The organism is Streptomyces sp. L500 (assembly GCF_054551825.1).
Window position 1 is genome coordinate 1 of record NZ_JBTOLC010000050.1, and the last position, 40,383, is coordinate 40,383.

The 40,383-nt window shown below is 71.7% G+C and carries 33 protein-coding genes and 1 pseudogene; 21 read left to right on the forward strand and 13 right to left on the reverse strand.

Features of this window, described 5'->3' with window-relative positions:
• Positions 1-3,464 (forward strand): multifunctional oxoglutarate decarboxylase/oxoglutarate dehydrogenase thiamine pyrophosphate-binding subunit/dihydrolipoyllysine-residue succinyltransferase subunit (locus tag ACX9I7_RS28460; RefSeq protein ID WP_459388942.1); only part of this gene is annotated, 3,464 nt, incomplete at its 5' end.
• Between the two features lie 164 nt (positions 3,465-3,628).
• The gene (locus ACX9I7_RS28465) at positions 3,629-3,808 is read left to right on the forward strand and encodes a DUF6104 family protein (protein WP_126916014.1); all 180 of its coding nucleotides are present in this window, start codon (positions 3,629-3,631) and stop codon (positions 3,806-3,808) included.
• 53 nt (positions 3,809-3,861) lie between these two features.
• Here the strand turns inward: ACX9I7_RS28465 and ACX9I7_RS28470 are convergent, their stop codons facing one another.
• The gene (locus ACX9I7_RS28470; RefSeq protein ID WP_189451448.1) at positions 3,862-4,683 is read right to left on the reverse strand and encodes a hypothetical protein; all 822 of its coding nucleotides are present in this window, start codon (positions 4,681-4,683) and stop codon (positions 3,862-3,864) included.
• Positions 4,684-4,818: 135 nt separating this feature from the next.
• On the opposite strand from ACX9I7_RS28470, the gene ACX9I7_RS28475 reads away from it, so the two are divergent.
• Together ACX9I7_RS28475 and ACX9I7_RS28480 are read left to right on the forward strand one after the other, a co-directional pair.
• On the forward strand, positions 4,819-5,673 hold the full coding sequence (locus ACX9I7_RS28475; RefSeq protein ID WP_459388943.1) for a DUF4097 family beta strand repeat-containing protein: 855 nt from the start codon (positions 4,819-4,821) through the stop codon (positions 5,671-5,673).
• Positions 5,673-6,671, forward strand: coding sequence for a PadR family transcriptional regulator (locus tag ACX9I7_RS28480; protein WP_387566309.1), 999 nt, complete (start codon positions 5,673-5,675; stop codon positions 6,669-6,671). The genes ACX9I7_RS28475 and ACX9I7_RS28480 overlap by 1 nt, the downstream gene beginning before the upstream one ends.
• A 129-nt stretch (positions 6,672-6,800) precedes the next feature.
• Here the strand turns inward: ACX9I7_RS28480 and ACX9I7_RS28485 are convergent, their stop codons facing one another.
• The 4 genes from ACX9I7_RS28485 to ACX9I7_RS28500 all read right to left on the reverse strand — a co-directional run bounded on the left by ACX9I7_RS28485 (position 6,801) and on the right by ACX9I7_RS28500 (position 14,867).
• Complete coding sequence (locus ACX9I7_RS28485; protein ID WP_459388944.1) at positions 6,801-9,443, reverse strand: ABC transporter substrate-binding protein; 2,643 nt, start codon at positions 9,441-9,443, stop codon at positions 6,801-6,803.
• Between the two features lie 236 nt (positions 9,444-9,679).
• Complete coding sequence (locus ACX9I7_RS28490) at positions 9,680-12,328, reverse strand: ABC transporter substrate-binding protein (protein WP_459388945.1); 2,649 nt, start codon at positions 12,326-12,328, stop codon at positions 9,680-9,682.
• A gap of 135 nt (positions 12,329-12,463) precedes the next feature.
• Positions 12,464-13,897: a cellulase family glycosylhydrolase gene (locus tag ACX9I7_RS28495; protein WP_459388946.1), complete on the reverse strand. Its 1,434-nt coding sequence runs from the start codon at positions 13,895-13,897 to the stop codon at positions 12,464-12,466.
• Between the two features lie 7 nt (positions 13,898-13,904).
• Positions 13,905-14,867, reverse strand: a complete 963-nt coding sequence (locus tag ACX9I7_RS28500; protein WP_459388947.1) for a zinc-binding dehydrogenase — start codon at positions 14,865-14,867, stop codon at positions 13,905-13,907.
• Between the two features lie 218 nt (positions 14,868-15,085).
• On the opposite strand from ACX9I7_RS28500, the gene ACX9I7_RS28505 reads away from it, so the two are divergent.
• Positions 15,086-16,429, forward strand: coding sequence for a hypothetical protein (locus ACX9I7_RS28505; RefSeq protein WP_459388948.1), 1,344 nt, complete (start codon positions 15,086-15,088; stop codon positions 16,427-16,429).
• Positions 16,430-16,515: 86 nt separating this feature from the next.
• Here ACX9I7_RS28505 and ACX9I7_RS28510 read toward each other — a convergent pair whose 3' ends face one another.
• Positions 16,516-17,730, reverse strand: coding sequence for an NAD(P)-dependent malic enzyme (locus ACX9I7_RS28510; RefSeq protein ID WP_459388949.1), 1,215 nt, complete (start codon positions 17,728-17,730; stop codon positions 16,516-16,518).
• 589 nt (positions 17,731-18,319) lie between these two features.
• On the opposite strand from ACX9I7_RS28510, the gene ACX9I7_RS28515 reads away from it, so the two are divergent.
• From ACX9I7_RS28515 to ACX9I7_RS28530, 4 genes are all read left to right on the forward strand, one after another.
• Positions 18,320-19,288 (forward strand): ABC transporter substrate-binding protein, encoded by a 969-nt coding sequence (locus ACX9I7_RS28515; RefSeq protein WP_387566326.1) that lies wholly within the window; start codon positions 18,320-18,322, stop codon positions 19,286-19,288.
• A gap of 359 nt (positions 19,289-19,647) precedes the next feature.
• Positions 19,648-20,532: an amino acid ABC transporter permease gene (locus ACX9I7_RS28520; protein ID WP_358627246.1), complete on the forward strand. Its 885-nt coding sequence runs from the start codon at positions 19,648-19,650 to the stop codon at positions 20,530-20,532.
• Positions 20,529-21,290, forward strand: a complete 762-nt coding sequence (locus ACX9I7_RS28525) for an amino acid ABC transporter ATP-binding protein (protein ID WP_387566329.1) — start codon at positions 20,529-20,531, stop codon at positions 21,288-21,290. Before ACX9I7_RS28520 ends, ACX9I7_RS28525 begins: the two co-directional genes overlap by 4 nt.
• 169 nt (positions 21,291-21,459) lie before the next feature.
• Complete coding sequence (locus tag ACX9I7_RS28530) at positions 21,460-22,101, forward strand: CGNR zinc finger domain-containing protein (protein ID WP_387566332.1); 642 nt, start codon at positions 21,460-21,462, stop codon at positions 22,099-22,101.
• Here ACX9I7_RS28530 and sodX read toward each other — a convergent pair.
• A complete protein-coding gene (gene sodX / locus ACX9I7_RS28535; protein ID WP_392754749.1) occupies positions 21,993-22,457 on the reverse strand; it encodes a nickel-type superoxide dismutase maturation protease in 465 nt (154 codons plus the stop codon). The two genes, ACX9I7_RS28530 and sodX, sit on opposite strands and share 109 nt — an antisense overlap.
• Positions 22,458-22,600: 143 nt before the next feature.
• Here sodX and sodN point away from each other — a divergent pair, with 143 nt between their 5' ends.
• Positions 22,601-22,996: a superoxide dismutase, Ni gene (sodN, locus tag ACX9I7_RS28540; protein WP_126916000.1), complete on the forward strand. Its 396-nt coding sequence runs from the start codon at positions 22,601-22,603 to the stop codon at positions 22,994-22,996.
• A gap of 109 nt (positions 22,997-23,105) precedes the next feature.
• Here sodN and ACX9I7_RS28545 read toward each other — a convergent pair whose 3' ends face one another.
• On the reverse strand, positions 23,106-24,248 hold the full coding sequence (locus ACX9I7_RS28545) for a methyltransferase (RefSeq protein WP_459388950.1): 1,143 nt from the start codon (positions 24,246-24,248) through the stop codon (positions 23,106-23,108).
• Between the two features lie 161 nt (positions 24,249-24,409).
• Between ACX9I7_RS28545 and ACX9I7_RS28550 the strand changes: the two genes are divergently transcribed.
• The 3 genes from ACX9I7_RS28550 to ACX9I7_RS28560 all read left to right on the forward strand — a co-directional run bounded on the left by ACX9I7_RS28550 (position 24,410) and on the right by ACX9I7_RS28560 (position 26,572).
• Positions 24,410-25,114 (forward strand): VC0807 family protein, encoded by a 705-nt coding sequence (locus ACX9I7_RS28550; RefSeq protein WP_459388951.1) that lies wholly within the window; start codon positions 24,410-24,412, stop codon positions 25,112-25,114.
• A 79-nt stretch (positions 25,115-25,193) separates the two neighbouring features.
• Positions 25,194-25,850, forward strand: a complete 657-nt coding sequence (locus ACX9I7_RS28555) for a DUF3592 domain-containing protein (protein WP_164737837.1) — start codon at positions 25,194-25,196, stop codon at positions 25,848-25,850.
• A gap of 95 nt (positions 25,851-25,945) precedes the next feature.
• Entirely contained in the window at positions 25,946-26,572 is a 627-nt protein-coding gene (locus ACX9I7_RS28560) for an HAD family acid phosphatase (RefSeq protein ID WP_387566344.1), read from the forward strand.
• A 16-nt stretch (positions 26,573-26,588) separates the two neighbouring features.
• Here the strand turns inward: ACX9I7_RS28560 and ACX9I7_RS28565 are convergent, their stop codons facing one another.
• Positions 26,589-26,849, reverse strand: a complete 261-nt coding sequence (locus ACX9I7_RS28565) for a GlsB/YeaQ/YmgE family stress response membrane protein (RefSeq protein ID WP_126915997.1) — start codon at positions 26,847-26,849, stop codon at positions 26,589-26,591.
• 150 nt (positions 26,850-26,999) lie between these two features.
• On the opposite strand from ACX9I7_RS28565, the gene ACX9I7_RS28570 reads away from it, so the two are divergent.
• A complete protein-coding gene (locus tag ACX9I7_RS28570; protein WP_358626915.1) occupies positions 27,000-27,407 on the forward strand; it encodes an ArsR/SmtB family transcription factor in 408 nt (135 codons plus the stop codon).
• Positions 27,391-30,000 (forward strand): magnesium-translocating P-type ATPase, encoded by a 2,610-nt coding sequence (gene mgtA / locus ACX9I7_RS28575; RefSeq protein WP_459388952.1) that lies wholly within the window; start codon positions 27,391-27,393, stop codon positions 29,998-30,000. The genes ACX9I7_RS28570 and mgtA overlap by 17 nt, the downstream gene beginning before the upstream one ends.
• Positions 30,001-30,058: 58 nt before the next feature.
• Here the strand turns inward: mgtA and ACX9I7_RS28580 are convergent, their stop codons facing one another.
• Together ACX9I7_RS28580 and ACX9I7_RS28585 are read right to left on the reverse strand one after the other, a co-directional pair.
• Positions 30,059-31,438 (reverse strand): hypothetical protein, encoded by a 1,380-nt coding sequence (locus ACX9I7_RS28580; RefSeq protein ID WP_459388953.1) that lies wholly within the window; start codon positions 31,436-31,438, stop codon positions 30,059-30,061.
• Positions 31,439-31,565: 127 nt separating this feature from the next.
• Entirely contained in the window at positions 31,566-33,044 is a 1,479-nt protein-coding gene (locus ACX9I7_RS28585) for an LCP family protein (protein ID WP_387566354.1), read from the reverse strand.
• A gap of 168 nt (positions 33,045-33,212) precedes the next feature.
• Between ACX9I7_RS28585 and tatA the strand changes: the two genes are divergently transcribed.
• The 3 genes from tatA (at position 33,213) to ACX9I7_RS28600 (ending at position 36,045) form a co-directional block, all read left to right on the forward strand.
• Positions 33,213-33,482: a Sec-independent protein translocase subunit TatA gene (gene tatA / locus ACX9I7_RS28590; protein ID WP_459388954.1), complete on the forward strand. Its 270-nt coding sequence runs from the start codon at positions 33,213-33,215 to the stop codon at positions 33,480-33,482.
• Between the two features lie 96 nt (positions 33,483-33,578).
• Positions 33,579-34,934 carry an alkaline phosphatase gene (locus tag ACX9I7_RS28595; protein ID WP_459388955.1) on the forward strand — a complete coding sequence of 452 codons (1,356 nt, stop codon included), beginning with the start codon at positions 33,579-33,581 and terminating at the stop codon, positions 34,932-34,934.
• A 172-nt stretch (positions 34,935-35,106) separates the two neighbouring features.
• Entirely contained in the window at positions 35,107-36,045 is a 939-nt protein-coding gene (locus tag ACX9I7_RS28600; protein ID WP_459388956.1) for a beta-ketoacyl-ACP synthase III, read from the forward strand.
• Positions 36,046-36,057: 12 nt separating this feature from the next.
• On the opposite strand, the gene ACX9I7_RS28605 is transcribed toward ACX9I7_RS28600, so the two are convergent.
• Both ACX9I7_RS28605 and ACX9I7_RS28610 read right to left on the reverse strand, forming a co-directional pair.
• Entirely contained in the window at positions 36,058-36,282 is a 225-nt protein-coding gene (locus ACX9I7_RS28605; RefSeq protein WP_387566366.1) for a hypothetical protein, read from the reverse strand.
• A gap of 97 nt (positions 36,283-36,379) precedes the next feature.
• Positions 36,380-37,291, reverse strand: coding sequence for a glutaminase (locus tag ACX9I7_RS28610; RefSeq protein WP_126915988.1), 912 nt, complete (start codon positions 37,289-37,291; stop codon positions 36,380-36,382).
• 63 nt (positions 37,292-37,354) lie between these two features.
• Between ACX9I7_RS28610 and ACX9I7_RS28615 the strand changes: the two are divergent.
• The 3 genes and pseudogenes from ACX9I7_RS28615 to ACX9I7_RS28625 form a co-directional block, all read left to right on the forward strand.
• Positions 37,355-37,525: pseudogene (locus ACX9I7_RS28615) on the forward strand (1-aminocyclopropane-1-carboxylate deaminase); the annotation flags it as partial.
• A gap of 76 nt (positions 37,526-37,601) precedes the next feature.
• Positions 37,602-39,170, forward strand: a complete 1,569-nt coding sequence (locus tag ACX9I7_RS28620) for a recombinase family protein (protein WP_459388957.1) — start codon at positions 37,602-37,604, stop codon at positions 39,168-39,170.
• A gap of 413 nt (positions 39,171-39,583) precedes the next feature.
• Positions 39,584-39,874, forward strand: a complete 291-nt coding sequence (locus tag ACX9I7_RS28625) for an HNH endonuclease (protein WP_459388958.1) — start codon at positions 39,584-39,586, stop codon at positions 39,872-39,874.
• Positions 39,875-40,383 lie beyond the last annotated feature (509 nt).

Consider the following 40,383-nt stretch of genomic DNA (forward strand, 5'->3'; position numbering starts at 1 on the left):
CCGCGCAGGCCGCTCCCGCGGCTCCGGCCAAGCCCGCCGTGGCGAAGCCCGCCGTCGCCAAGCCGGCCGCCGCCAAGGCCGCCGAGCCGGGCGCGGGCCCCGAGTTCGTGACGCTGCGCGGTCCGTCCGCCGCGGTCGCCAAGAACATGAACGCCTCCCTGGAGCTGCCGACGGCCACGTCCGTCCGCGCGGTCCCGGTGAAGCTGCTGTTCGACCAGCGCATCGTCATCAACAACCACCTGCAGCGCGCCCGCGGTGGCAAGGTCTCCTTCACGCACCTCATCGGCTACGCCATGGTGCAGGCGCTGAAGCTGATGCCGTCGATGAACTACTCCTTCACGGAGAAGGACGGCAAGCCCACCCTCGTCAAGCCCGAGCACGTCAACCTCGGTCTGGCCATCGACCTGGTCAAGCCGAACGGTGACCGCCAGCTCGTCGTCGCGGCCATCAAGAAGGCCGAGACCCTGAACTTCTTCGAGTTCTGGCAGGCCTACGAGGACATCGTCAAGCGCGCCCGCGTCGGCAAGCTGACGATGGAGGACTTCACCGGCGTCACCGCGTCGCTGACCAACCCCGGCGGCATCGGCACCGTCCACTCCGTGCCGCGCCTGATGCCCGGCCAGGGCCTCATCATCGGCGTGGGCGCCATGGACTACCCCGCCGAGTTCCAGGGCACCTCGCAGGACGCCCTGAACAAGATGGGCATCTCCAAGGTCATGACCCTGACCTCGACGTACGACCACCGGGTCATCCAGGGCGCCGCCTCCGGCGAGTTCCTGCGGATCATGCACCAGCTGCTCCTCGGCGAGAACGACTTCTACGACGAGATCTTCGAGGCGCTGCGCATCCCCTACGAGCCGGTCCGCTGGCTCAAGGACATCGACGCCTCGCACGACGACGACGTCACGAAGGCCGCCCGCGTCTTCGAGCTGATCCACTCCTACCGGGTCCGCGGCCACGTCATGGCCGACACCGACCCGCTGGAGTACCGCCAGCGCAAGCACCCCGACCTCGACATCACCGAGCACGGCCTCACCCTGTGGGACCTGGAGCGCGAGTTCGCGGTCGGCGGCTTCGCCGGCAAGTCGATGATGAAGCTGCGCGACATCCTGGGCGTGCTGCGCGACTCGTATTGCCGCACCACCGGCATCGAGTACATGCACATCCAGGACCCGAAGCAGCGCCGCTGGATCCAGGAGCGCGTCGAGCGTCCGCACCACAAGCCGGAGCGCGAGGAGCAGCTGCGCATCCTGCGCCGCCTGAACGCGGCCGAGGCGTTCGAGACGTTCCTGCAGACGAAGTACGTCGGCCAGAAGCGCTTCTCGCTGGAGGGCGGCGAGTCCGTCATCCCGCTGCTGGACGCGGTGCTGGACGCGGCCGCCGAGTCCCGGCTGGACGAGGCCGTCATCGGCATGGCCCACCGCGGCCGCCTGAACGTCCTCGCCAACATCGTCGGCAAGTCCTACGCGCAGATCTTCCGCGAGTTCGAGGGCAACCTCGACCCGAAGTCGATGCACGGCTCCGGCGACGTGAAGTACCACCTGGGTGCCCAGGGCGTCTTCACCGGCCTGGACGGCGAGCAGATCAACGTCTCGCTGGCCGCCAACCCGTCCCACCTGGAGACGGTCGACCCGGTCGTCGAGGGCATCGCCCGCGCCAAGCAGGACATCATCGGCAAGGCCGGCACGGACTTCACCGTCCTGCCGATCCAGCTGCACGGCGACGCGGCCTTCGCGGGCCAGGGCGTCGTGGCCGAGACCCTGAACATGTCGCAGCTGCGCGGCTACCGCACCGGCGGCACCGTGCACATCGTCATCAACAACCAGGTCGGCTTCACCGCGCCGCCGGAGTCCTCGCGCTCGTCGATGTACTGCACCGACGTCGCCCGGATGATCGAGGCGCCGATCTTCCATGTGAACGGTGACGACCCGGAGGCCGTGGTCCGCGTCGCGCGGCTCGCCTTCGAGTTCCGCCAGGCGTTCAACAAGGACGTCGTCATCGACCTGATCTGCTACCGCCGTCGCGGCCACAACGAGTCCGACAACCCGGGCTTCACCCAGCCGCTGATGTACGACCTGATCGACAAGAAGCGCTCGGTGCGCAAGCTCTACACCGAGTCGCTGATCGGCCGTGGCGACATCACCCTGGAAGAGGCCGAGCAGGCCCTCCAGGACTACCAGGGCCAGCTGGAGAAGGTGTTCGTCGAGGTCCGCGAGGCCGACACGACCCCGGCTCCCGCCGAGGTCCCGGCGGCGCCGCTGGACGGCTTCCCGGTCGCGGTGGACACCGCGGTCTCCCAGGAGGTCGTCAAGCGCATCGCCGAGTCGCAGGTCACCCTCCCCGAGGGCGTCACGGTGCACCCGCGTCTGCTGCCGCAGCTGCAGCGCCGCGCGGCCAGCGTCGAGGACGGCACCATCGACTGGGGCATGGGCGAGACCCTGGCCTTCGGCTCCCTGCTGATGGAGGGCACCCCGGTCCGGCTCGCCGGCCAGGACTCCCGCCGCGGCACCTTCGGCCAGCGCCACGCGGTGCTGGTGGACCGGGAGACCGGCGAGGACTACACCCCGCTGCTCTACCTCTCCGAGGACCAGGCCCGCTTCAACGTCTACGACTCGCTGCTCAGCGAGTACGCGGCGATGGGCTTCGAGTACGGCTACTCGCTGGCCCGCCCGGACGCGCTCGTGCTGTGGGAGGCGCAGTTCGGCGACTTCGTCAACGGCGCCCAGTCGGTGGTGGACGAGTTCATCTCCTCCTCCGAGCAGAAGTGGAACCAGACCTCTGGTGTCACCCTGCTGCTGCCGCACGGCTACGAGGGCCAGGGCCCGGACCACTCCTCGGCCCGTGTCGAGCGGTTCCTCCAGCTCTGCGCGCAGAACAACATGACGGTCGCCATGCCGACGCTGCCGTCGAACTACTTCCACCTGCTGCGCTGGCAGGTCCACAACCCGCACCACAAGCCGCTCATCGTCTTCACCCCGAAGTCGATGCTGCGTCTGAAGGCCGCGGCGTCGAAGGTGGAGGAGTTCACCACCGGTCGCTTCCGTCCCGTCATCGGCGACGACAGCGTCCAGCCCGAGGCCGTCCGCAAGGTCGTCTTCTGCTCCGGCAAGGTCTACTACGACCTGGAGGCCGAGCGGCAGAAGCGCGGCAGCACGGACACCGCCATCATCCGTCTCGAGCGTCTCTACCCGCTGCCGGGTGAGGAGCTCCAGGCCGAGATCGCCAAGTTCAAGAACGCCGAGAGCTACATCTGGGCGCAGGAGGAGCCGGCGAACCAGGGTGCGTGGCCGTTCATCGCGCTCAACCTGATCGACCACCTGGACCTGGCCGTCGGCGCCGACGTCCCGGCCCGCGAGCGACTGCGGCGGATCTCCCGTTCGCACTCCTCGTCCCCGGCGGTCGGCTCGGCCAAGCGCCACCAGGCCGAGCAGGCGGCGCTGATCGCCGAGGTCTTCGACGCCTGAGTGATCGCCGCCTAGCGGCTGAGCAGTAGCACCACGAAAAGGTGGGCTCCCCCTCGTCGGGGGAGCCCACCTTTTCCCGTCGAGCCCGTCCTGTCGGCGGGGGGCGGGGACGTGCCGCCTATCCTGGGCGGGACCGATTGGCTCATCCTCTGACGGAGATCACGTTGTACTTCACCGACCGCGGCATCGAGGAGCTGGAGAACCGGCGGGGCGAGGAGGAGGTCTCCCTCGGCTGGGTGGCCGAGCAGCTCCGTACGTTCGTCGACCTCAACCCCGACTTCGAGGTCCCGGTCGAGCGCCTGGCGACGTGGCTGGCACGGCTGGACGACGAGGACGACGAGTAGGACCCGCGGACGCCGGACGGGCCGAGTTCGTCAGCCCGGCCCGTCCGGCGTTCTCAACGCTCGCGCGAGCGCCACACGTCGTACGCCAATGTGAGCGCGCCGTCCGCGACGAGGACCGCGCCCGCGGTCTTCAGCCCCCGGCGGCCGCCGCGCCGCCCGAGCGCCCAGAGCGACACCCCCGCCAGAACCTCCGCCGCGCCGAGCGCCCGCGCCCGCGGCCCCCGCACCCACCGCCCCAGCGGCCCCCGCTCCGACGCGTCGAGGCCGTCGCGCACCATCGTGCGCCAGCCGGGCCACTCGACGGGCTCCGCCTCCGGCGCCGCGTCCGCCGCCGCGCGCAGTGCGGCCGCGCCCGTGCCCGGGGTCAGGCCGGGCGGCAGGTGGAGGCCGGCCCGGGCCAGGACGGCGACGAGCCCGAGCACCCGCGCGGCCGCGTCGGCGTCCGAGTCCGGCAGGGTGAGCCGGTCGAACGCCTCCGCGTCGAGCACCGGGTCCAGGCCCAGCCGGGCCCGCAGCGCCGTCATGGCGCTCTCCTCCCCGAGCGGCGAGCCGTCCGCCAGCCAGGTGTAGCCGACCGTGCGGCGGAAGCCCGCCGCGACGACGAAGCCGGCTCCTTCCGCGTCCCACCACAGGCCCACGGCCGGCCAGGGTTCGGCGACGGTCAGGGCGTGCGCCCACTCGGCCGTCAGGGCGGCCGGGCTCGCGCCCTCCGCGTGCCAGGCGTCCTCCCCCGGCACCAGCACGGTCCACTCCTCCCCCGCCGGGGCGAGGAGCAGCGGCTCGCGCAGGAGCTGGGCGGACGGACGGACGCGGTCGGGCTCGGCCCGGCAGAGCAGCAGAACTCCCGCTGCCGGGCTGTGATCAGTAGCGGACATGCGTCAACGCTATGCCACTCGGAAGACCCTTGACTTCCCGGGGCCACGATATATCGTGTTCTGCAGGAGACGCGATATGTTGCGTCGCGGCGGTGCCGCGTGCGCAGCACTACGCCCGTACGGAGGAGGCCCGGAATGCCGGACCGGTCGCAGTGGTCACTGGCCGCACCACAGAAGCTCACCTTCGAGGAGCCCGTCACGGCGCTCGCGGTGCGCGTCGTGGGTGGCACCGTCAATGTCGTGGGCACCGACAGCGGCCCCGCCGGGCTGGAGCTGTCCGAGATCGAGGGGGCCCCGCTCGTCGTCAGCCTGCGGGAGGGCGTCCTCACGGTCGCCTATGACGACCTGCCCTGGAAGAACATCCTCAAGTGGTTCGACCGCGACGAGTGGAAGCGCTCCGTCACGATCACGCTGACCGTGCCCACGGCCACCCGGGTCGAGACCGGTGTGGTCGGCGCGAGCGCCGTCGTCTCCGGCATCGCGGGCCCCACGGAGGTCCGCGGCGTCACGGGGGACGTCACGCTCGTCGGCGTGCGGGGCGACGTCCGCGCGGAGTCCGTCTCCGGGCGGCTGGAGGCCCAGGCCCTCGCCGGCGACCTGCGCTTCAACTCCGTCTCCGGCGACCTGACCCTGATCGAGGGGACGGGCGGCCGGGTCAAGGCGGAGACCGTCAACGGCGACGTGACCATCGACCTCGCCGACGCCGCCCGCACCCCCGATCTCGCGCTGACCACCGTCTCCGGCGAGGTCGCCATCCGGCTGCCGCAGCCGGTCGACGCCGATGTCGAGGCCAACACCACCAGCGGCCCGGTCTCCTGCGCCTTCGAGAACCTGCGGGTCGGCGGGCAGTGGGGCGCCAAGCGGATCACCGGCACGCTGGGCTCGGGCGGCGGCAAACTCAAGATCACCACCGTCTCCGGCGCGGTCGCGCTGCTGCGCCGGCCGCCGTCCCCCGATGACGACGCCCCGGCGTCGGGAAAGGTCCTCTGATGCCCCCCGTCTTCGGCCACGGCCGGCTCCGCCTGTATCTGCTGCGCCTCCTCGACGAGGCCCCGCGCCACGGCTACGAGGTCATCCGCCTGCTGGAGGAGCGCTTCCAAGGGCTCTACGCCCCCTCCGCCGGCACCGTCTACCCCCGCCTCGCCAAGCTGGAGGCGGAGGGCCTGGTCACCCACACCACCGAGGGCGGCCGCAAGGTCTACTCGATCACCGATGCCGGCCGCGCCGAGCTCGCCGACCGGCGGGGGGAGCTGGCCGAGCTGGAGCTGGAGATCCGCGAGTCCGTCGCCGCGCTGGCCGCCGACATCCGCGAGGACGTGCGCGGCGCCGCCGGCGATCTGCGTCGCGAGATGCGCGAGGAGGCGCTGAAGGCCCGTACGGAGCCGGGTGCCGCCGGCTCCGGAGGGGATTACTTCGCCGGGGCGAAGGAGGAGTTCCGCAAGGCCAAGGAGGAGTGGAAGGAACAGGCCCGCCGGGCGAAGGAGGAGAGCCGCCGCGCCCGCCAGGACGCCCAGACGGCCCGCCGCCAGGCCCGGCAGGCGCAGGAGCAGACGCGCCAGGAGGTGCGGCGCATCGCCGAGCGCGTCCAGGAGCAGGTCCGTGAGCACGCCCGGCACGGCGACTGGCCCGCGGGCATCGCCGAAGGCGTCGGCGCGCTGGCCAAGGATCTCGGCGTACTGGCGGGACAGATGCGCGCCGGACGGGCACCGGGGCAGTCCGCCGACGAGCCGGTGATCGTCGTGGAGCGGGCGGAGGACGAGCCGCTGAGCGCCTCGTACCCGCTGCCCGAGTGGGCAGTCGCCGACGACGCCCTCTCCAAGGAACCGGCCCGTGACCTCGACCGGCTGCTGGACCGCTTCCGCGACGAGGTGCGGGATGCCGCGCGCGACCATGGGGTGACGCCGGATCAGCTCCGCGAGGCGCGGGCCCGCTTGGCGGATGCCGCCGCGCGGATCGGGGGGCTGCTGAAGGCGCCGCAGGCGCCGTAGGGGCGCGGGGAACTGCGCGACCAGCCACAGGCGGCCCGCAGCCGCCCTCGGTGCCCAGGAGCATCCTGCAACTGCGGGCCGCCTTGGGCTGAGCGCGCAGTTCCCCGCGCCCCTTGCGGGGCGTCCCCGCTACAAGGCGTCCCCCGCGTCCCGGGGGCACTCAAAGGCGTCCCCCGGCCCCCACGCCGTCTTCTCGTCGCCGCTGTCGCGGACCCCGCACTCCAGCGCCACCTCGGGGCCCTGGCGGGTGTCGTGGAGGATCAGCAGCCGCTTGTCCCGGGGCACCTTCCGGCCCTGGTCGTAGACCAGGGTCCCGGTGGCGCCGCGCACCCCGTCGCCGCCTCCGGCCCCCGACGCCAGCACGGTCTGCACCGTGTCGCGTGAGAAGGAGCCGGTGCCGGAGGTCTGGCGGGCGGTGTTCACGGCGGTGGCCAGCAGCCGCAGCGCGTCCCAGGCGACGGGGGCACGGCCGTCGTTGCTCCACAGGTCGTCCTTGCCGTACGCGTCGAGGTACTGGGTACGGAAGGCCCGGCCCACCTCGTTGGGCCAGTAGCTCTTGGGCACGGCGTGCGCCGCGTAGTAGAGCCGTACGCCCGAGTGGCGGCTGCTGGGCTGCTGGGCGTCCACGACGGCGCTGGTCAGGTCGTTGCCCCCGAGGGCCGTCACATGTCCCCGGCAGGAGGTGCCGTTGTCGAACTCGTCGAGGAACGCGGAGAACTCCGTGCCCCGGCCCGCCCAGTACACCACCGTGCGGGGCTCGGCCTTGATCCGCCGACAGACGGAGGCCGCCATGTCCGCCAGAGTGCGGGCCCGTTCGGTCCGGTCGTCCTGCGTCGGGTCGAAGGGGGTCTCCGGGTCCGCCGAGTAGAGGATCGTGCGGGTGTTCTTGAACTCCTGGACGAAGCGGCGGCGCAGATTGTCGCTGTAGCGGTCGGTCGGGTCGGCCACGACCACCGCCTCCCGGGCGGGGGCGCACACCCCGGGCGAGGTCTCCACGATGTTGCCGCGCCGGGCGAACTCGGCGGCGACGCGCGCCTCGCGCCGGTTGTCCGGCGCGACCTGCCGGTACATGTGGTGCTGCTGCATCTGCTCCGCCGTCGTCACCGTGCCGATCACGGGGAGTCCGGCGGCGCCGAGGGTGTCCCGGGCCTTCAGGGTGGCCGTCCGGCTCTGCCCCAGCCCGACCACGCCCATGATCTGCTGGCTGCCGCCGCTCTTCCGCTCCTCCTCGGCCTCCTTGGCGATCCGTTCGGCCGCCTCGGGCGCCTTGGCGAACTGCTGGCCGCCGTCCTCGACCCGTACCCTCAGCCACACCTTGCGGGCCTCGTCCCGGGACGCCTCGCGGTTGAGCGCCTCCTGGGCGAGGGCGATGCCGCGCAGTTCGGGGATGGAGCCGCTGTACATGCCCTCCTTCCAGGTCTCGGCGACGGCGGGCACCCCGAGATAGACGACGGTGCGGACGGCCGTGTTGGGGCGTTTCGCCGCCGCGTCGGCCTCCGCGTTCTGTGTCCTGATGGAGGCCAGCGCCTGCTCGTACAGCTCCTTCGGGGAGATCTCGGGGACCTTGCCCGGCGCGGCCGGCTCCGGCATGGCGACGCTCGCGCCGACGCACTCGGTGCTGGTCTCCGCGCCGATCCGGGCCACCGCGAACTGCGCGACGAGCGACAGCGCCGCGACCGTCGCCACCGTCATCACGGCGGCCTCGACGCGCGGCGCGCCGTCGGAGTAGACCTTGCGGGGCTGGATCTCCGGGTAGCCGCGCAGCCTGCTCTCGGCCTCCTCGTCGGGGCGGCCGTCGTAGGGGCCCACCCCCACGGTCACGGTGCGGCCCCGGCCCCGGCCCTGGCTGCGGGTCCAGGAGTCGATGGTGGTCGTGGCCGCCGCGAGGGTCTGGGCGGTGTCCCGGCCGTCCCGGCCGACGGCCAGCAGCGCCACCGCCGTGCTGCCCGTCCGCTCGACCGCCCCGGGGAACCCCCGGATCACGCTCTCGGTGACCGAGTCCGGCGCCCCCACCCGGGGCAGGACGAGGACGAACCGGCTCCGGCGCCGCCGGACCCACGGTGACAGCGCCCGCCTGCGCTGGACGGCGTCCTCCAGATCGCTCAGCAGCGCGCACAGCAGCGCGTCGGTCCGGCCGCGGGCGACGGCGTCGTGGTGGGCGAAGAAGTCGCCGCGCCCGGCGGGTATCCCCGCCCAGCTGCGGAACCAGCCGTTCTTGCCCATCATCCGGCGCTGCTGCCGCCGGCCGTACAGCCAGCGCGGCAGCACACCGAAGAGCGGCCGGCGCGCCCAGTGCCACAGCCAGCCCGGAATGCTCGCGGGCGCCTGGTCGTCGCCGCTGATCGCGTAGAGGGCCTTGAGGAAGAGCGAGGTCTTGCACCGTTCCGCGTAGCACTGGTCGCGGAAGTCCCGCGCCCGTACCGACGGTTGGGTCTCCCGGGTGCGGGCGTCGGCCAGGGCGCGCACGAGGTCGTAGCGCCGCAGCCGCAGCCGGCCGAAGCCGGGGGGCCGGTTCTCATGCAGGGCGATCTCGATCTGCTCGAAGACGTCGTGGGTGCGCGAGGTGGAGCCGACGCGCCGCGTCGTCTCCTGGACCCGGGCGAACGGGACGAGCGCCCGCCCCCGGACGCGCAGCCGTTGGCACTCGCCGTCGGCGATCCGCTCCGCCTCGACGCCGCCCGGCGGCGACACGAGGAGCACCCTGGCGGAGGGTCCGCGCCGGCCCGGTGGCACCAGGACGAACTCCTCGAAGGCCGTGACGAAGTCCCCCACGGACGGCAATGGTGGTACAGGCGTGGACACGCTTCACCCCCCGAACGGCCCGGAGCCGGGCCGGCAAGCCCCTTCCACGACAAGCGGTCACGGCAAGGGACACGGGGATACGCCCCCGTGAGCCCATCATCCTCAGCACTCCCGGGGTACGCCACCCACTCCGGCGCACTTCGTCGCGCGCCCCGGCGTGAACGTCACGGCGCGCCCCTCACCGCAAGACCCTCACCGCGTCACGCTCAGTCCGGGTCCTGTTCGTCCCGGGGGCAGTCGAACGCCCCGCCCGGCCCCCAGGTCCTCTGCTCCGTCCCGCTGTCGCGGTACCCGCACTCCAGCGACACCTCGGGGCCCTCGCGGGTGTCGTGGAGGATCAACAGCCGCTTGTTCACCGGCACCTTCCCGCCGTTGGCGAAGGCCAGCGCCCCCGTGGCGCCCTGGATGCCGGAGGGGCCGCCGACGCCCTTCACGAGGTCCGACTCGACCATGCCCCGGGTGAGGAGGGAGGAATGCGAGTCCTGGTAGGCGGAGTTGACGGCCTTCGACAGCACCTGCAGCGCGTCCCAGGCGAGCGGGGCCCGGCCGTCGTCGCTCCACCGGTCGTCGTCGCCGTAGGAATCGCGGTACGCCTGCCGGAAGCGCTCGCCCATGGCGTTGGCGGGGTAGCCGTTCGGCAGGACGTGCGCGGCGTAGTAGAGCCGCACCTTGGGGTGGCGCTTGCTCGGCTGCTGGTCGTCGAGGACCACGCCGGTCAGGTCGTCGCCGCCGAGCACCGTCAGCCCGTCGTTGCACGGCATGCTTCCGTCGAACTCGTCGAGGAACGCGGCGAATTCGTTCTGCCGCGCGGCCCAGTAGAGCACGGTGCGCGGGTCCTCCTTGATCCGCGCGCACACCGTCCGGGCCATGTCCGACAGGGAACGCGCCCACTCCGTGCGGTCGTTCGGGGGGTCACGCCGATCGGACGGTTTGCCGGGGTTGGGTGTATACCAGATGGTGCGGGCGTCGGGGAACGCCGCGACGAACCGCGTGCTCAGGTTGTCGCTGTAGGTGTCCTCCGGGTCGGCCACGACCACCACCCGGCGGGCCGGGGCGCAGCGGCCGGGCGCGGTCTCCACGAGGTTGCCGTAACGGGCGAAGGCCGCCGCGATCCGGGCCTCGCGCCGGTTGTCGGGGGCCACCTGCCGGTAGAGGTCGCTGCGCTGCATCGCCTCGGCCGTCGCCACGGTGCCGACCATCGGCACATCGGCGGCCGCGAGGGTGTCACGGGCCTTGAGGGTGTCCGGGCGGCTCTGCGCCAGCCCGACCACGCCCATGATCTGCTGGGCGCCGGACGGTTCGGCCCGGATCTCCCGCGCCAGCCGCTCGGCCACCTCGGGCGCCTTGGAGAAGCGCATCCCCGCGTCCTCGACCCTGACCTTCAGCCAGACCTTGTCGTTCACCCTGGCCGCCTCGCCGTTGAGCTCCCCCTGGGCCAGGGCGATGCCGCGCAGTTCAGGGATGGCGCCGCTGTAGATGCCCTCTTTCCAGGTGTCGGCGAGCGCGGGCACCCCCAGGTAGACCACGGTGCGGACCATCGCGTGGTTCACCCGGGCGGCCACGTCGGCGAGGTCGTTCTGGTTCTTGATCGTGTCGAGGGCCTCCTGGTACACCACCTTGGGGCTCCGGCCGGTGGTCTTGCCCGGCGGGGCCGACTTCGCCTCGGGGACGGTGGCGCCGAGGCACCGGGTGTTCGCCGGCCGGGGGAACAAGAGCACGACGCCGTAGGCGAGGAGCGACAGCACCAGGACGCCCGCCAGTGCGAGGCCCAGGGCCTCCCAGCGCGGCGCGGCGGCGGAGGGCGCCCCGCCGTCGAGGCCGATCTCCGGGCGGCTGTGGAAGAAGCTGTCGGCCTCCACGTCGGTCCCGACGTCGTGGGGCGGTACGGCCACGTGGACGGACCGGCCCCGGCCCCTGCTCTGGCCGGGCGTCCAGGAGTCGACGGTGTTGGTGGCCGTCGCGAAGGACTGGGGCGCCTCCCGCCCGTCCTGATAGCCCACGGCCAGCAGGGCCACTGCCGTGCTCCGGGTCAGCTCGACCGCCCTGGGGAAGCCCTCGACCACGCTCTCGGTGAGCGAACCGGCCGCGCCCGCCTTGGGGAGGACCAGGACGAAGCGGGTGCGGCGCCGCCGGACCCACGGCGAGAGGCGGCGGCGCCCCACGGCGTCCTCCAGATCGCCGAGCAGCGCGCACAGCAGCGCGTCGGCCTTGCGGCCGGTCACCTTCTCGTGCTGCCCGAAGAAGTCGCCGCGTCCGTCGGGGAGCCCCGCCCACTCCCGGAACCAGCCGCCTTCGCCCATCATGCGGCGCCGCTGCCGCCGCCCGTACAGCCAGCGCGGCAGCACCTCGAACAGCGGCCGGAGGGGCTGCCACATCCAGGACGGCACGCCGGGGACGTCGGCGAGGCTGATGGCGCGCAGGGCCTTGAGGACGACCGAGCTCTTGCGCCGCTCCTCGAAGCACTTGTCGCGCAGGTCCCGGGCGCGTACGTCCGGATCCCGCTCCCGGGAGCGGGCCTCGGCGAAGGTCCGCACGAGGTGGTAGCGCGGCAGCCGCAGCCGGCCGAACCCCTCGGGCAGGTTGCCCAGCAGGCCCTGCTCGATCTGCTCGAAGACGTCCGGGCCCCGGGTCCCGGGTAACTCCAGGACCCGGGCGTACGGGACGAGCGCGCGCCCCCGCACGCGCAGCCGTCCGCATTCCCCCGTGGCGATCCGCGCCGCCACGTCCGGATCGCCCTGCGGCATGAGCACGATCCTGGCGGAGGGTCCCCGCCGCTTCGGCGGCGCCACGACGAACCTTTCGAACGCCGCGATGAAGTCGCCCACGGACGGCAGCGGTGGAATCGGCGAGGACATGGCTTCACCCCCGGCGGCCCGGAACCGGACCGGCACGTTCATTCACAACGACGCGCGACCGCGCGGTGAACAGCAGGGCGAGCGCCCCCGGAGTGCATCATCCTCAGCGCTCCCGAACAGCGCCACCACTCCTCGTCACCTCACAGCGTGTCCCGCCGTGGCCATGACCGTGACCGGGCCCGCCGCCCTTCCCGTCGCATACAGGAACACCGTGCCGCGCCGGCCCGGCCGCACGGTTCCGCCGCTGGTCCGGGCCGGTCCGGTCACGGTGACGCGCCAGCCATGGGGGTCGGGCGGCAGGGAGAGCTCGCTGGTTCCTCCGGGCGAGGGCAGATAGGTGAGCCGGTAGGAGCGCGCGCCGGGATCGTACGCCTCGGCGCGGGGCGTATCGGCCACAGCGGGGGCGTACGGGCGGGCCGTGCGCTCCTTGTTGGGGCGGAAGCTCCCTTGCCGGTCCATGGCGCAGTACGTCCCCCCGTAACACCACTGCCAGCTCGCCCACCCGGACGCGTAGCGCCCGATGGAGGCGATGGCGTCCTCGTAGAACCGGCCCATGTTCGGCAACGAGCTGTCGAGCGGGCCCCACTCCCCCACCACCACGGGCACGCGCTGCTCGCGCGGGTAGTGGACGACGGCCGCCTCGTAGGCCGCCAGCCAGCCGGAAGCGGGGTCGTAGTCCCGGCCCAGCTCCATCGCGGCGTTGTAGAAGTGCGGCGCGTAGACGATCTTCGGGTCGGCCACCCGGCCCAGGCCCGTGGGCTTGCCCTCGCCCGCCGCCGGGGTGGGCTCGATGAAGATCCAGTGCTTCCGGTCCACCTCGCGGATCGCCCGCGCGAGGCGCCGGTACATGGGGGTGACCTGGGTGGCCTCGATGCGGCGGGCGGCCGTGAACAGGTCCTCGCCGGGGCGCATCCGGCCCATGGGCTCGTTGATCAGGTCATAGCCCAGGACGGCCGGGTGGCCGGCGAGGCGGCCGGCCAGGACCCGCCACATCCGCTCCTGGGCGAGGCGCAGGTCGGCGTCCTCGTAGAGGTGCTCGAACGCGGCCTGGACGGCCGGTTCGAAGTACTCGGCGAACCAGTCGTCGGGGTGCTGCCGGTAGGGCAGCCCGTCGGTGCGGGTGGCCCACGCGGGGATGCCCCGGTGGCCGCCGAAGGCCGGTCCGTAGACGTCCTGGTGGGCGTCGATCAGCACCCGGACCCGGTACTTCGCCGCCCAGTCCAGGACGCGTCCGATCTTCCGCAGATACGTTTCGCTGTATTCACCGCGCCGGGGTTCCAGGTCGTCCCAGAAGACCGCCAGCCGGGCGAAGTCGAACCCTCTGCCCGCCATGTCGCGCAGCGAGCGCTCGGTGATGTCCTCCAGGGCGCGTTCGCCCCGGTGCTCCTTGTCCGCGAGGTTCCAGCCCCGCAGGGTGAGCGCCCGGCCGTGCTCGTCGGTCAGCCGGGGGATTTCGGGGCCGGGGCGAGCGTGAGCCTCGGCGGCTCCGGCGGTTTCGGGCGCGAGAAGGGTCAGGAGACAGGTGATCGCGGCAAGGAACGCCGCCGTGCGCGAGCGTCTCTTCGGCATCCGCCGTTCATACCGTCAGCACGACCTTCCCGAACAGATCGCCGCTGTTCATCTTTTCGAAGCCTTCACGCGCCCGGTCCAGGGGCAGCACCGTGTCGATCACCGGCCGGACGCCCGTGGCCGCACAGAAGGCGAGCAGGTCGGACAGCTCCTCCTTGGTGCCCATCGTCACGCCCGCGACATGGAGTTCATGGAAGAAGATCCGTGTCAGCTCGGCCGCCGGGGGACGGTCGCCGCTGGTCGCACCGGAGATCACCAAAGTGCCGCCGGGCCTGAGCGACTTGACCGAGTGCGACCAGGTGGCCGCGCCCACCGTCTCGACGACCACGTCCACGCGGTGCGGCAGCCGCGCCCCCGGCTCGTACGCCGCCTCCGCGCCCAGCTCCACGGCGCGCTCGCGCTTGGCCGCGTCGCGGCTGGTCGCGAAGACCCGCAGCCCGGCAGCCGCGCCCAGCACGATCGCCGCCGTGGCCACCCCGCCGCCGGCGCCCTGCACCAGCACGCTCTGCCCGGGCCGCGCGCACGCCTTGGTGAACAGCATCCGGTAGGCGGTCAGCCAGGCCGTGGGCAGGCAGGTGGCCTCCTCGAAGGACAGCTCCTTCGGCTTGGGCAGCACGTTCCAGGAAGGCACGGCGACCCGCTCGGCGAAGGTGCCCTGATAGCGCTCGGTGAGGATCGAGCGCGGCTCGTCGGGCCCCACGCCGTGGCCGGTCTCGCCGATGACGGAGTGGAGGACGACCTCGTCGCCGTGCTCGTCGACGCCCGCCGCGTCACAGCCGAGGATCATCGGCAGCGCGTCCTCGCCGATCCCCACGCCGCGCAGCGTCCACAGGTCGTGGTGGTTGAGCGAGGCGGCCTTGACGTTGACGATCGTCCAGCCGGGGCGTGCCACGGGCTCGGGGCGCTCCCCCAGTTCGAGGCCGTTCAGAGGCTGGTCGCGGTCGATGCGTGCGGCGTAGGCGGCGAACATGAGCCGAACCTAGTGGCGGGGCGCGGCGGAGGAAACCACATGGCGCTGTGACACGCGCCGCGTCGTGATCGGGCGCGTGGTGTCTTGACCGGGCGCGTGGTGTCTTGACCGGGTGCGGGGTGTCTTGACCGTGGGCCGACCGGACTGTTGGCTTCCTCCGCGCACTCCACGCGCACACGCGCGTATCCGCGAGGCGCGACCACGCGAGGGGGACCACCATGCGACGTTCCAGACGCGCCACCGCCACAGCCGCGTTACTCGTCGGCTGCACCGCCGTCCTGCCCCTGACCGGCGCCGGTACGGCGGGCGCCGCCGCGCCGGGGGCCCTCGCCCGCGTCGAGCGGGTGAACACCGCCTCCGACGGCGCCCAGGCGAACGCCGAGAGCATCGGCGCGAGGATCAGCGCGGACGGCCGTTTCGTCACGTTCGAGACCGGCGCCACGAACCTCGTGCCCGGCGCCACCGAGCCGATGCGCCGTGTCTATGTGAAGGACCTGCGCACCGGCCGCACCGAGCTCGCCAGCGTCGCCTCCGACGGCACGCCCGCCGACAGGTCGTCGTGGACGACGTCGATCAGCGGTGACGGCAGGTACGTCGCCTTCGACTCCGAGGCCAAGAACCTGGCCCCGAACCGCAATCCGGGCGACTACTACGACGTGTTCGTCCACGACCGGGTCACGGGCCGCACCGAGGTGCTCGTCGAGAACAAGGGCACGAAGCCCGCGCACAGTTCGGCCCCGTCCATCAGCGCCGACGGCCGCTACGTCGCCTTCTCCTCCGACCGGGACGACCTGGTGCCCGGTGACACCAACGGCCGCACGGACGTGTTCGTCCGCGACCGCCTGCGCGGCACCACGAAGCGGGTGAGCGTCACGAGCGACGGCGCCCAGGCCGACGGCTTCTCCGTCTCCCCCGAGATCAGCGCGGACGGCGGCAAGGTCGCCTTCCTGAGCATGTCCGACCTGGTCACGCCGCCCGGCGGGGAGAAGGCGCTCCAACGGCCGCGCGCCCGGGGCCTGTACGTCCACGACCTGCGCACCGGCCGCGTCCAGCGCGGCGCCCCGTCCCGCGACGGCGGGGGCGTGGCGGTCGACGGCGACTTCGCGCTGAGCCCCGACGGCCGGTACTCGCTCTTCTCCTCCGCCTCCGACGCCGTGGTGGAGAACGACACCAACGGCAAGGCCGACGTCTTCGCCACGGACCTGCTCACCGGCGTCACCCGGCGCGTCAGCGTCGCGGCCGACGGCTCGCAGGCCGACGACAGCTCGTACCGGGGCGCGGTCATGAGCGGCGACGACCGGCACGTGTTCTTCATGTCCCTGGCCGCCAACCTCGTGCCCGGTGACACCAACGGCGTCGAGGACGTCTTCGCCAAGGACCTCGTGACCGGCGCCGTCGAACGGGTCAGCGTCGCCGCCGACGGCTCCCAGGCCGACGGCTGGTCCGGCGGCCCGAGCGTCGACCTGACCGGGCGCACGCTCGTCTTCGGCAGCGCCGCGGACAACCTCGTGCCCGGCGACACCAACAAGGTGTACGACGCCTTCGTCCGCCGGAGCCGGTGACGCGCCCGGTCCGCCCGGCATGAACGGCGAAGGGCCGGTCCGGACCCCACGGTCCGGACCGGCCCTCCCCGTCAAGGCTCGGGGCGTCAGCGTCGCGCGACGCCGTCCGCCCGCGCCGCCGCGGCCACGGCGGCGGTGACCGCCGGGGCGACCCGCTCGTCGAACGGCGAGGGGATCACCTTGTCCGCGCTCAGCTCGTCCGCCACCACGGCGGCCAGCGCCTCGGCCGCCGCGATCTTCATACCCTCCGTGATCCGCGACGCCCGCACCTGGAGGGCACCCGCGAAGATGCCGGGGAAGGCGAGGACGTTGTTGATCTGGTTGGGGAAGTCGCTGCGCCCGGTGGCGACGACGGCCGCGTACTTGTGGGCGACGTCCGGGTGGATCTCCGGGTTCGGGTTGGCCATCGCGAAGATCAGGCAGTTCTCGGCCATCTTCGCGACCGCCGGCTCCGGCACCGTGCCGCCGGAGACGCCGATGAAGACGTCCGCACCGTCCAGCGCCACCTCCAACGGCCCCGTCAGACCGGCCTTGTTGGTGAAACCGGCCAGCTCGCGCTTGACGTCCGTCAGGTCGGCGCGGTCGCCGGAGACGATGCCCTTGCGGTCGCACACGGCGACGTCGCCGATGCCCGCCTCCACCAGGATCCGGGCGATGGCCACACCGGCCGCGCCCGCGCCCGAGATCACCGCGCGCAGCTCGCCGAGCGTACGGCCCGTCAGCCGCGCGGCGTTGCGCAGCGCTGCCAGGGTGACGACGGCGGTGCCGTGCTGGTCGTCGTGGAAGACGGGGATGTCCACGCGCTCCTGGAGCCGGCGCTCGATCTCGAAGCAGCGCGGCGCGGAGATGTCCTCCAGGTTGATGCCGCCGAAGGAGGGCGCCATGCGGGCGACGGTGTCGATGAGTTCGTCGACGTCACGGCAGTCGAGGGCGATCGGGACCGCGTCCACGCCGCCGAACTGCTTGAAGAGGATGGCCTTGCCCTCCATCACGGGCAGGGACGCCTCGGGGCCGATGTCCCCCAGGCCGAGCACCGCGCTGCCGTCCGTCACGACCGCGACGACCTGCGACTTCCAGGTGTAGTCGTACACCAGCTCCGGCTGTTCGGCGATGGCGCTGCACACCTTGGCGACCCCCGGCGTGTAGGCGAGGGACAGGTCGTCCTTCCCCCGGAGGGGAACGGTCGCCTGAACCGCCATCTTGCCGCCACGGTGCAGCGCGAAGGCCGGATCGAAGAACTCTGCGCGAGCCCCTTCGTCCGTGCCGCTGTCGCTGCGAGGATTCACGATCTCCGCTGCCACTTTTCTTGACCCCTTTGTCGTAAGTGCAGATCGAGGGTAACCGCCTCTGGGTGTGGGAGGCGGGTCGGGCACATGTCCGAACCATGTCCGGACCCCGGACGGCGGATGACTTCCGTGCGACGGGGCGGTACGGACAAAGCGGGCGCGCCGCACATGCGCGCCCTGAGCCCCGGGTGAGGGGTGTAACTGGTCTTTCTACCGGAAGACCAGTACGGCCGACGAGTGAGTTCCGGGCCCCGGTGGCGCGAACCCGACACGCGATCACGGCGGAAACGTGTCAACTGGTCCTGGACGCGCCAAGGTGTCCACGAAGTGAGACGCAGCGGGCGTGACCTGCGTCTCGCGCCAGGAAGCCGATCAGAACAGACACAGCAGCCCAAGGGGTGTGAACCGCCCGGTAACGAATGGGGATCACCCGTTATCCGATTTTGACATGGCTGGCCCCCCGAATGGGGCAGTCCGGATGGCAAGATGCGCAGACCGCACGAGGTCGCGTCGCACGAGGAAGTGTGCTGCGACTTCTTCCGCGGTTTCGCGTGATTGCCGAATTACCTGTCGTATACCCCCTCAACCGCAGGAGGAACGAGCAATGACCGCAAGCACCACCCCTCGCCCGGCTGCCGCCTGGAGTCGTTTGGCCGCCGTCGGCGCGATCGCGGTCGCCGGCACCCTGCTGCTGACCGGTTGCGGCGACCAGAGGAACAAGACCGGCAACGAGTCGGGTCAGTCGGCCGCCCAGGGCGCCTCGGCCCCGCTCTTCGCCAAGCTCCCGAAGAGCATCCAGGACGCCAAGGTGATCAAGGTCGGGTCCGATATCGCCTACCCGCCCGTCGAGTTCAAGAAGGACGGCAAGACGGTCGGTATCGACCCCGACATCGCCGCCGCCCTGGGCAAGCAGCTCGGGGTCAAGGTCGAGTTCAACAACGGCACCTTCGACGCCCTGCTGACCGGACTGCGATCCAAGCGTTACGACATCGCGATGTCCGCGATGACGGACACCAAGGACCGGCAGGAGGGCAACGACTCCAAGACCCACAAGAAGGTGGGCGAAGGCGTCGATTTCGTCGACTACTTCAACGCCGGTGTCTCGCTCTACACGAAGAAGGGCGAGACCAAGGGAATCAGCAGCTGGAGCGACCTCTGCGGCAAGAAGATCGCGGTCCAGCGCGGCACCGTCTCCGAGGACCTGGCCAAGGCCCAGTCGGAGAAGTGCGAGAAGGACGACAAGGACAAGATCGCCATGGAGGCGTTCGACAACGACCTCGAGGCCCAGACCCGCCTGAAGGCCGGTGGCGTCGACGCCGTCTCCAGCGACTTCCCGGTCGCGGCCTATGCGGTGAAGACCGCCGACGGCGGCAACGCCTTCGAGATCGTCGGCGACCAGGTGGAGGCCGCGCCGTACGGCATCGCCGTCTCCAAGGGCAACACCCAGCTGCGCGACGCCCTCAAGGAAGCGCTCGACGCGATCATCAAGAACGGCGAGTACGAGAAGGTCATCAAGACCTGGGGCGTCGATGCGGGCGCCATCAAGGAAGCGAAGATCAACGGCGGTTCCTGACCTTCGTTTGTCCTGGCTGTCCCCCCTCCTCGTATGGCAAACGCTGAAAGGCATCCCCCGTGACCGCTTCCCCCGACAAGCCCGACAAGGCGTCCGAGCCCGACAAGGGGCCGGAGCCTGCCAAGACTCCTGCGGCCGGCCAGACCGACAAGGCGTCTGAGCCCGACAAGACGCCTGCGGCCGACACCGACAAGGCAGCGGAATCCTCGAAGGCCGAGCAGCCGGAGAAGAAGGCTTCGGCTGACAAGACGAGCGAGCCGGAGCAGAAGGCCCCGGCCGACCCGCCCGCCGACGACCCGCCCGCCGACCCGCCCGCCGGCAAGGCCACCGCGGCGGCGGAGCCGGGCGAGCCCGAGGCCATCAAGGCCATTCCGGTCCGCCACTACGGCCGGTGGATCTCCGCCGTCGTCGTGCTGGCCCTCCTCGGCCTGATCGTCAACGCCTTCGCCTCGGCGAACGTCCACTACAGCGCGATCCCGGACTACATCTTCGACTCCTCCGTCGTCTCGGGCCTCGGCAAGACCGTCCTGATCTCGCTGCTCGCGATGCTGCTGGGCCTGGTCCTCGGCATCGTCCTGGCCGTGATGCGGCTGTCGAAGAACCCGGTGACCTCATCGGTCTCCTGGCTCTACATCTGGTTCTTCCGGGGCACCCCGGTCTACGTCCAGCTGCTGCTGTGGTTCAACCTGGCGCTGATCTTCCCCTACATCAACCTCGGCCCGATCTACCGGGACGAGATGAGCGACTTCATGACCCCCTTCATGGCCGCGCTGCTCGGCCTGGGGCTCAACGAGGCCGCCTACATGTCCGAGATCGTCCGTGCCGGCATCCAGTCGGTCGACGAGGGCCAGACCGAGGCCGCCCACGCGCTCGGCATGAGCCAGGGCAGGACGCTGCGCCGGATCGTGCTGCCGCAGGCGATGCGCGTGATCGTGCCGCCGACGGGCAACGAGTTCATCAACATGCTCAAGACCTCGTCGCTGGCCGCGGCGGCGGCCCAGTACCTGGAGCTGCTGCGCTCCACCTCCGACATCGGGCAGACGACCGGTGCGACAGTGGAGATGCTGTTCCTCGCCGCCACCTGGTACCTCATCCTGACCAGCGTCTTCAGCGTCGGCCAGTTCTATCTCGAGCGGCGTTTCGCCCGTGGCGCGCTGCGCAGCCTGCCGCTCACCCCGTGGCAGAAGGTCAGGGCCAACCTGGCGGCCTTCGGCAACCGTTCCAAGGGAGGCGTCAGCGCATGAACGCGATGGTGAAGGCGCAGGACGTCCACAAGTCCTACGGCGCCGTGCAGGTCCTCAAGGGCATCGACCTGGAGGTCGCCCCGCGCGAGGTGTTCTGCCTCATCGGCCCCTCCGGTTCGGGCAAGTCGACCTTCCTGCGGTGCATCAACCACCTGGAGAAGATCAACGCCGGCCGGCTCTACGTCGACGGCCAGCTCGTCGGCTACCGCCAGAAGGGCGACAAGCTCTACGAGCTCAAGGACAGCGAGGTCGCCCAGAACCGCCGGGACATCGGCATGGTGTTCCAGCGCTTCAACCTCTTCCCGCACATGACGGCGCTGGCCAACATCATGGAGGCGCCGATCCAGGTCAAGGGCGAGACGAAGGCCGTGGCCCGGGAGCGCGCCCTGAAGCTCCTCGACCGCGTCGGCCTCGCCGACAAGGCCGGCAACTACCCCTCCCAGCTCTCCGGCGGCCAGCAGCAGCGCGTGGCCATCGCCCGGGCGCTGGCGATGGAGCCGAAGCTGATGCTCTTCGACGAGCCGACGTCGGCGCTGGACCCGGAGCTGGTCGGTGACGTCCTCGACGTCATGCGGGGCCTGGCCGAGGACGGCATGACGATGATCGTGGTCACCCATGAGATGGGCTTCGCCCGGGAGGTCGGCGACTCGGTCGTCTTCATGGACCAGGGCGTCGTGGTGGAGTCGGGCCACCCGAGGGACGTGCTGACCAATCCCCAGCACGACCGGACGAAGTCGTTCCTGTCGAAGGTGCTGTAGTCCGCCGGGACGCGGTGGCCGCCGGCGGGGTGCGGCGAGGGGCGGTACGGCCGAGGGCCGTGCCGCCCCTCGGCACGAGCGCCACGACATCCTTGTAATACCCTCGAAGCAGAATCGGCCATTACTGGTCGACGACAGCGACCTCGGCCCGGCGGCGTAAGGACTACAAGTGGAACTGGCCTCTTACTCGGACTTCGCCGTGCGGCTGGTCAACACCGAGCAGCCCACGCGCGGCACCGACACCCTCACCACCCTCGACGCGGCCCGCGAGCTGTTCGGGACCGCGTCGCAGGCCGCCCGCCGGCTCGTCGACGGCGACCTGACCCGGATGCGCGCGGCCCGGGCCCGGCTGCGCGCCGTCTTCGAGGCCGCGTCGGAGGGCGACGAGGTACGGGCGGTGGACCTGCTCAACGCGCTGCTGATGGAGTTCCCCGTCAGCCCCCAGATCTCGGGCCACGAGTACCGGGACGAGGACGGCCGCCCCAAGTGGCACATGCACATCGCCGACCACGCGGCCAACGCGGGCGCCGTCTACACCGCCACCGCGAGCATGGGCCTGGCCGTCCACCTCACCGAGTACGGCGTCGACCGCCTCGGCATCTGCCAGGCCGCGCCCTGCCGCAACGCCTACCTCGACACCTCGACCAACCGCTCCCGGCGCTACTGCTCCGACCGCTGTGCCACCCGGGCGAACGTCGCCGCCTACCGGGCCCGCAAGCGCCTGGAGAACGCCCGCCCCGCCGTCCCGGCCGAGCGCAGCGGCCGCACGGCCTCGGTCGCCCAGGACAGCAGCGCGCCCGCCGACCGCTGACCGGCCCCGGGCGGCGGCCGCAGCCGCAGCCACGCCCGGGCCACCACGAACTCCTCCGGCACCGCGCCGAACTCCCGGCTGTCGTTCTCCACCAGCGGGTTGTCGCCCATCACCCACCAGCCGCCGTCGCGCCGCTCCACCGCGCGTTTGACGATCAGCAGGTCCTGGCGGAACGGGTGGCGCAGCACCACCACGTCCCCCGGCCGCACCGGGGCCCCGTACCGCACGATCAGCTGATCGCCGGGGTTGAGCGTGGGCACCATCGAGGGGTTGTACACCTCGGCCAGCCCGACGCGCAGCAGCCCGCGGCGCTCCCGCTCCTGCTCGTGGCCGCGCTCGTCCAGCTGGTCCTGCATCACGGCAACCTCCGCGTCCGTCGTTCCGCCAGTACCGGACTGACACTGGACTTTTGTCCTAAGCCCCCCGGGGCCCCCGAGAAAAGCCTTCCCGCACCGAGTAATCTCGCACCTGAGAAGACGATCACGAGGAAGGACAGCACATGCTCTCCCGCCTGTTCGCCCCCAAGGTGAAGGTCAGCGCCCACTGCGACCTCCCCTGCGGTGTGTACGACCCGGCCCAGGCCCGCATCGAGGCCGAGTCGGTCAAGGCCGTCCAGGAGAAGTACCAGGCCAACGAGGACGCGGCGTTCCGCGCCCGCGCGATCCTCATCAAGGAGCAGCGCGCCGAGCTGGCCAAGCACCACGTCTCGGTGCTCTGGAGCGACTATTTCAAGGCCCCGCACTTCGAGAAGTACCCCCAGCTGCACCAGCTGGTCAACGACACGCTGAAGGCCCTGAGCGCCGCGAAGGCGTCCACGGACCCGAAGACGGGTGAGAAGGCGCTGGAGCTCATCGCCGAGATCGACCGCATCTTCTGGGAGACGAAGAAGGCCTGACGCCTTCTTCCTCCCGCCATGCGCGCCGAGGGGCGCCACCGGTTCCCGACCGGGGGCGCCCCTTCGGTGTGTGCGGGCCGTGAACCGCCGTACGCCGCAGGCGCTGTGCTCAGCGCGGTCCCAGGCGCCAGAGCGAGGTGACCTCGGCGGCTCGGGCGGCGTGCAGAGGGTCGTCCGGGTCGCTCGCCCGTGAGTGCCGAGGCGCGATGTCCAGTCGGCCCAGGACCTGGAGCCCGGAGCGGTCGATGAGCTCCAGCAGGTCCTCGCGGGTCCGCAGGCCGAGGTGCTCGGCGAGGTCCGAGAGGATCAGCCAGCCCTCGCCTCCCGGCTCCAGGTGCCGGGGCAGCAGCCGGAGGAACTCGCGCAGCATGCGGCCACCGGGGTCGTACACCGCCGATTCCAGCGCGGAGGTGGGCTTGGCCGGCAGCCACGGCGGGTTGCACACCACGAGCGAGGCGCGGCCCTCCGCGGGGAACAGGTCCGCCTCGACCACCCGTACCCGGTCGGCCAGGCCCAGCCGGGCGATGTTGTCCTCCGCGCAGGCCAGGGCGCGCGGGTTCTGGTCCGTGGCGACGACGCTGCCGACACCGCGCCGGGCGAGCACCGCCGCGAGGACGCCCGAGCCCGTACCGATGTCGAACGCCACCGACCGCGCGGGGTCCCCGGGCGGCAGGGGCGCCTGCGCCACCAGGTCGACGTACTCCCCGCGCACCGGGGAGAAGACGCCGTAGTACGGGTGGATCCTCGCGCCGAGGGCGGGCACCTCGACGCCCTTGCGCCGCCACTCGTGCGCTCCGACCATGCCCAGCAGGGACACCAGCGAGCAGACGAACGGCCGGTCGAGAGGGCAGCCGGCCCCGGCGCAGGCCTCGCGGACGTCCGGGGCGCGCCGCAGGTCGGCCACGGCGCCCTCGTCCAGCCGGATCAGGAGGCTGCCGAGGACGCGGGCGCGCAGCGCGCGGGCCTGGCGGTGCTGGTTGAAGGCGATGGCGGGGTCGTCCGCGAACCGGCGTCGCTTGCGGTCGGCCCGGCGCCCCATCGCCGACAGCAGCTGGCGGGCGTTCTGGAAGTCACCGGTCCACAGGATCGCGGTGCCTTCGGAGGCCATGCGGTAGGCGGTGTCCGCCTTGAGCCGGTCGTCGGCGACGACGACGGTGCGCGGCGGCGGGGCGGCGTTCTCCGCGTACCACAGCGCGGAGTGGGCGAGACCCTCGGCGTCAGTCCAGGTGATCTCGTGCTCAACGTTCGTCATCAGGCCCTGTTTTCCCCTCGCCACCGACCGATCCACCCTACCTGAGCTGCCCTGACGTGCCGGGTCGGCGGACGGTCCGTGCCTCGCGCTGACAAAAGTCACGGCCGCTTGAGGACGCTTCGCTCTGCTGCCGGAGTGGGCCCTCCCGTGAGTCTGTACCCATGCAGACACTCACCCCCGCCCCCACGACAGAGACCGCGCCCGCCGGGGAGGGCCGGGCGCTGGCGCAGAGCCTGACGCCGCTGGTCGTGGACGCCGTGGTGCCCATGGCCGGGTACTACGTCCTGACCGGCGGTTTCGGCATGGGCACCGTCGCCGCTCTCGCCTGGACGAGCGTCCTCCCGGCGGCGCGCTCGCTCTGGTCGGTCGTCAAGGACCGTCGGCTCAACGCGCTCGCCACCCTGATGCTCGTCGTCAACGCCATCGGCCTGGCGATGAGCGCTGTCACGGGCGACGCCCGGCTGATGCTCGCCAAGGACAGCGCCGGCAGCGGGATGATCGGCGCGGCCGTGCTGGTCTCCGTGCTCGCCGGGCGTCCGATGATGACCGCGGGTCTCAAGCCGTGGATCACCAAGGGCGGCAACCTCGCGAAGACCGCCGCGTGGGAGCGGCTCTCGCGTGAATCCGCGCGCTTCCGCCGCGCCGAGCGCCGCTTCTCCCTCGTGTGGGGCACCGCCCTGCTGGCCGAGTCGGTCTCCCGGGTGGTCGCGGCGTACACCCTGCCCGCGCACACGGTGGTGTGGCTGGGCAACGTGCTCGCGGGGGCGGCGGTGGTCCTCGCGATCGTGATGACGGGATGGCTGGCCGTGGACCCGATGGAGAAGATGGTGGCGGCGGAGGCCGAAAAAGGGCACGAGGTTCCGTAGGAAGCCCTCGGCTTAATCGATGGCCTGGACCAATTCCGGCCGATTGGATGATCGAAAACATCCAATCGACGAGGGATCCATGCGCGACGTGTTCTTCCTGGCCCTGCCGGGGTTGCTGGCTGCCGGCGGCATCGCCGGAATGGTGTGGGCCGTGGTGCGGATGCGGCGGCTGAACGCCGCCTGGCGCGGCGGGGTCACGGCCGAGGGGGTGTGCGTCAGCGCGTATGTGGTCACCACGAGCCGGGGGCACGGGCACGGGAACATCGGCGGGTCGAGTCACAGCACGTGGCACCACGTCTACGAATTCACCACCCCGGAAGGGGAGGTGCGGCGGTTCGAGGAAGGCGGCGGGCCGCGCACGGTGGTGGGCGGGGACCGGGTTGTCGTCCGCTATCCGCAGGGGCGGCCCGACCGGGCCACGGCCATTCCGCCCGGCGAGCGGAACAAGACCCTCTTCGCCACGGGCTGTCTGCTCGCCTTCCTGACGGTCTTCGTCCTGGGGGCGCTCTCGTTCATCGGCTTCTATCTGACGGTCTTCCGGCCGGTGGCGGACACGGTGGAGGACCGGGTCAGGGACACGGTCCGTCATGTCCGGGAGAGCCCGGAGCCCGGACCGCCCGGCGGGACCCCGACCGGAGCCCCGACCGGATTCCCCCCGGGCTTCCCCACGGGATTCCCGACCGGCGTTCCCGGCGACTGGCCGAGCGACATGCCGCCGCCCCCGCCCCTGCGGTAACCACAGTCCTGACAGGGCAACGGTGCATCCCCGCGACGCGTGCCGTTCAGGCGCGCGTCGCCGCCCCGCCACCGGCCGTCGTGAGCATGCCACGCATGAGCGAAACGATCACGGCCCGCCGAGCCGCCGCGACCGTCGTGGCCGCCGCCGCGCTGGCCATGGCGGGTACGGCCGCCACCCCCGCCGAGGCGGCCACCGCGCGGACGTCCGGCACCGCCGGCCTCAAGGGCATCGACCACGACGCGTGGATCCGCGACGTCCGGGCGGTCGTCGACCGGGCCGAGCCCTACGTCGCCGAGCGCGCCGCGCACGCGGACGGGCGGAAGCAGGCCGTCGTCCTGGACATCGACAACACCTCGCTGGAGACGGACTTCCACTGGGCCACCGTGCCCACGCCCGCCGTCGCGCCCGTCCTGGAGCTCGCGCGCTTCGCGCACGAGCGCGGGGCGGCCGTCTTCTTCGTCACCGCGCGCCCCGGCGTGCTCACCCCGGCCACCGAGTGGAACCTGCGCAAGGTCGGCTACCCGGTCGACGGCCTGTACGTGCGGCACCTCCCGGACCTCTTCCAGGACGTGAGCACGTACAAGACCGCCAAGCGGGCGGAGATCGAGGCCAAGGGCTACACGATCGTCGCCAACATCGGGAACAACACCACCGACCTCGTCGGCGGGCACGCGGAGCGGACCTTCAAGCTGCCGGACTACGACGGCAAGCTCTCCTGAATCACCATGGGTACTCTCAGCGCCGCTTCCGGCGGTCGTACCAGGCGATACCCAGGGCCGCCAGGACGATCTGGACCACCCAGACGAGCCAGGTGATGCCCTTGGTGTCGTAGAGACCGAGCGGATGAGAGATGAGGGCGCCCACGAAGGCCGCCACGATGCCGATGACGACCGTCATCACGACGCCCACGTGCTGACGGCCCGGAACGACCAGCCGGCCCAGGACACCGATGAACGCGCCGATCACGATCGCACTGACGATTCCCGAGATTTCCATGACCTCCCCCTTGTGACCGGTTCCTGTCGATACACCCTGCCCATCCCGCGACGGGTGCATGTCGGACCGCCCACCCGGCGCGATGCCTAGACTGGGGGCCTTCCGGGCGTGCGCACCGCCGCGGGACATCACGGGGATGGGAGAGCGACAGTGACGGCAGGCGTCGGGAGCTTCGGGAGTCTCGAAGGGTCCCTCGACGGCACATGCGACCCGTCGGCCGAGGTGCTGGCCGAGGCGGCCGCCGCCTTCGGTCTGCTCGCCTCCTCCGCCCGGCTGCACCTGGTCTGGGCGCTGGCCCAGGGCGAGAGCGACGTCAGCGGGCTGGCCGAGCGGGTCGGCGGCGCGCTGCCCGCCATCAGCCAGCACCTGGCGAAACTGAAGCTCGCCGGCCTGGTGCGCTCCCGGCGCGAGGGCCGCCGGGTCGTCTACCTGGTGGACGACCCCGACGTGGTGACCATCGTCCGGCTCATGGTCGGCCAGCTCGCCGACCGCAGGGCCGAGACCGCCGACACCGGGGTGAACGCCGGCGCCGGACGCCTCCGTGGCCTGGGCGCCTGAGGCCCGTACGGCCCCCGGCCGGGACACGGGCGGCACCTCGCTGGAGGTGCTGCGCGCCCTGGAGAGCGGGCCCCGAGGGCTGACCGAGGCCGAGGCCGACGCACGCCTCGCGCGCCACGGCGAGAACGTCTTCCCCGGCCGCCGCCCGGCCTCCTGGCCGCGCCGCTTCGCGCGCAGCCTGCGCGACCCCTTCACCGCCGTCCTGCTCTTCCTCGGCCTGGTCTCCTCGGTCATGGCCTCCTGGGGCACGGCCTGCGTCATCGCCGTCCTGGTCACGGTCAGCTGCGTGCTGCGGGCGACCGGCGAGCACCGCGCCGACCGCTCGGCGGCCGGCCTGCGCGAGCTGGTCGCCACCACCGCCACCGTCCGCCGCCGGGCCACCGAGTCCGCGCCCCCGGCCACCCGGGAACTGCCCGTCGAACAGCTCGTCCCGGGCGACCTGGTCCTCCTCGGCCCCGGCGACCTCGTCCCCGCCGACCTGCGCCTGCTGCGCGCCACGGGGCTGACCGTCCACGAGGCGGCGCTGACGGGCGAGTCGGCGCCGGCCGACAAGTCCGCCCCGGGCGCCACCACCGCGACCGCGCCGGGCCACCTGTGCCTCCAGGGCAGCAGCGTCGTCTCGGGCACCGGCAGCGGCGTCGTCGTCGCCACCGGACGCGACACCGTCCTCTCCGGCGCCCTCCCGGCCGACGGCCCGGACACGGGCCCCGGACCCGGCGGGCGCGGTCGCCTCCCCCGTCCCTTCGACCGGTCGGTCAACGGCATCGCCTGGACCCTCATCCGGTTCATGCTGCTCACCGCGCCCCTCGTCCTCCTCGCCGACGCCCTCGTGCGCGGCCGGGGGCTCGCGACCCTGCCGTTCGCCGTCGCCGTCGCCGTCGGGCTGACGCCCGAGATGCTGCCCGTGATCGTCACCTCCGCGCTGGCACGCGGCGCCGCGCTGCTCGCCCGCGACGGCGAGGTGATAGTCCGCCGGCTGCCCGCCCTCCACGACCTGGGCGCGGTCGACGTGCTGTGCGTGGACAAGACCGGCACCCTCACCGAGGACCGGCCCGTCCTCGCCCTCGCCGAGGACGCCGCCGGCCACGCCGACCGGGACGTCCTGCGCTGGGCCGCCGTCAACGCCCTGTGGACCCTCCACCTGGCCGAGCTGCCCGTGCCCGACGCCCTCGACGAGGCCGTCCTCGAAGCCGACGCCACGGACGTGCTCGCACACGGCGACGAACCCCCGTTCGCCCTCTTCGAGGGCGTCGACGCGCTGCCCTGCGGACCCGGCCGCCGGCTGTCCACCGCCGTCGTCCGCCTCCCCGGCGACCCCCGCTTCGCCCTCGCCGGCACCCACACGCTCGTCGTCAAGGGCGCCCCCGAGGACGTCCTGGACCGCTGCGCCCTCGACCCCGCCGAACGGGCCCGGCTCACCCGCCGCGCGGACGACCTGGCCGCCGAGGGCCTGCGCGTCCTGGCCGTCGCCCGCGCCGAGCGCCCCGCGCGCGACCGCCCGTACACCGAGGCCGACGAGCGCGACCTGACCTTCACCGGCTTCGTGGGCCTCGCCGACGCCCCCGCGCCCACCGCCGCCGAGGCCCTCGCCGCCCTCGCCCGGAACGGCGTCACCGTCAAGGTCCTCACCGGCGACCACCCGGGCACCGCCGCCCGGGTCTGCCGCGAACTGGGGCTGGACCCCGGCACCCCCGTCACGGGCGAGCGCATCGACGAACTCGACGACGCGCGGCTCGCCCGCCTCGCCGCCGGCACCACCGTCTTCGCCCGCTGCGCCCCCGCCCACAAGGCCCGCGTCGTCCGCGCCCTGCGCGGCGCGGGGCACGCCACGGGCTTCCTCGGCGACGGCGTCAACGACCTGGCCGCCCTCCACGCCGCCGACGTCGGCGTCTGCCCGCGCGACGGCGTGGACGTGGCCCGGGAGGCGGCCGACGTCGTCCTCGCCTCGAAGGACCTCACCTCCCTCGACCGGGCCATCGTCGCCGGCCGGGGCGCCACCGCGAACATCTCCGCCTATCTGCGGATCACCCTGTCGTCGAACTTCGGCAACGTGATCGCGATGCTGGTGGCCGGGCTGATGCTGCCGTTCCTGCCGATGCTGCCGGCGCAGGTGCTCGTCCAGAACCTCTTCTTCGACGCGGCCCAGCTCGCCCTCGCCTTCGACCGCCAGGACGACCGCGCCCACACCCGCCCGGCGGTGCTGCGCCCCCGCGCCCTGCTCCGCTTCGTGACCGGCTTCGGCCTGCTCAACGCCACGGCCGACCTCGCGACGTTCGCGGTGCTCGCGCTGGCGGTGCGGTCGCTGGGGGCGGAGGCGGGGCAGGACGCGTTCCACGCGGGCTGGTTCACGGAGAACCTGCTGACGCAGGCGATGGTGATGGCGCTGCTGCGGTCGGGACGACTGCGGGCGCCGCGGCCCGTGCGGGCGGCTGTCGCGGGGCTGGCGATCGTCGGCCTGTTGCTGCCGCTGTCGCCGCTGGGGGCGATGCTGTCCATGTCACCGTTGCCGACGCTCTATTACGGGCTGCTGGCGTTGGTTCTGGCGGTGTACGGCGGGGTGTTGTGGGTGGCCCGGTCACGCGCCCGCGCGTGACCGGGGGTTCCAGGGGGCGGAGCCCCCTGGGAAACGGTGAAAGGGCGGGGACGGGGTCTCACCAGCCCCCGCCACCGAAGTCGCCCCCGCCGCCTCCGAAGTCCCCGCCGCCTCCCCCGTCGCCCCATCCTCCCCCGCCGCCGAAATCATCCGGGTTGAAGTCGGCGCCGGTGTCGTCCCCGCCCTCCGGGCCGGAGTAGTCGGAGCCGGGGGCCGCGTAGGCCGGGCCGGTCATCAGCCCGCCCAGCATCGTCCCCACCAGCAGCCCCGGCAGCAGGCCGCCCCCGAAGTAGCCGCCCGCCCAGGGGCCGTACGCGGGGCCCGCGTTCCAGTACGGCTGGGGACCGGCCTCGGTCTGGACCTGGCGGGTCATGGGCTCCTGGCCGTCCGCGAGCCGCGCCGTGTCCGCCGCGCAGGCCGGGACGGTGCGGAGCGCGCCGCCGGGCGGCGCCCACTGGACGTCCTGGACGGACGGCCCGTGGCGCGGGTCGAAGAAGCAGGGCAGCCGGCGCTCCGGCAGCGGCGCCCCCGCGCGGCGCGCGGCCAGCGTCGCCAGGGCGAAGCGGCCGTTGTCGAGGGTCTCGGTGACCCCTTGGACCTCCTCCGGCCTCCCCGCCGCCGCCATCCGGGACTTGGCGTCCTCGTACGCGTCCAGCGCCCGCGCGTAGTCCGCGCGCATCTCGTCCGTGGCGCCCGCCTCGGAGGGCGAGAAGTCCAGCCGGTCGAGCTCCTCGCCGAACGCGGTGATGTCCTCGTCGACGACCACGCGCAGCTTGTCCAGCTCGGCGCGCTCGCGCTCCTCGCGCCTGCGCTTGTTGCGCCGGTAGAGGGCGTACGCCCCGGCGCCGCCCGCGACGACGACCGCGCCGCCGGTGATCAGGCCCGTGGCGCCGATGCCCTTGGTGCCGCCGCCCCAGGAGCCGGGGGCGTGGCCCCTGGCCGTCCGCTCGGCCTGGTCGACGAAGGCGTTCAGCTGCGTCTTCGCGTCGCCGCCGGACCGCTGGACGGACCCGACGAGGTTGCTCACGGCGTTGCGGGAGACCACCGAGCGGTCGGCGGCCGCGTTGAACTTGTCGCCGAGGTGGACGGCGTAGACGCCCGCGATCCCGACCTTGGTGCGCAGGTCGCGCAGCACCGTGCTCTGCGGGAACTCGGGGGCGTTGGGCAGCACGGCGACGAAGACCGGCTTGTCCGCGTCCTTGATCTTCTTCGCCAGGGCCTCGGCGTCGGCGGCGGGCAGTTGTGCCGCGGCCCTGGGGTCGACGTAGACGGGGCCCTTGCGCAGCGCCTGGGCCGCGGCGTCCAGGCCGGTGTCGGCGGCGTGCGCGGCGGGAGCGTACAGCAGCGCGCCGGCGCAGGTCAGCAGGGCTGCGATCAAGGGGACGAGCCAGGTCCGGAACGGCCTGGCGGGCACCCGGGGGACAGCGACGGCGGACATGGCATGGCTCCTCGGCGTCTTCACGGTCTACTGTGCACCTAACACCAAAACGGATCAATCAGGCATATCGTTTCCCCTGTGTCTCGGCCGTCTCGTCTCAGCTCGTCTCAGCTCGTCTCAGCTCGTCTCAGCCGTAGGAGAGGTTGGCACAGGGGTCGTCGTCGGCCGAGCGGGCGCCACCGGGGGCCCCGGACGGAGATGAGGGACCGGACGGAGACGAGGACGCCGACGGCGCGGGCGTGGCCGAAGGCGCCTCCGCGTAGTCCCGCCCGAGCGTGATCACGACACCGCTGATGTCGGCGCCGCGCACGAACGCCCCCGGGAAGAGCCGGGCGACGGTCCGCGCGTCGCCCGCCGCGCCCGGCCCGAACTCGATCACCGTGCCCGTCGCGTCCTGCGAGCCGGCCGTGGCGGTGTCCGTGACGTCGAAGCCGCTGCTCTTGAGAGAGGCGGCGGCGCGGGCGGCGAGCCCGTCCACGGTGGTGCCGTTGCGGACGGAGACCTTCACCCCGGCGCCGGAGACGGACTCCGAGGGCGAGGGGCCACCCCCGGCCCCCTTCCGGCCCGCGCCCTTCCCGCCCGCGTCCTTGCCGTCGATCGTCCGGTCCGCCCGGATCGAGGCCCACAGGGCGTCCGCGTCGGGCTGGACGACCGCCACGCGGTTGCCGTCGTAGCGCCAGGGCAGGGTCATGAACTTCATGTCGTGGAGGTCGATGTTCTTCAGGGACATCGCGAACGACAGCATCTTGTCGGCCGAGCCCAGCCCCGGGTCCACGGTCATCGACTTGGTGGCCGCGTCGGCGAGCGGGAGCAGGGTGCCGGGTTTGAAGCCCTGGGAGCGGACCTTCTTGATCATCGAGGAGAGGAAGGCCTGCTGCCGCTGGATGCGCCCTATGTCGGAGCCGTCGCCGATGCCGTGCCGCACCCGTACGTAGTCCAGCGCCTTCTGTCCGGAGACGGTCTGCCGGCCCTGGTGGAAGAGGAGTTCGCCGCGCGAGCCGAGGTTGGGGTTGAGGTCGCCCCGGTAGACGTCCTTGGGGACGCACACGTCGACGCCGCCCACGGCGGACGTCATCGCGGAGAAGCCCGCGAAGTCGACGACGACCGTGTGGTCGACGCGCAGCCCGGTGAGGCGCTCGACGGTGTTCTGGGTGCAGGCGGGGTTGCCCTTGGGCGAGCCGCCCACGGTGAAGGCGGAGTTGAACATCACATGCTGCTGCTCGGCCGTCCAACTGCCGTCGGGAAGCAGGCAGGGCGGGATGTCCACGAGGGTGTCCCGGGGGATGGAGACGGCCACGGCGTGCTCGCCGTCGCCGTAGACGTGCAGCAGGAAGGCGGTGTCCGAGCGACCGACGTCGCCCTCGCCGCCCCCCAGCCCGGCATTGTCGCCGGCCCGTGAATCGGAGCCGATCACCAGGACGTTCCGGCCGGACGCCCCCGCGCCGGGACGGTTCTTGGACAGGCCGTCGGCGTCGAACGTGCTGATGTTGCCGTCGATCCGCAGGTACACCCATCCGGCGCCGGCGACGAGCAGCAGGAGGAACGACACCGCGGCCACGGTGACGACCCGCACCCGACGCTTCGGCCTGCCTCGCGCGCCCGTCATGTCCGTACCCTCATCGCTCCCCCGGTTCGTGCCGTTCTGCCCGGTAGGACGGGCTGTCACGAACTTTGGTTGTCCAGTTGCGCAATCTAGCAAGTATTGTGTGGACAGCCATCAGGTCAGAACGTCACAAGAGTCGGTAGAGATCGGTAGAGAGGCGGTGGAGCCGTCATGCTGCGGAACGCACTGGAGCCCTGGCATCTCCTCGTGGTCGTGCTCGTCATGGTCGTCCTGTTCGGGTCGAAGAAACTGCCTGAAACGGCACGGGCCCTCGGTAAATCCATGCGCATTCTCAAGAGCGAGACGAAGGCGATGAAGGACGACGCTGCCGAAGCGCCCGTCCCCGCCTCCGCCACCGCTCCCGCCGCCACCTCCGCGGCCCCGTCCGCCACCCCCGCCCCCCACGTCGCACAGGGAAGCGCCGTCGACAGCGCCCGGTGACCTCCAGGTCACCTGTACGACCCTTGCGGTACACCCGCCCCTGGTGTCCTTCGTGCGTCCGAGCATCCCGCCCGGACCTCCAGGAAGGAATATCCCATGGGTTCTCGTCCGTACCGACGCCGTCTCGTGTGGGGCGCCGCCGCGCTGCTCGTCGCCGGGATCGCGGTGCCCGCCGCGGCCTCGGCGGCCGAGCACCACGGCTCGTCGGACGTCTCGAGCCGCACCCCGAAGAACGCCAAGAACGTCATCCTGCTGATCGGTGACGGCATGGGCGACTCGGAGATCACCCTGGCCCGCGACTACACCGTGGGGGCGGGCGGCCGGCTCGACATGGACAAGTTCCCGATGACGGGCGCCTACACGACGTACTCCGTCGACAAGGACGGCAAGCCCGACTACGTCACCGACTCGGCCGCCAGCGGCACCGGCTGGGCGACCGGCCGCAAGACGGTCAACGGCCGGATATCCAAGACGCCCGGCACCGACAAGCCGATGACCACCATCCTGGAGCTGGCCCAGCGCAACGGCCTGGCCACCGGCAGCGTCACCACCGCCGAGCTGACCGACGCCACCCCGGCCGTCCTCGCCTCGCACGCCACCGACCGCAGCTGCCAGGGCCCGGCCGACATGAAGGCCTGCCCGAACGACACGATCGCCAAGGGTGGCCCGGGCTCGATCGCCGAGCAGAGCGTCAACCACAAGGTCGACGTCCTCCTGGGCGGCGGTAGGAACCGCTTCGACCAGAAGATCACCGAGGGCCGCTACCAGGGCCTGACCGTCGCCCAGCAGGCCGAGAAGCTGGGCTACCAGATCGTGACCGACGCCAAGGGCCTGTCCGCGGCGAAGTCCGGCAAGCCCGTCCTCGGCCTCTTCGCCCCCGGCAACGTCCCCGTCGAGTGGACGGGCAAGAACGCCGCCGTCGGCGGCACCGCCGCCCAGCGCTGTGTGACGAGCAACCCCGAGCGCAAGGCCGGCACCCCGGACCTGGAGAGCCAGACCCGCAAGGCGCTGGAGCTGCTGAACACCGGCAAGGGCAAGAAGAACGGCTTCTTCCTCCAGGTCGAGGGCGCCTCCATCGACAAGCGCGACCACGCCGCCGACCCCTGCGGCCAGATCGGCGAGACCGCCGCCTTCGACCGCGCGGTCAAGGCCGCCCGCGAGTACGCCGCCAAGCACCCCGACACCCTGGTCGTCACCACCGCCGACCACGGCCACAGCAGCCAGATCGTGCCGCTGGAGGCCAACCCGCCCGGCCTGTCCTCGACCCTGGTCACCAACGAGGGCCGGCAGCTGAAGGTGAACTACTCCACCAACACGCCGGGCCAGTCCCAGGAGCACACCGGCACCGAGGTCCGGATCGCCGCCCAGGGCCCGCAGTCCCAGCGCGTCCTCGGCGTCACCGACCAGACCGAGCTGTTCACGACGATCCGCACGGCGCTGTCGCTGCGCTGACCCACCGTCCGGTGACCGACCCGTAGGGTCAGGGCCCGGCCGCCCCGGCGGGCGGGCCCTGTGCGTTTCTCACCACTTACCCGCCGGAACATTGGCGGATCGCGTACCCCTCCGCCGCCGTGCGGCGTTGAAACTGGGAGATCCCGATTCCGCGCCCGCAGGAGGAACGCCGATGACCGGGTCCCGCGTACTGGCCCTCGGCCACTACCAGCCGGCCAGGGTGCTCACCAACGACGAGCTGGCCGCCATGGTCGACACCAGCGACGAGTGGATCCGCACCCGCGTCGGCATCCGCACCCGCCGGGTCGCCGAGCCCAGCGAGACGGTCGCCGACATGGCCGTCCAGGCCGCCGCCAAGGCCCTGGCCAACAGCGGGCTGGCCCCCGCCGACATCGATCTCGTCCTCGTCGCGACCTGCACGGCCGTCGACCGCAGCCCCAACACGGCCGCCCGCGTCGCCGCCGCGCTGGGCCTGCCCTCCCCGGCCGTCATGGACATCAACGTCGTCTGCGCCGGCTTCACCCACGCCCTCGCCACCGCCGACCACGCCATCCGCGCCGGGTCGGCGACGAACGCGCTGGTCGTCGGCGTGGAGAAGTTCACGGACGTCGCGGACTGGACCGACCGCACCACCTGCGTCCTGGTCGGCGACGGCGCCGGCGCGGCCGTGGTCACGGCCTCGGCCGAGCCGGAGATCGGCCCGGTCGTCTGGGGCTCGGTGCCGGAGATGGGCCACGCCGTACGGATCGAGGGCACGCCGTCGCGCTTCGCGCAGGAGGGCCAGAGCGTCTACCGCTGGGCCACGACGCAGCTGCCGCCGATCGCCCGCACGGTCTGCGAGCGGGCCGGGATCGCCCCGGAGGAGCTGGCGGCGGTCGTCCTCCACCAGGCGAACCTGCGCATCATCGAGCCGGTGGCCCGGAAGCTGGGCGCGGTGAACGCGATCGTCGCCAGCGACGTCACCGAGTCCGGCAACACGTCGGCGGCGAGCATCCCGCTGGCGCTGTCGAAGCTCGTGGCCTCCGGCCGGGTGGCGCCCGGCGCGCCGATCCTGCTGTTCGGCTTCGGCGGCAACCTGTCGTACGCGGGCCAGGTCATCCGCTGCCCGTAGGGGTACGGGCTCTCAGGGCTGCTCACGCAGGTACAGCGCCCCGCAGGAGTGGCACATCGGCACGTCCGGGCGGCCCCAGTCGTCCGTCGACCGCGCGGCGGCGGCGTGCTCCAGCTCCCGTCCGCACATCGCGGTCGTCGCGCCGTCCTCCCGGACCACGTGCCAGATCTTGATCTCCGCCCGGGGGTCGGCGGCGGCCCTGCCGTCGATGTACTCGGCCCGCAGCTCATGCTCCATGGCACCCACGATGCCCGGCGAGGCGCCACCCCGCGAGTCAGCCCCATCCCCCGGGGGCAACCCCCGGACCCCCGGCCGCCACCGGGGGCACCCCGCGTCAGAAGACGGACCACCCGGTAAGAGTCGTGAAGTGGTCCAGCGCCGCGACGCCCGCGACCGAGTTCCCCCGGGCGTCGAGCCCCGGGCTCCACACACACAGCGTGCAGCGTCCCGGTATCACCGCGACGATGCCGCCGCCCACACCGCTCTTGCCCGGCAGACCCACACGGTAGGCGAAGTCGCCGGCCGCGTCGTACGTGCCGCACGTCAGCATCACGGCGTTGATCTGCTTGGCCTCGCGGCGCGGCAGCAGCCGCGTCCCGTCGGCCCGCAGCCCGTGCCGGGCCAGGAAGCCGCTCGCCAGCGCCAGGTCCCGGCAGCTCATCTCGACGGAGCACTGCCAGAAGTAGTGCTCCAGAACGGTCGGCACGGGGTTGTCGAGATTGCCGTAGCTGGCCATGAAATGGGCCAGCGCCGCGTTGCGGTCGCCGTGCTCGGACTCGGACCTGGCCACCGCCGCGTCGAAGGAGACGTCCGGGTTGCCGCTCTCCGCCCGCAGGAACTCCAGCATCGTCGTGCTGGCGTCCCCGGTCAGCGTCTGCAGCCGGTCGGTGACGACCAGCGCACCGGCGTTGATGAACGGATTGCGCGGGATGCCGTGCTCGTACTCGAGCTGCACCAGCGAGTTGAAGGGGTTGCCGGAGGGCTCGGTGCCCACCCGCTCCCAGATCCGGTCGCCGCCCTCCGCCAGCACCAGCGCGAGGCTGAACGCCTTGGAGATGGACTGCACCGAGAAGGGCCGCTCCCAGTCCCCCACGCCGTACACCTGGCCGTCGACATCCGCGACGGCGATGCCGAACTGTCCGGTGTCCACCTCGGCGAGGGCGGGGATGTAGTCGGCTACCTGCCCGCGACCGATCAGCGGCCGGGCGAATTCGGCGACTTCTTCAAGGACGGCCTGGTAGTCCAATGGTGCTCTGCGCTTTCCTGGCGGTGTCACCGACGTCGTCGTCGGCGACCGCAAGAGTACAAAATGGACTGCGTGACCAGCGACAATCCCCCCGCCACGGCCGGTCTCGCGGCGCTGCGGCCGTGCCTGCCCTCCCCGCTCACGGAGCTCGCGGACGACCGATTCGCCGAGCGGGGCCTGCGGCTGCTGCTCAAGCGGGACGACCTGATACACCCGGACCTGCCCAGGAGTAAACCCACTGGTGTTTGCGGGTCTGACCTGGGGAATTAATCGGTTTGGCCCGCGATCACCCCGATTTAGGGTGGCTCTCATGGGCAGAACGACCGACCCGGCCAAACTGTGTGACCTGTACCTCAGGCGCAGCACCTTGCAGGACGACAAGGACACGCTGAGGGCGCATGAGCGTGATCTCAGGGAGCGGGCACAGCGCGAGGGGCTGACCGTCCGGGAGGTGTGGACGGACGAGGTGTCCGCTTTCAAGGCGGGCGTGGCGCGCGAGAACTTCGACAAGGCCATTGCCGCCGTGGTCGCTGGCGAAGTCCGTCACCTCCTGGTCTGGAAACTCGACCGACTGAGCCGCCGGGGCATGCGGCAGGTGGGTGATGTCCTCGATACCTTCGAGAGCCGGAGCGCCCGCTTGGTCGCGCACATGGACGGGCTGGACAGCTCCGTACCGCAGCACCGGGGGCTGTTCGCGTGGCTGGCTGAGCAGGCGCGCGCCGAGTCGTACAACACCAGCGTGAGGACCAGGGCGACCAAGGCGGAGAAGAAGCGCCAGGGCGCGTGGCCGGGTGGACAGCCGCCCTACGGTCTGCGCGTGCGGAAGGGGAAGAAGGCGACGGAGCGCCACCCCAAGGAGTACGAGACGGCACGCCGCATAGCCGACATGCTGTTGGCCGGGGAATCCGCCAGCATCGTCGCCGAGAAGCTCAACGCGGACGGACTGACGACTCGGCGGGGCGGAAAGTGGCGGTCGTCCACGATCACGCAGCTTGCTCACTCCCCCGCATGGGCGGGCCTGATGCCCGTGCACGACCGGTACACGGACGACAAGGGACGAGAGCGTTGGCGAGCGACGCAAGAGCCCCTGATGGGCGAGGACGGGCACCCCGTGCGCGTCGGGGAGGGAGTCATAACCGTGGGCGAGCGAGCTCGAATACAGGCCGCCCTGAGACTGCGTACGTCTGAGTCCATGGCGAACGGTCGCCGGGGCAAGCCTGCTGCTCAGTCGTTGCTCTCTGGCCTGCTGAAGTGCGGACGCTGCGGCGGCAACATGACCAAGGGCGGGCCTCAGTACCGCTGCTATCGGCGTGTGAACATGGGCACGACCGTATGCAAGGGCATGTCGGTCCTGGTGGACGCTGCGGACGATGCCATGGCGTACGCATTTGTCACGCGTGTGACGGCACTGCCGGATGACGACGACCTGTTGATAGACCTTGCCGTCCGTTGGCTGGCCGTGGAGGACCCGGAGAAGGATGCCCGGCGCACGGAACTCACACTTGCGATAGACGACACTCAGGCCCGCGTGGACGCCCTTGACGAAGCCCACTTCGTGCAGGGGCGATTCAAAGGACCCAAAGGACAGCAGCGCTACGGCCACTTGCGCGACGCGATCACCTCGCAGCTTGACACGCTGGAGGCGGAGTTGGCCGAACTGACTCAGGCGATCGATATCACGATCCTGCGCGACGGCGAGATGATGCGATACGCGTGGGAGGCCGCCGATCAAGAGCGTGCCCGGATGCTGCTCCGCGTCGTGATGCACTCCGTGACGCTGCTCCCCTCGCGCGGACAGGGCTGTAAAGACCCGGTCCTGACGCGCTTTCGCTTCCACTGGGTGGGTGAGGACCCGGAGCCGGTAGAGACAGCGCCCTAAGCCCCCTTGACGCCCTTCCGAGGGCCCGATACGGCCCGTCGCTGGGGATATCCCTGGTGGCGGGCCGTTCGTGCGTTCTAGGGTGCTGCAGCATCTGAGGATTCACTCTCATGCCTGCACGCGGTCACACAGCGCTCCCTCGGGCCCCGCCGACTCTGAGCTTGGGCCGAGACTGCCCTACAGCGGGCCGAGCGGTGCTGGAGTGACGGTTTACACCACTTTTTTAGAACACATAGAAAAAATACAAAGAAAGAGAGAACGGCGTCTCAAACAACACCCCATCACCCTTGGCCGCTACGGGAAACCTTCGCTCTCCCGTCCGTAATGAGAGAGCGCCAACACCAAAACGAAGCGACCCCAGGCAAGGTTTGCTCTCCACTACAGCCCGGGAGAGAGGCCAGTTCACCCGCCCGATGCGGCGGCGAGCTGCCCTGCTCCCCACTGATCACGGAAGAGGGACCCAAACCACCGAACATACGGCGGCCGTACGGCATGACGCTGCTGCACGGCTCCGCTGGCGACTCCGTGAACGGGGGCATGGCTGGTGTGACTGGTGTCTGGGTGACTTCCCCGCGGACGTGGTCGACGTGGACCATGTGCGGCCGTTGGCGCTGGGTGGTGAGGACGTTGACGGGAACGTTCAAGTGCTGTGCCGCGAGTGCCACGGGCTGAAGACGCTCACAGAGTTCGGCACCCCCACCTAGCGGCTCGTCCACCAGGCGGCCCCGGTGCCAGTAGCCGCAGCTATGGCGGTGATTAGCCATACGGGGATGCGCTCGACGATCACATGGAGCCCTCCACAGCGGAGCTCGAACTGAGGGTGTCGCCTGATGCTGGTCTTGGAGGTCATGCCGACAGTCCACCACCTATTCGTAGGCAGGCATTTGCCGCACCGTCACAGGGAGCCGCATCTTTCGGCTTGCCAGTTCGGATGCCTGTCATGCCCTTCGGCGTACTGACCAGGCCGTATGGCGCTGTCGGCATGCCCATACCCGTGTGCGGGTCGCCATTGAAGGGGGCGCCGAACTTGCCGTGGGCGTGCAGCTTGACGCCCCCCATGCCGAAACAGCCCCACCCCTTGTTCGGAGGTACCCCCATGCCGCGTAGACCCCGCCCCCCTTGCTCGATCCCCGGGTGTCCTGAGCTGACCCGTGCTGGTGGTCGCTGTGAGCGTCACGAACGGGAGGCCAACAAGCTGCGCGGGACGACCATG

What these genes read in the sequence shown, in the direction of transcription:
- ACX9I7_RS28625 (WP_459388958.1), top strand. Translation starts at nt 39,584, where the DNA reads ATGCGGCGGCGAGCTGCCCTGCTCCCCACTGATCACGGAAGAGGGACC.
- ACX9I7_RS28495 (WP_459388946.1), bottom strand. Translation starts at nt 13,897, where the DNA reads ATGCCGAAGAGACGCTCGCGCACGGCGGCGTTCCTTGCCGCGATCACC.
- ACX9I7_RS28550 (WP_459388951.1), top strand. Translation starts at nt 24,410, where the DNA reads ATGCAGACACTCACCCCCGCCCCCACGACAGAGACCGCGCCCGCCGGG.
- ACX9I7_RS28525 (WP_387566329.1), top strand. Translation starts at nt 20,529, where the DNA reads ATGAACGCGATGGTGAAGGCGCAGGACGTCCACAAGTCCTACGGCGCC.
- ACX9I7_RS28585 (WP_387566354.1), bottom strand. Translation starts at nt 33,044, where the DNA reads ATGACGGGCGCGCGAGGCAGGCCGAAGCGTCGGGTGCGGGTCGTCACC.
- ACX9I7_RS28500 (WP_459388947.1), bottom strand. Translation starts at nt 14,867, where the DNA reads ATGTTCGCCGCCTACGCCGCACGCATCGACCGCGACCAGCCTCTGAAC.
- ACX9I7_RS28595 (WP_459388955.1), top strand. Translation starts at nt 33,579, where the DNA reads ATGGGTTCTCGTCCGTACCGACGCCGTCTCGTGTGGGGCGCCGCCGCG.
- ACX9I7_RS28475 (WP_459388943.1), top strand. Translation starts at nt 4,819, where the DNA reads ATGCCGGACCGGTCGCAGTGGTCACTGGCCGCACCACAGAAGCTCACC.
- ACX9I7_RS28515 (WP_387566326.1), top strand. Translation starts at nt 18,320, where the DNA reads ATGACCGCAAGCACCACCCCTCGCCCGGCTGCCGCCTGGAGTCGTTTG.
- ACX9I7_RS28490 (WP_459388945.1), bottom strand. Translation starts at nt 12,328, where the DNA reads ATGTCCTCGCCGATTCCACCGCTGCCGTCCGTGGGCGACTTCATCGCG.
- ACX9I7_RS28470 (WP_189451448.1), bottom strand. Translation starts at nt 4,683, where the DNA reads ATGTCCGCTACTGATCACAGCCCGGCAGCGGGAGTTCTGCTGCTCTGC.
- ACX9I7_RS28600 (WP_459388956.1), top strand. Translation starts at nt 35,107, where the DNA reads ATGACCGGGTCCCGCGTACTGGCCCTCGGCCACTACCAGCCGGCCAGG.
- ACX9I7_RS28505 (WP_459388948.1), top strand. Translation starts at nt 15,086, where the DNA reads ATGCGACGTTCCAGACGCGCCACCGCCACAGCCGCGTTACTCGTCGGC.
- ACX9I7_RS28605 (WP_387566366.1), bottom strand. Translation starts at nt 36,282, where the DNA reads ATGGAGCATGAGCTGCGGGCCGAGTACATCGACGGCAGGGCCGCCGCC.
- sodX (WP_392754749.1), bottom strand. Translation starts at nt 22,457, where the DNA reads ATGCAGGACCAGCTGGACGAGCGCGGCCACGAGCAGGAGCGGGAGCGC.
- ACX9I7_RS28555 (WP_164737837.1), top strand. Translation starts at nt 25,194, where the DNA reads ATGCGCGACGTGTTCTTCCTGGCCCTGCCGGGGTTGCTGGCTGCCGGC.
- ACX9I7_RS28620 (WP_459388957.1), top strand. Translation starts at nt 37,602, where the DNA reads ATGGGCAGAACGACCGACCCGGCCAAACTGTGTGACCTGTACCTCAGG.
- ACX9I7_RS28565 (WP_126915997.1), bottom strand. Translation starts at nt 26,849, where the DNA reads ATGGAAATCTCGGGAATCGTCAGTGCGATCGTGATCGGCGCGTTCATC.
- ACX9I7_RS28545 (WP_459388950.1), bottom strand. Translation starts at nt 24,248, where the DNA reads ATGACGAACGTTGAGCACGAGATCACCTGGACTGACGCCGAGGGTCTC.
- ACX9I7_RS28480 (WP_387566309.1), top strand. Translation starts at nt 5,673, where the DNA reads ATGCCCCCCGTCTTCGGCCACGGCCGGCTCCGCCTGTATCTGCTGCGC.
- tatA (WP_459388954.1), top strand. Translation starts at nt 33,213, where the DNA reads ATGCTGCGGAACGCACTGGAGCCCTGGCATCTCCTCGTGGTCGTGCTC.
- ACX9I7_RS28560 (WP_387566344.1), top strand. Translation starts at nt 25,946, where the DNA reads ATGAGCGAAACGATCACGGCCCGCCGAGCCGCCGCGACCGTCGTGGCC.
- ACX9I7_RS28580 (WP_459388953.1), bottom strand. Translation starts at nt 31,438, where the DNA reads ATGTCCGCCGTCGCTGTCCCCCGGGTGCCCGCCAGGCCGTTCCGGACC.
- sodN (WP_126916000.1), top strand. Translation starts at nt 22,601, where the DNA reads ATGCTCTCCCGCCTGTTCGCCCCCAAGGTGAAGGTCAGCGCCCACTGC.